Here is a 57,671-nt window from a genome sequence, read left to right as displayed (position 1 = left end):
TTCTTCGTCTCTAACTACTTCTGGTCCATAATATTTAGCATTGAGCTCGCCATAATACTCACTCAAATATTCACTTGTTAATGGCGTGCCTTTAGCATCTTCCGTGTGAATAAAATGTTCAAATTCCGCAAATTGCGTTTGACGGAAAATGGTTCCCTTAAAGCCGTCTAAATAGTGATTTAAGACATACGCACGTACTTTAGGATCTGTTTCTGTTTGTAATAAATATTCTGTTAAAATATTTTCATTTGTGGTTGAAGCAATCTCAGCTAAGAAAATTGAATAGTCGCCATAAACATACGGCTGATTATTTCTTGTATAGTAACTATGAACACTATGGCCCATCTCATGGACTAATGTAAATAGTTGATCCAAACTATCATGCCAATTCATTAAAATGTATGGGGCTGTGTCATAAGCTCCTGAAGAATATGCGCCACTTCGTTTTCCTTGATTTTCAATCACATCAATCCAGCGACTTGAAAAAGCTTCTTTAACAATAGATAAATAGTCTTCACCTAGTGGTTTTAAAGCCTCAATTGCTTTTTCTTTTGCTTCTTCATAGCTGTAACGAATTGGTGCTTCACCTAGCAAAGGCGCATACAAGTCGTACATGTGTAATTCTTCTACGTTTAATAATTTTTTTCTTAATTTTACATAACGATGTAGCAAAGGTAAATGTTTATTTACTACAGCTACTAATGTTTCGTGAACACTTTCAGGGATATGATTACTTGCTAAAGAGGCTGCTCGAGCAGAATCATAATTTCTAATTTTTGCTTTATAATTATGTGTTTTAACATGTGCACCTAAAGTTGAGGCTAATGTATTTCTAAATTGTTTGTATACTTTGTACAACCCTTTAAATGCTGCTTCACGAACAGATGGATCGACACTTTCCATTAACTGACCATAAACGCCATGAGAAAGTTGAATCGTTTCGCCTTCAGCATTTTGCACAGTTGGAAATTCTAAGTCTGCATTATTTAAAATTGAAAATGTATTACTTGAGGCACCAAAAATTTCACTAGCCCCCGCCAGTAAAGCTTCTTGTTCCATCGATAAAACATGGGGACGTTCATCTAAAATATTTTGAATATAGTGACGATAAACAGCTAATTTGGGCTGCTCTTCAAAATATCCCCAGATTTGTTCATCACTTAATGTTAAAACCTCTGGGTCAAACCAAGAAACAGCTTCACTAACTTGTGCATATAAAGAACTAGCTCTGGCATATAAAGCTTGGTAAGCTGTATTTGTAGTGTCTTGATCATTTTTTAAATGAGAATAGACATATAATGTTTCCACTTTTCGATAGACATCTAAAACGTATTCTAACGCAGCTAGAAAAGCTTCTGCACCATTCCCTAAGGTTCCTTTAAATGATTCTGCTTGATTTAGCTCTTCTGTCAACTGATTATACGCAACATCAAAAGCAGCATCATCTTTAAAAATTTTGGTTAAATCCCAAGTTAATGGAGTTGGAACTTCATCACGTGTTGGTAATTGTTTAATTTCGCTCATAGTTTACTCTCCTTCAAGAAACGTTTTACTCATTATACTATCATAATTTAACACGTGTGACTAAAAAAATGTTGTTTTTTCACTTTTTTTAGCCAATGAATGAGCTTTTCAGGATCTTCTCTTAGGAAAATACTAGTTATTAGGTACTTATTGTTTACTTTAATTAACACATAACATTCTTGTAACCATCTCAATAAGTTATTTCCCACAATTTTAAAAAGCTTTTTTAAGCCAATATTCGGCAGTGGCTGCCAAACAAAGTTCCCTTCTTCCAAAAAAATAGCTTCCAAGATACGCCATAGTTCCTGTTTGGTCACTAAACGCTCTTCTTCGGTTTTTAGTGCTTCCCAAACAAGCATTTTTAAATGAATATCTTCTTCAGAAGAAGGTATTAGCTTCAATCCAGGATAGTAAAACCAAGGAGGTAACTGGAGAAGGTGACAACCTTTCGTGTATAAAAAGCTTTGTATTCTAAGCAACTGAGCATTTCTGTAACCAAGTTGTTGCGTCAATTTTTGATAATAATCATGCATCAATTGGCCAGTGTGCCGTCTATCTGGCAGTAAATTTAAATTAGCGGTCGGTAGTCGGAAGATTTCTAGTAATTTTTTTTCGTAAAAATCCCATGATTGTTTTCTTCTATAAAATTGTTGACATTGACTCTCTTCAATATGACAAAGTAACTCTATTCGTTCTTGTTTCTTATTGGCCGACCATAAATAAAATCCCAAGGACTCCGAAAAGTAAAGAAATTGTTTCGTTAATTGCGTGAGCTTGTCTTTAGGCACTAATCGTTCACCTAAAATCCAAACAACTTGATAGCCATGAGTTTGATAAGTCTCCGTCCGTTCCACCAAACGTTTAATTGGCAATGGACTACATTGAATTTCAATGGCTATCTTCCCAATGAGTAAATCTGGGCGTTGCTTCAAGGTGGGTAAGTATGCCTCAACTTGAAAGGACAGCTTTTCGCGTAAACACTTTTCCGCAAAAAGCTGCTTCAAGCGGAGGTGTTCTTCTGTTTCAGTTTCAGCTTCTGCTTCGTACCAACAACTATTCTTTTTACGATGAGCAAAATGGGGTATTTTAATGGGGCCTGCCTTCAAAATGACCGATTGATGACACATTGGACACACAAAAGCTTGTTCGCTTCGTATCTGTGTTAATTCATCAATCGAGCAATCGATTAAAGAAAATAATTCTTGGTTGTCTGCCGTTAAAGCTGTTAACATGATTTTCACCTCTCATAAATAAACTACGCAAAGTTTCTTAATTTTCATCAAAAAAAAAGCAAAAACTCGAAAGTTTTTGCTTTTTTGCTTAATCATTAAAGTAATAACGTGTTAATTCCAATGCACTGCGTTCCATAATACAAGTGCCATATTCGACTAAAGTATCCTGAGTGACAGTTGTTTTATGAGCAAATTCTAAAATCTGTGCAATTTCATTGTCAACATTTGTTTTTTCTAATTCATCGGTTAAGAACAAAACTTGTAAGTAATAACGATCGTTGTACGTGTATAAGTTAGTCAAAACAGATTGCATGAAGACTTCTTTGGATAATTGGATCATCGCTTCAAAATTATCTAATTCAAAGATTACATTTCTGTTTGTTTCATCTGTGGCTTCCATCTCATCAAGTTCATCGGCGGCTGCTTTGTCTGCTTCAATTTGTTTGCGAATTAATTCGCTAACATCTGCATTGACTTCGCTCAGACCTTCTAAGGAAGACAAGTCGTCCATAGCGACATTTTTACTAATAAACAGTTCTAAACCATCATTTTTAGGCAAGACTTGGAAAGTGACTGCTTCACTACCTTGGAATTCATCTTCGACATCAACTTCTTCTAAAATACTATAAAAGAAATTTTCAACATCTTTGTGGTTTCCTAGTAAGTCAAGAAAAGTAATCCCTCTATCCGCCAGGTCTTCGTTGCCAATTAACACACGAATCGTATTTTCATTAATATGTTCCATTTCCATAGCGCTACACCTCTCTTTGCTTCAATCAGGAAACTTCTTACGTTCATTGTAGCGAAAACTACACAAAAGTAAAGTGGAAAGTCTATAAATCCTCGAAAACTAGCGAACGTTTTATAAACTTTGAACTTTTTTAACGATTGGTTTTTCGCTCCTTCTACCTCTTCATCTTAACGCAGTCTCTCCAAAAAAGATACTATTTTTCCTTGACCACGTTCTGCCAAATCAAATGAATACAAGTTCTAAATATGTATTAAAAAGCCAGAGATAAAAATCTCTGGCCCTAAATTCATATGAATCGTTCTTTATTACAATTAACAAATAAAGAACAAAATTTTATATTTTTTATAAACCTGCCATTAATTGTGCTTGGCGCAATTCCAGTTGTCGAACATCTCTTGGTAAGAATCGGCGAATTTCATCTTCGTTAAAACCGACTTGTAATCTTTTCTCATCAATCATAATTGGCCGACGCAACAATCCAGGGTTTTCTTGAACCAACTCTAATAAATCTTGAAGTGGAAGCTCGTCCAAATCCATATTTAATTTTTGGAAAACTTTAGAGCGAGTAGAGATAATCTCTTCTGTTCCATCTTCTGTCATGATTAAAATTGCTTTTAATTCCTCAATATTTAAAGGTTCAGAAAAAATATTTCTTTCTTTAAAAGGAATTTCGTGCTCTTGCAACCAGGCTCTAGCCTTACGACATGACGTGCAACTCGGGGAAGTATAAAGTGTCAACATTGTGCATCACTCCTTTTCGCGAATCATCGCGTTTCTGAAACAGGGAACTGTACTGTTCCTCTATTTAAAACCAGTATACCTAATTTCTAATAAAAATACTAGGGGTTTTTAAACATTTTTTATTAACTTTGTTTATTTTTCCTTCATTACATCCGTGTAAAATTAGGGTTAATTTTTATAAAATTTTATGGATATTCGTTATGATTCTGTAAAAAAGTAATACAGTTTTCTATTTTCATGGTTGCTGTTATAATTTACTTCTCTTGGTGACTTTTCAAGAAGTTCCCATGTATTTTTTTCTAATAAAATGTATAATAGAACTATTCACTATCTTAAGTCTAAAGTCAGGTGGTTATTTAATGAAAACAATTTTTTCTGGTATTCAGCCCAGTGGTACTCCGACAATCGGAAATTACATTGGTGCAATGAAACAATTTATCGAATTACAAAATGAATACAATTGTTATTTTTGTATTGTGGATGAACATGCCATTACCGTTCCCCAAGAACCGCAAAAGCTACGCCAGCAAATTCGTAGTTTAGCAGCTCTTTACCTAGCGGTTGGTTTAGACCCACAAAAAGCAACAATTTTCATACAGTCTGAAGTGAGTGCCCATGCAGAAGCTGGTTGGATCATTCAGTGCAATACTTCTATTGGTGAGTTAGAGCGAATGACACAATTTAAAGATAAATCGCAAAAAAATGGTCGTGCTGGCGTAAGCGCTGGTCTTTTAACATACCCTCCATTAATGGTTGGTGATATCGTGTTGTACAACGCTGACTTAGTGCCAGTCGGAGATGATCAAAAACAACACTTAGAATTAACACGTGATTTTGTGGAACGCTTCAACAAACGTTACGCCCAAAAAAATCAAGAAATTTTAACGATGCCTGAAGTAAAAATCGCTGAGCAAGGTAGTCGAATTATGAGCTTACAAGAACCAACGAAAAAGATGAGTAAGTCCGATACAAATGTGAAGGGCTTTATTTCAATGCTTGATGAGCCAGCAGTGATTCGCAAAAAAATCCGCTCTGCTGTAACTGATTCAACTGGTGTAATTGAATATAATAAAGAAGAAAAGCCTGGTATTACTAACTTACTAAATATTTATTCTGCTGCGACAGGTCAAACTGTTGAGGAACTTGTTCAAGCATACGAAGGCAAAGGCTATGGAGACTTCAAAGCAGATTTAGCAGAAGCAGTAGTTGCCTTATTAGAACCTATTCAAGTGCGCTACCAAGAACTTCTAGCTTCAGAAGAATTAGATATGATTTTAGATGAGGGTGCAGAAAACGCTCGCCAGGTAGCCAACAAAACACTTCAACGAATGAAAAATGCTGTTGGTTTGGGAAGAAAAGTTCGGCGCTAACTAAACATAATAAAAACCCGCGAAGTTTTATTCGCGGGTTTTTTATGATCTAAATTGAGCATCGTACAAGCGACGATAGTGACCTCTTTGCGCGTACAAAGTTTCATGTGTTCCATCTTCTAAAATTCCTTGGTCACTCACTACGATTATTCGATCAGCATGTTTAATCGTTGCCAGTCTGTGGGCAATAATTAATGTTGTTCGCCCGTCAGCTAACGAGTTTAATGACTCTTGAATCACTTGCTCTGTTTCTGTATCTAATGCAGAAGTCGCTTCATCTAGAATTAAAATCGGCGGGTTCTTCAAGAACATTCGCGCAATTGCCACTCGCTGCTTTTGACCGCCCGATAATTTCACGCCACGTTCGCCAATAATTGTGTCCAAGCCATCTGGCATTAGCTGAATTACATGTTCTAAATGTGCTAATTTCACCGCTTGTTGAATGTCCATTTCTGTAGCGTTTAAATTCCCATAAGCAATGTTTTCTCGTAATGTTCCAGGGAATAAAAACACATCTTGTTGAACGATTCCAATCTGCTTACGTAATGAAGCCAAGGTCATTTGCTGGACATTTCTACCATCGATCGTAATTTCACCACTACTGACTTCATAAAAACGAGGCAACAGATTACACAAGGTCGTTTTTCCTGAACCACTTTGTCCAACGAAAGCAACGGTTTCGCCAGGTTGAATTTTTAAATTGATATGGTCTAAAACTTTTGTGCCATCTTCATAAGCAAATGAAACATCTTTATAGGTAATCGTTCCTTCTAAATGCGAAACAGCAACAGCTCCTGGCAAATCTTTGATGGACGGTTGTTTGTCCATTTCTTCCGTAAAACGTTTAAAACCAGCAAATCCTTTGGGATAACTTTCAATCATATTGTTGACTTTTTCAATCGGCCGAATAAAAATATTGGCTAATAAAATAAATCCTACAAACTGGCCTTCTGTAATTTCTCCTTTAATTGTATAATACGCACCAAAAATTAATGAAAATAAATTTATCAGACGAATTAATAAGTAATTATAGGCGGAACTGACACCCATCACCTTATAAAAATATAATTTCGATTTTCGATACATTTGATTTAAATAATTAAACTGTTTTCGTTCAAATGGTTCATTTGCAAAAGATTGCGTGACACGTATCCCACTTACTGACGCTTCAATCCCAGCATTAAATTCACCTAAATTATCGTAAATATCCGTATTCGCTTTTGTCATTTTTTTATTAAAATAGCCTAGCGCAATCGTGATAAATGGCAATAAAATAAACGTAGCGATGGCTAATTTCACGTGAATGGTTAACATTAATAGAAAAGAACCTGCTAACGTCATAATCGTAATAAAGACGTCTTCTGGACCATGATGCGCCACTTCCGAAATTTCAAAAAGATCAGTGGTCAAACGGCTCATTAATTTCCCTGTTTTTTGATTATCATAATACTCAAACGGTTGTGTTTGAAGATGTTGATATAATTCTTCACGCATATCTGTTTCAATATTCACGCCTAACATATGACCAAAATAAACCACAATAAATTGTAAAAACGTATTGATTATATAAAATGCAAATAAGCCCGCACTAGCTAATGCAATGAGGCGAAAATCTCCTTTTGGCATAATCTTATCAATTACTTGGTTGACTGCTACTGGAAAAGCCAACTCTAACAGCCCCGCAAAAACGGCACACCCAAAATCCAAAATAAATAATCGACGATAAGGCCGATAATACCCAAAAAAACGCTTTAACATAACTCCCTAACTCTCCCCCTTCATTCTCATTCATTATACGGAAAAAGACTGTCTCTTGCAAAATTCTAACTTCTATCAGAACACGTGTTATTTAAGTAACTTTGACTCAAAATCATTTTCACAAACTTTTCATTATCAGAATATTTTTTCATTTATCGTTTCCATTTTTTCGGTAAAAATAACTATAATTGTCTTTTCCCGCAAGGCTTTGATTTCTGTACAAAACCTTGAAATACAGTGAAAAATACTCTATTTATTTGTGAAAATATCGGCTACAATATAACATATGAAAAGTTTTGTAAAAAAGTTAAGAGGTGCACTTGTTAAATGAGAACCATTGTTTTTGATGTTGATGACACGCTGTACGATCAGCAACAACCCTTTCGAAATGCGATGACTAAAATTTTCCCAAACGTTGCGACAGAGGATATGCATGAATTGTATCTTCGTTTTAGACACCACAGCGATGAAACGTTTCCGAAAGTTTTAGCCAATGAATGGTCCCTAGATTTCATGCGGTTTTTCCGGATGAATGAAACATTAAAGGATCTAAACTATCCAGGAATTTCACAAGAAGAAGGAAAAATTTTCCAACAAGTTTATGAAGAAGAATTGGATAATATTACGATGCATCCAGAAGTTACTAAGCTTCTTGATACTTTACAAGAGAAAGAAATTCCGATGGGGATTATTACAAATGGTCCAACAGACCATCAATTTAAAAAAGTTAAACAATTGAATCTTGAAAAATGGGTTCCAAGCCAAAATATCATTATTTCTCAAAGTACGGGTTTTCAAAAACCTGAAAAGGAAATTTTTGATTTAGCCTGTAATCAATTTTGTATGGAACCTGAACATACTTTATATGTTGGTGATAGTTATGACAATGATATTGTAGGCGCACGTAATGGTGGCTGGCATTCTCTTTGGTTTAACCACCGCTCTCGTGAACTACCAAGTTGCCAACCTGCATCACACCTTGCAGAAGTCACTTGTTTCACTGAACTTTGTCCGACTGTGGAGAAATTATTTAATCTTTAAAAAAAGCCGCTCTTTGAGCCGACCCCCAAAAGTTAGACCTAGAAATCTAACTTTTGGAGGTTTTTTTGTATGGCAAAATACAGTTTTGAATTTAAACTTAAACTTGTTCATGACTACTTATCTGGTCAAGGAGGTCTAAGGTTTCTCGCAAAGAAGTATGGGTTTAAAGATAGTTCTCAAATAAGCAAATGGATAAATGCCTATAAAGAACTTGGTGAAGAAGGCCTACTTCGCAGTCGAAAAAATAAGAATTACTCTGTTCAATTTAAGCTAGATGCGATAGAGTTATATTTAACAACAGAGTTGTCCTATCAAGAAGTAGCTAATCTTCTAAAAATTCGCAATCCATCATTGATTGCGAATTGGCTTAGAACGTATCAGAAGTTTGGTATAGAGGGACTCTCTAAACAGAAAGGACGTCCACCTACCATGTCTAAAAAGAAACGAAATGAACCCCAACCACTACCAAGTGAACGATCTCAAGTAGAGAAACTAGAAAAAGAAAATAGAATGTTAAAAATTGAGAATGCCTATTTAAAAGAATTGAGGAGACTGCGTTTAGAGGACGAACAAAAAATGAACGAATCGCACGAATCATTCACAGTCTCCGAAGACACTTTCGATTAAAAGATATTTTGGAAACCCTAAGGTTTCCAAAATCTACTTACATGTACTGGCAAAAACGCCTCGACAGAACAGCTTCAACACAAATCATTGAAGAAGAAATTCAAGCGATTCGTAAAAAACATCAACATTATGGCTATAGAAGGATAACCCAAGAATTGAAACGACGTGGATTTCAAGTGAATAAAAAGAAAGTCCAGCGATTAATACAAAAGTTAAAGTTACAAGTCAAAGCTTTTACTAAGAAATCCAGAAAATATAATTCCTATAAAGGAATCGTTGGTAAAATCGCTAAAAATTTGATTCGTCGCCGATTTAAAACCTCTGTTCCTCATCAAAAAATTACAACTGATACAACTGAATTTAAGTACTTTGAAGCAGATAACGCAGGCATCTTTCGTCAGAAAAAACTATACTTAGATCCATTTATGGATATGTATAATAGTGAAATTCTAAGCTATAGCCTTTCTACTCAACCAAATGGTAAAACAGTTATGGAAGGTCTGAAAGAAGCAATTTCTCAAACAAATGATTGTCCCTATCGGCGCACCTTTCACTCTGATCAAGGCTGGGCTTATCAAATGAATGTCTATATACAAACATTAAAGGACAACAATATCTTTCAAAGTATGTCTCGAAAAGGAACCTGTTTAGATAATTCTCCTATGGAGAATTTCTTCAGTATCCTAAAACAAGAAGTGTATTATGGAAAAATCTATCAAAGTCAAAATGAATTGATAGAAGCAATTGAGAACTACATTTATTATTACAATCATCACCGAATCAAGGAAAAACTTAACTGGAAAAGCCCAGTAGAATTTCGACAATTCAATCAAAAAACTGCATAAAAATAGAGTGGAAAAATCCACTCTATAAAAAGTCTAACTTTTTGGGGTCGCTAAACTTCAAATTGAAGAACGGCTTTTTTTTATTTATTTTTTTGTTTTTTCAGACGTAAAATGATGAACAGGCAGATTATCAGTAAAAGGATCAATAAACCGATTAAGAGATAAATAAGTTTAGATTCCGTTTTTTTGACGGTTACATCTTTCTCATTAAATGTTTCTGCTTCCTCTTTTGAGATCGTAAATTCTTTCGTAAATTGCCATTTTTTTCCTGAGCCTTCCACAGTCATTGCCAATACATACGTCCCAGCTTCCATTTCATTTTCTTCATAAGGAATAGGGAAATTAAAAATTGAATTGGGCGCCATTTGCATATCTTCTTGTTCTTTCTCTAAAATAACGTTATTTGTTTTCTTATTTTTAACATTTGCCGTTACTTTCATTGATTGAAGATAGGCTGCTTCATGGTTTAACAGTGTTGCAGAAATAACACGGCGCGCATTTCTTTGCGTCGGTTCAACTTTCTCTAAAGACAATTCTGGTTGTACAACTGTTTCATTTTCTCGAAGTAAAACAGCTACTGTATAGGCATAGCGATTTTCAATTGCTAGGCCGTTTGTATTTGCTTTTTGCTTGTCTTTCGTTTCATCGACTTTTTCACTAAACGTGATCCCGCCCGCTAGTTGCCCTGAAAACTCTTCTTTAGGCATCTTCACTCGCAATTCAACTACTTTTTCACTTTTAGCAGGCAATTCAACACTCTCACCGCCGTCTTTCAGTTGAATGATTTCTGATAAATCTGCTGGTGCAGATTTATCTAATGCTGTCAACGACTCACCATATTCAATCACTCCGTTGCTGTTTGTTGTGGCCGACTTCACACTAACATCAATCACTAAATTTTCATCTGTACTATTGGCCGCTCGAACTTTCAAAATTTGTTCTTGGTCTGGTTTCATCATTAAATCAAAATATGTTTTTGTTTTATCTATTTGGTTTTCTGGAATTTCTGTTTCAACACTAAATCGTAATTCTGCTGCTGAGGTTTCAATCCCAAAAGCAAAGAAATAAAAACTTAGGATCATCAGAATAAAATATCTATTTTTCATTTCGCTCTACACTCCATTTCTATGTAAAGGAGAAAGGCTGAGTTCCCCTCTTCCTTTCTCCAAAAAGGTTCTTTTTATACTGGCGTATTAGCTAATGTCCAAGTAATTGTTGTTTTGTAGGCATCGTTTAATTTAACTGATTTACCTGGCACTTTTAATTGAACATCTTTCATTACTTGACGGCCGTCAACTTCAGCAATTGAACTAGCATTGCCGTATAAGTATGACCATTTCCCAGCACCTTGATCTGTTGCGGCTACCATCACGTTATGACTTTCACCAACTGTACCAAAAGTTACGCTCGCTAAACTTGTTGGTGCAGCGCTTTGTCCTGCTGTCACAGCTGAAGCATTTTGAAAGACAATTTCAGTTCCTTCAAGCGTCTGACCTTTTGTAGCAGAAGTAAATGCAGAATTTTGTTTTGCAGATAAAGTCCAGCCTTCTAAAGTTCCACGATTATCTGTAATTTGAGCAAATAATGGACCCGTTTTTTCAACATTATTTTTATCTTTTAAAACTTGTGCTGATGCAAAATAGATTTCATCTTTTGTGCTGATGATATTTTCACCAAAGTTTAAACTTGAAGCATAGTCCAAGGTTAAGGGGCCTGTAGAACCTTCATCAACTGGTTTGTCAGGATTTACTGGGTCGATAGGTGTCACAGGATCTTTGCCGTCTTTGTCTTCTGGATCCACTACAGGATTTTTGCTGTTAGGATCTTTTTCATCTGGTGCTTTAAATTTTACAATAGCATCTGTGTCGCGATTAGCCACTTCCTCTGCTTGAACTGGTAGTGTGCCTACCGCGATGGTTGCTAAAATTAAGCTGCTTGCGATGGTCATTTTTTTCATGTTAGTGCTCCTTCTCTTCTATTGTTATAGTTTCAATAATTATACGCTTGGTAAATCAGCGATTGTCCATGTTAAAACAGTTTTGTATTGAACAGCATCTTTTGGTGTTGCTCCTGGTACAGTTAATGTGATCGCTGTATTTTTATCTACGCTTTCACCGTCAACTTCCACTTTTTCAATCCCACCGAACGCACTAAGCCAAGTTCCAGAACCTTGACCTTCAGCGGCAGACATCACATTTGATGAATCGCCAGCTACTAAAGTTACTTCATGCGCAGTTGGTGTGACTGCTTTGGAATTAGACACTGCTTTGTTTTGACTTAATTTAATTTCTGAACCGTCTAAAACTTTATTTAATGTTTCTTTTGTCGCTGTTAATTGTGTTTCTTGTTTAACTGTTAAGGCCCAACCGGCATTCGTTCCGCGTTTGTCGGAAATTTGTACATAATTTGGTTTAGGATTAGTCAAATCAGGACCAGAACCGTCTGCCAAGAAAAAGTATTGTGGATTTGCATAATATTTTTCATCTTTATTTGAAATTTTATTTTTGCCAAAGTCTAAACTAGAAGCATAATCGATACTTAGTGGACCAGTTGTTCCTTCATTTGGCTTATTGCCTGTGTCTGGTGTCGTTGGGTCAAAGGGTTCAACAGGTTTTTCGGTATCTGGATTCACTGGATCGACTGGTTTGTTGATAGAGGTATCCGGCGTAAATTCTACGATGGCATTTGATTCATAGTTTTTTTCTTCTGCATTCACTTCTGGTGCAATAGCCACGCCTAAAGTGATAGCGGGGATTGTTGATAAGATAATTTTTTTCATTTTATTGTTCCTTCTTTCTTTTTTTTAAAATAAAACTAGCCATAAAGATGACTATTATTCCGAGATAATTAAACATTTGTTGCTGTTTAGTACCAGTTCGAGGTAAGAAGCCTGAGCCTTTTTGATCAACCGTTTTACTTGTTGAATGCTTCAATGATTCTCCACTCACTGCTGGTATTGCTTCCGACTGCTTGGGGAAACGCTGTGGTATCTTACCATCTGGTTTTTCTTTGTTGGCTGGTGGTTCATACTCGCCATAAAAAGAAACTTCTGCATTTGTCGGATAGGCATTTGTTTCAGCAAATACATCAACTGATGAAATCAATCCTAATAGCAATACACCGCTAACTATTTTTTTGATAAGACTCACCCCCTATTTTGCACTGCCATCAGGTACGTCCATCAAGTGCCAAGTTAGTTTTGCTTCGTATTCTTCTGCTTTGGCCATCCCTCCAGGAACAGATAATAACAACTCTTGGTCATTTTCTTTCCATTGATCAGAAATATTTGTTTCTTGATGTCCATTGACTTGGTTGTGAACAAGAATCGATTGGCCTTCTGGAATGTCCTGTAAGCGATGGTTGGTTCTAAATTTTAAAATATTCGGCAACGTAGCACCTGATTCAGATTTGAAATCAGAAGTAACGGTTAGTGCAAGCGACCAATTATTCCCTGTTTGACGAGTATCCCGTATCACTAATGGTTGATCCATGGAAACAATTGGATATTGGGTCGTGCTACTAGCGATTTGCAGCTCATTCCCAAAGGAAATCGCTGTGGGTACCGTTTTGAACCTGACAGAGCCAACCACAGTGACTGTTAGCGCTAATTCGTCAATCTTGTAGCCTTTATCATAGACTTCCACGACCAACTGCTGTTTTCCATAAGTTAGTTCTGGTAATAACAAGGCTTTTTCCTTAAATGTTTTAGAATTAGTGGTTGTTTCATCTGCTAATTTCTGGATTTCTTGACCCTCTTTTTTGACAATAAATTGTAATCTATTCCCAGCATCGACATCTTGCCAATAAAAAGGCAGGGCTGTTTTTTGAAAGTCATCAATATCGATTGTTTTTTCCATCGACTTTTCTATACGCTCTTTTGACCAAGATAGTTTCGTTTCACTTAAGAAAACTTCTTTGACAGGTTGGACGACTGTTCCAGAAAAGTTCCCTAAGTATGCTTTATCTGTTGATTCCCAGATATAAGAAACGCCTTCATGAGCTTTGGGTAAATTCCATTCAAACAGTCCTTTTGTGGCATCGTAACTTCCATAAGGGCTAATCGTCAGCGGTGGAAATAGTTGACCATCACGAGATACCACCTTATTTTTTAATTGCAGTGGTTTCCCAGCAATATAATCGACAGAAGATAAGATAATCATTTGATTAGATACATCTAGCCCTGTAATGGCCGTTAAGCCTTTTAACGGACTGATATCTGAAATTTGATTTTCTCCCACATCTAAAACTGTTAGATTGAGTGTTTTCTCTAACGGTGCCAAGGAAGAAATTTGATTGTTTCTTGCATACAGTACACGCAGATTAGGAACAGTGCTTAAAGCTTCCAGACTAGCAATCGTTTGATTCATAATACTCAACTCTTCTAGACGTTGTTTATTCGCCAAGGGCGCAATTGTTTTTAATTGATTATTTTCCACATAAAGACGGAGTAGGTTATTTGCTTCCGTAAGCCCATCTAAAGTAGCAATCTGATTATTGGCAGCCCAAATGGTTTCTAAATTACGAAGAGAACGAAGCGGGTCGAAGGAAGTCACTCGATTATTCGGCGTGATTTTTGACGGATGATCTGTCGTATTTTGGATACTTAAATTTTTTAAAGCAGGCATTCCTTCAAGTCCATTTAATGTAGTTAATTGATTGTTCTCAACATACAAGCCTTCTAAACTAATTAATCCTGCTTGACCTAACGGACTAAGATCAGCTATTTTATTGTTTCTCATATATAAAAAACGTAATAGCTTAAATTCACCTTTAGCAAAAGGACTCAAATCTGTTACATTGAGCGAATCTTGAAAAGATAATTCTTCTAAGTTTCTTAGGTATTGAACTCCTTCCACATTAGAAACAACGACATTTTCTAAAATAACTTTATTCAGTTTATCCAATTCTGCTTGGGTGACAGTATTAGAGGTCCGAGATTTGCTTAACTGTTTTCTGATATTTTCCGCAAAGGCTGGATCAGGAAATAGTGTACTGATAGGCGTCGCTTTATCTAAGACAGCACCTGCGTATAATTGGGGCATCATCAGTTGTGCTTCCGTTATCGCTAGTGCTTCATTTGGCGGCTCTTCACTTGTTTCAACAGTCGTTAACTCTTCTGATTGGGGAATCTCCGAACTACTGGTTGCTGAATTTTGCTCTTCTGCCGATGAAGTTTCTGGAATCTTTTCTTCTGAAACAGATGAAACATTTTCTTCACTGGAGGATGCGATTGTTTCGGTCGTTTCGGCGAAAGTTGTTACAGGAAGTAGCAAACTATTACCCAAAAGTAAGGCACTAACTGCGGAGATGCACATTTTTTTCATAAACTTCACCTCCTGATATTTTCTTAATTATAGTGAATATCAACTGAAAATGGGTTCAATTACGACAAACTGTCCAAATTAATTTGTATAGACAAGACAAAGAGCGCCAAATAGGGTTTTATACCCCTATTTGGCGCTCTTTGTCGCTAAACACAACCAGAATGTATTATGACAAATTCTCAATTATGCCTAGTTTTCTTTTATTTCTTTTAAACTATCCTCTATTTTTTCCAATTGCCCAGCAAAAAATTCTTGTTTGGCTTTTGGTAAAAACAATGTGATAGATAAAAGGATTTGTTCTTTAAAGATTGACCAATCTGCGAATATTTCTTCATTGGTTAAAATCATTTCTATTTTTTCTGCTATTTTTTTCCAGAGGATCATTCGCCAGTTATTTTCACCCACTTCATATTCTTTAAACATGCTTAATACATGAAGAATATGGGGAACATTTTGGCTGACAATCGCCGCAAATAAAAAATCAATAATTACTTGCTCGATAATTTCTAGTGAGCGAATATCAATAATTTCCCGCTCATTGACAGATTGTAGTACACGAAAAAGTAACGAAGTTGGAAACGGCTGCAAGCCAACGTTTTTTTGTAATGCTAAAAATTTCAAATTAAAAATAGTATACACATCGGCATTAATTAATCGTTCCAGAATCTGATTTTCTAATGCAATAATTTCCTCTTTTGTCACAACCGTTTGAGGGTTAAAAAGATATTCCAACGCCAACATCGAATACATTACTTCTTGCTTTCCTAAAGCAAAAGACGATTTCTCATAATACGCCCGATAATCTGCAACGATTCGACTACTTTCTTGAAAATTTTTACTAAAGATTGCTTGATTAAACTGCTCCTTAGCTAAAACTGTTTTGGACATTGGCGTTAATTTTTCTGTCATTTCCATCGGTGAAATAGACAAGATTTCGACAATAATGGCTAAATCCGAAATACGCAATTCACTATTTCCTTGGACAAAGCGTTGATAACTTCGACTAGAAACACCATTTTCATCAAAGACACGCAGAGGAATATTTTTCCCTTTACGAATCCGTTCAATTTCTTCACCTAGCGGCCGATATTCCATATATTCTTTTTGTTTCAAACGAATTACTCCATTTCTCTTTAAATAAGGTAGCAACTAAGTTGAACGGCTATTCTCCAATGCTTAAAATTGTGCGAATATCTTCTTCCGTCATTTTCGCTAATTGCTCTTCATTTCCTTGAATCACTTTTTGGAACAGCTCGCGTTTCTCTTGCTGTAAGGAATTCATTTTTTCTTCAACCGTTCCTTCTGCAATCATCCGCCACACTTCAACAACTTTTTTTTGTCCCATGCGGTGCGCCCGACCAGCCGCTTGTTCTTCGACTGCGGGATTCCACCATAAATCGTATAAAATAACTGTATCTGCACCAGTTAAATTTAGTCCGGTTCCCCCTGCTTTCAATGAAATTAAGAAGACATCTTTTTCTCCTTCATTGAAGGCATTCGCCATCGTTAACCGATCTTGAGGCTTCGTACTTCCTCGTAAATAAAACGTCTCTAAGCCTAATTCATTCAATTCTTTTTCTAAGATAGAAAGCATACTTGTGAACTGAGAAAATAATAGGACACGACGATTGTTTTCTTTGGCAGCCACTAAAAAGTCTTTGACTTGTTCCACTTTGCCAGAACCTCCCGTGTAATCCTCAATAAACAAACGCGGATCGCAACAGATTTGTCGTAAACGGGTCAAGCCTGCTAAAATACTCATGCGATTTTTCTTGAAGGTCGCCTGATCCATTTGACTAACATCTGCTTGCATTTGTTTTAGATAGGCCAAATAAACCGTTTTTTGTTCTTCTGTTAAGACACTGTACATATTATTTTCAATTTTTTCTGGTAAGTCTGCAAGCACCGTTTTCTTGTCTCGTCGTAAAATGAATGGTTGAATCATTTTGGCAATTTCTTCCGGCTTAATTTCTCGAAAGGCTTTTTTGCTTGGGAACAATCCCGGTAAGATCATTTGGAAAATTGACCACAGTTCATCTAAATTATTTTCAATTGGTGTGCCACTTAATGCAAAACGTTGCGGTACTTTTAAACTTTTTAAGGCTTGCGCCGTTTTAGTCCCACTATTTTTAACCATTTGAGCCTCATCTAGAATCAAATAGCCGACACTCATTTCCTGATAAAGCTGAACATCTTGTCGCATACTTGCATAAGAAGTAATCAGAATATCTTCGGTGCTATTTTGTAAAAGCGCTGCTCGTTCTTGGCGATTGCCAGAAACCACTTGAACATTTAAGGTTGGCGCAAAACGTTTGACTTCGGCTAACCAGTTATAGGTTAAACTTGCAGGAGCGACAATCAAAGCTGTCCCTTTCAAGCGCTCTTCTTCTTTTTCCGAAAGTAAATAGGTAATGGTTTGCAGTGTCTTCCCTAAACCCATTTCATCAGCTAAAATACCGCCAAATTGATAATGGCTAAGCATTTTCAGCCATTTATACCCTGTTTCTTGGTAATGGCGTAACGTTGCTTGTAAGGTTTTGGGGACTTGCGCTTCAAAGTTTTCTGGATGCGTTAAATCCGTGACCATTTTTTTAAAGGAATCTGAAAAATGTGCCCGCTCGTTGTCTTCTAATAAACTTTCGATCATGAGGCCTTGGTTTTTGGGCACATGAATGACATTGTCTTCTTGATGCATATTTTTTCGCAGCTTCGTTAAAATTGCACTTGTATGGAAAAATTCCTCTGAATCAAAAGCAAGAATTTCACCACTTTTTAACGTATAAAAAGCATCATTACGTAGCAGACTAGTCAATACTGCATCAATTTCGGTTTCATCAATGCCAGTGACATCAAACCGAATATCTAACCAAGAATCCCCTTCCGCAACTTCAATCGTTGGCTGATGATGCTGGGCATCTAAATACAATTCCCGTAATTTCCGTCCCATCCGAACTTCTCCTAATTGACGGAAAGCTGGAACTTCGGCTTTAAAGAAATAATACAAGGACTCTCCAGCAGGTAAGACCTTTTCAAAGCCTGTGGTTGTTTGCTGATAGGCAAACTGTTGAAATTGCTGCTTAATTGCTGTTTCTTTTGCTTTATCTCGAACGATTTCTTGATTGACTTCAGGTAATTGAGCATATTTCGGGTTTGTCGAGAAAATGACTTCTCCATAGTGATAGTCAATCCGAGCGTTAATCCGACCTTTAATTTTCTTAAAAATAAAGACTGCTTTTAAAGGATGATGGACGACTAATTCTTCAACTGATTCTTCAACAGACACTCGACCAATTTTTTCCAATAATGGTAACACTTCACTAAATAAATCAGAAACTGTTTCTTTTTCATAAATAATTGACGGCTCTTCCAAGCGTTTCATTAATTGAAGTAACGTGGTGTAGATGGCTTCCTGCTCTTCTGTTAGTAAATAAACCGTTTGATCCGCAATCGCCCAGTGATAGTGGGCTAGAAACGTTGTAATAGGATTCTGAATAGTTAATTTGAAGCTTTGTTCCTCGGTTTTTTGGACTGTAAACGTAAGTGGCAAACTGGTTTCTTTGAACGTTAGATAGCGATACTTATGAGTTTGATTGGTCAATATAAACTGACCCGTTCGATTCATTTTTTCAACTAACGATTGACTGCGATCAATTGGTAATAATAGATAACGTTTGTCGATTTTCCCTTTAACTTGAATACCGTTTGCACCTAATAATTGGCTGGTATGATAAATTGCCGCAAGTTCTGTTAAAATTTCTTGAATCTCCATTGAAAAAGAATCATGTAGCAAAGTAAATTGGTGTTGTTTATTCACCATAAAGGTCATTTCTTTTTCATATGCTTGTAAAAAATCACCAATATTTTTCACAATATATGTTTTAGGTTTGGTGCCTTCCAAACCAATTTTTAAAGAAAGACCAATCGTTGATAATTCTGGATAGTAACTATTCGTTTCGATCACATCTAAATGAAATTCTAAACGTAAAGGCTGCAAGGGAACTTCGGCAGAAGCTTTGCTTAATTTGGCAAAGCCTTTGGTAAACATTTCAGCTGTTGATCGATTTGTTTTCTCAAAACTGACTGTTTGATTTGCTTGAATAATTCTTGACACGCCTCGTTGTTTCAGTGCCAGTTCAACTGCCACTGTATGCTTGCAATAGCCATGTTCCATCCAATATTGACATTCACAAACATCTTGTTCTTTGGCGGTACCATCCAATTCAACAAGATAAAGTTCTTCCCCTAAAACCTCAGACAACCAGATCCTTTTTTCTGGATTTTGAACGATAGATAAGACCCGGCCTTCTTGCATATATTCGCGCCCTTGTTCAACGATTCGCTCTGGAATACTCCATTTCATCGACTCACCTCCTCTTCTACTAAGCTAGCTGATAGTGAACGGTACTTTGACCATTCCCATTGCTTTTTATTTGTAATTGTTGTGGAATTCGTGCTTTTAATTCGCCAATATGACTAATAATCCCAATCATGCGGCCTTCATTTTCAATCGTTTCTAACGCCTCCATTGCCATTTCCAATGCTTCTTCATCTAAGGAACCAAAGCCTTCATCAATAAACAACGCATCAATTAAGACTCCGCCTGCTTGTTCTTGAATCACTTCTGCTAAAGAAAGTGCCAAAGCTAACGCTGCTGTAAAACTTTCCCCGCCTGATAACGTGTGAGCGCTGCGCACCGTCCCTGAATTGTCATCATAAATATTGATTTCTAGCCCCGTTTGATTCCGATAACTACCTGCTTCGTGATTCAATTCAAATTGATAACGACTATTGGTCAGGCGGTCTAAACGCTGATTAGCGACTGTCAGCACTCTTTCTAAATACGTTTGTAACATATACCGTTCAAAACTAATTTTTTTAGGATTATTGCCATTCACCGTATCTGCCAACTGTTGTAGTGCAGCAACTTCCTCAAACTTGTCTTCAATTGTTGTTCTTTGCGCATTAATTTCTTGAACCAACTGTTGGTTGTTCAGCATTTTTTCATGCAGTTGATAGTATTTTTTTTCTTGTTCTTCAATTTGTTGTGTTATTTGTTCAATTTCTGTGGTGATTAAAGATAATTCTGGGAACGTATCACTAGATAATTTTTTTTCAATTTCAGCGAGTTGGATAGTCAGTTGGGTTTGCTCTTGTTCAAATAAAGCAATTTGTTCTTGCTGACTTTCTAGTGTCGGTACCTCTTTCAACCACTCCGTCAATTGGTCCTCTGTCACGCCTTGTTCCGTTAAAACTGCCTTTAACTGACTCTCAAGTTGTGCGACTGTTTGTTGAAGTGTTTGTTGTTCTTTCTCCAAATGCGTCAACGTACTTTCAAGGATCATTTCTTCTTTCTTCAAGGTTTCTCCTTGTGTCGTCACGTTTTCTTTTTGACGTTCAAATGCAGAGAGTTCTTCTTGAAGCAAAGCTTGTTGTTTGGTCATTTCTTCGTATGTGACGGTTGCATCCAATAATTGGCTAGCAATCATTTGCTGCTGGATAGTGATTCTTTCCAGACTTTGTTGCATTGTTTCTACTTGTTGTCGGAGCACTTCAAAGCGTTGAGAATTTTCAGCTACTTGTTCTTCTAGTTCCGCCAGACGGTCCTTTTCGACTGAAATTTCCGTTAGTTTTTGTGCTATTTGTTGTTTTTCTTTAGCTAATTGCGACTCAACTTCCGCAATTTCTGCAGGTGTTACTTGTGAAAAAGTTAGTCCTGTTAACGGCAACTGCAAGTCAGCAAACTGCGCTGCTAATTGTTCTTGTTCCTCAGTATACGCAGCTTCCTGTTCTTGTAATTGGCTTTCTTTCTGTTGCTTTTCCGCCCCTAATGCAGAGAGCGTTTCAGTAAATCGTTGAACCGTTTTTTCAACTTCCGTTAATTCCCGTTCCGCTTGATCAATCTCTTCTAAGGAAACTTCTTGATGAGTTTGTTGTTTTGGATGTTCTAAAGAGCCACAAACTGGGCAAGGTTCCCCCTCTTCAAGTAACAAGCTTAATCGTTGGATTTGTAAAGAGGCCCATTGACTTTTCTTTGTCTGCAACTTCGCTTCTTCGGCGCTTTTTTGTTGCTGTTCAACTGCAAACCGTTGTGTCAACTCGTGCAATTCCCCTTGGTTTTGACTAATTTTTTGCCAAGCTTTTTGATTTTTTTGCCAACGTTCTACAAAATTTTGCCAATGATCTGCTACACTAGAACATTCAAAATTTGCTTTTTCAAGTGTTCCTTCTTGTTCAATAAATTGTTTGGCTGTCGCCACTTTATCCGCTAATGTTGTTTTTTCCTGTTGGCAAGATTCATACTCTTTTTGAATGGCTTGATAATTGGCTTGTTCTGCTATTTGTTGTTGGGCTAACTGTTCATATTCTTGGTATTGTGGTAATTGACGTTGAATCGTTTGAAGACGTTCTTGTTTTTCAGCAATCAATGGTTGTTGTTCTTCCAACTCACTCATGATTGCTTGCCAATCTGTCAATGCTTGTTGCGTTTCCATAAGAGCTTGTTGTTTGGACTTTGTTTCTTGCTCTTTTTGTTGTTTTTCGCTTCGTTTTTCAAAGACTTTTTCAGCTAAAGATTGCTGTTTTTGGCTCCATTTTAATTGCTGAATCTGTTCCTTTAACCGCTCAATGACGGTTTCCTGTTCAGCTTGTTTTGCTTTCTTTTCCAGTAATTCTTCTTTTTGCTGTTGCAAGTTTTGTCGTTCTTCAATAGCATAACGAACTTGCTCTTTTGCTTGTTTGGCTTGTTTTAAGGTTGCAATTTGTTCTCTTTCAACTAATAGTTGTTGCTGAGCCTCTTGTTGTTGGCTTTCTAATAATTGAAGTTTTTCAAAAAGTGTCATTGTCGGTTCAGGTTCTTCTGACCAATGCAACTGTTCTGTTTTCAGTTCAATTTTTTGCTGGGTTTCTTGAATTTCTTGATTGACAATTTTTAAGCGTTCTTTTAAATTTTCGCTGAACAACTGATACAATTCTGTTCCGAATAAATTACGCAAAACCTTTTCTTTTTCATCACTTTTAGCAATTAAAAAAGTCCGAAACTCTCCTTGTGGTAACAATACAATTTGAGCAAATTGATTGGCATTCAAATGTAATAATTCTTGAATGAGTTCGTCCACTTCACGTCTTTTAGAATAGGCTCGTAGTTCTTTCCCTTGAGCATCTTTGACAATTAAAGAAATTTTGGCACTTTGTTTACGGACTCCTGTGCCACGTTTTTTAAAAAGTTCTTGTTCGGGAAGGCGGTTCAGTTCATAGAGATACTCGTTATGTTTAAAAAGCAAAGTAACTTCAGTGGCTTCTGAGGGGTCAGCAAATGTGGAACGCATTTCTTTGCCTAAACGTAATTTCCCAGAACTTTCACCAAACAAAGCATAGCTCATTCCATCAAAAATCGTTGTTTTCCCAGACCCTGTTTTTCCACTAATTAGAAAAAGTGAAGAATCTTCAAACTTCGTAAAATCAATGGTTTCATTAATATACGGTCCGAAGTTTTTCAATGTTAAAGATAATGGTTTCATCCTATTACTTCCCTCTTTCTAATTGATTAAGTGTACTCAGTTCTTCTTGGACCCATTGTGCTTGTTGTTCTGTCAGGGCCTCTCCTGTCACATCGTTAAAAAAGTCATGCAGATGTTCTTCTGGTGAACGTTGTTCTATTTGTACCACTTTTTTCTGATTTCCGTTGCTTGTTTCTCGACCATTCAAACGTTCCAACCCAATAATTTTGGGGTAAATTTTTCGCAATTGATTCATCATGTTGGGAATGATCGCTCGGTCGGTTAATTGGACATGTAAATAATTTTCCCGATTCACTTCTTGATAAAAAGCGGGATCCGTTAACTGCTGAAACGAGCCCGTCAATTGTTGAATGTCTCGCAATGGTTTCAAAGCACGGAATTGAAAATGAACTTCAGCTTCTGTTTCAACAAGCCAAACACCCTTTTCTTGTGTCATTTCTGATAAAGAAAATTTTACAGGCGAGCCACTGTATCGAGCATTAGGTGCCTGCAACGCATTTTTTCCATGTAAGTGGCCCAACGCGACATAATCAAAAGGCTCTAACAAAGCCGTCGGTACAACATCCAAACCACCCACTGTTAATTTTGTTTCAGAATCAGTTTTTTCACTGCCAGCGACAAAAAAATGACTAACTAACACTTGTTTTTTGTTGGGGAGAAAAGATTCTTGCATTTTCGCGACAACTTTTTCCATCGCCGCCTGAATCGTTCGAATCGTTTCATCTTCAAAATATAAGCGAGCCGCAATCGGTTCAAAATAAGGCAACAAATAAAATTGCGTATTGTCGATTTCAATTGGTTGAAAGGCTTGTTCTAAACGCGTATTCAAATGAAATTGCGTTTGGTTAAACCAAGGGCCTCCTGTTTCTAAACGAGTACTGCTATCATGGTTTCCCGAAATAGCTAACACGGGGAAATGCTCTTTGAGATTCATTTGAATCATCATTTCATTAAAAATCTCGACTGCTTCAACTGCTGGAACAGAGCGATCATACAAATCTCCAGCGATCACAACAGCATCCACTTGCTCTTCTTTCGCAATTGCTAAGATTTGTTTAAAGGCTTCCCTTTGTTCTGCCAACAAATCAAAACCATGTAATTTTTTGCCAATATGCCAATCTGCTGTATGTAAAAATTTCATTTTTTCACCGCCTAAAAAAGTCCTTCTTATTATTATAACAAATTTCTGGTATTTTTTAAGAAAATCGGACAGAAGAATTAGATTTTTAACAAACTTTTTTCTTAACGCAAGAAAAAAGACAGGGAGCATCATCTTTTGATGAGACTACCTGCCAGTAACATTCCTATTCTGTAGCGGTTTGTTTTATTCTTTTTCTGTTGATTCATATTTAAAAGTTGGATCAATTTCTTTATCTAACTGATCAAATGCTTCTTGCATCCGACGTTCTACTTCAGCTAAACCGTCTTTATCCATTTTTTTAATATCGCTAATATCGATTGGCTCCCCAAAACGAACCGTTACTTTTTTACGTTTAAACAACTCTTTTAAAGTTAACGGACCTTGATAAACAGATGGCACGATAGGTACTCGCCCCATTTTAGCAATCAAGGCTACCCCACCTTTTAATTCTGAGGAATGACGCGTGCCACTGGGGAACATAATCAAACTTAAATCAGAATTTTTTAAAATTTTGACAGGTGTTTTAATCGCGCTGGGACCGGGCTTCTCACGATCCACTGGAAACGCATTCGCATGTTTTAAAATGAAACGTAAAACAGGATTTTTAAACAACTCTTTTTTTGCCATAAAACTAAACTTCTTAGGACTGCCAGCAACAGCTAAATACAGCGGTTCCCACCATGTTCGATGCGGCGCAACTAAGACATAGTTTTGGTCTTTTGGTAATTTTTCTTTATTTTCATAATGTGCATTTCCATTAATCACAAATAAAATGACGCGAACCACGCCACGCATAAATGTAAAAAACATAATTTTCTTCCTTTCTTCTCTCCGCTTTCTAGTATGCCGAAAGCTCTACCTTTTGACAAGCTTTTTTTACGTCTATCAATCAGAGAAATAACATGTTCCTACTAATCTAGGGAACAGATTTTGTCATACGGGTTTAAAAGTAGTATAATACATGAACAATCAGATGAAAAGTTGGAGGTTCTTAATCTATGTTATTATCCGGCGAACGGATTGATCAATTATATGCGGATGATATTCAAATTATTCAAAGCAAAGAAGTCTTTTCTTTTTCCATTGATGCAGTCTTATTGGCTAATTTTCCGCAACTACCAAAAAAAGGCAAGATTGTCGATTTGTGTGCTGGCAATGGCGCGGTCGGCCTCTTCGTTAGTCGGAAAACAGCTGCAAAGATCGACCAAATCGAATTACAACCTCGTTTGGCAGATATGGGTCAACGAAGTATTCTATTAAATAAATTGGAAAAACAAGTAACGATGTATGAACGTGATTTAAAACAAGCGACAGAAGTCATCAAAAAAGATTCTGTGGATTTAGTACTATGTAATCCCCCATACTTTAAAGAACGACCAACTAGCCAAAAAAATCCAAACCCGCACTTAGCGATTGCCCGTCATGAAATTCACACGTCTCTTCAAGAAGTGGTCACTGTGTCGGCGGATTTATTAAAAACAAATGGTCGCCTCGCAATGGTTCATCGTCCTGATCGTTTCCTGGATATTTTACATGCCATGGAAAACGCCAATATTGCGCCGAAAAAAGCTCGGTTTGTTTATCCGAAGCCAGGCAAAGAAGCCAATGTTTTACTAATTGAAGGCATTAAACAAGGCAAAAAAGACGGTTTTCGTGTGTTACCACCTCTTTTTACATACAATGAAAAGAACGAATACGAAGCTGAAATGAAGGCTATGCTGTATGGAGAATAAGAAATCCCATTATTTTTATGTTTTACTTTGCCAAGATGGTTCCTTTTACGGTGGCTATACAACTGAGCCAGAACGTCGATTAACCGAACATAATAGCGGAACTGGTGCAAAATATACACGGTTAGCCAAACGACGGCCAGTCAAAATGATTCATACAGAGAAATTTGAAACACGTAGCGAGGCCACCAAAGCCGAAGCCGCCTTTAAAAAATTAACGCGCAAACAAAAAGAACAGTATTTAAAAACCTTTCATTAAATGACAACAAGCAAAAAGAAACAGCCATCATTTCATTGATGAAATGACGGCTGTTTCTTTCTCTTTTTAAACTAAGTTCTCGACAAAATGAATAACCATTTCGGCTGATTTTTTCCCAGCTTCATCGATGAATTCGTCAAAGCTTTGAGTTGCTTCGCCATCTGCTGTATCACTCATTGCCCGTACAACTAAGAATGGAATATTGAACTGTGAAGCGGCTTGGCCAATTGCTGCGCCTTCCATTTCGCAAGCTAAGGCTTCAGGAAACTCTTTCTTAATTTTGGCGATTTTCTCAGCGCTATCCACAAAAGTATCTCCAGTAACAATCAATCCTTTACGAATAGCTAAACCAGTTTTTTCAGCAGCTTTCGCAATTTCCATCCGCAAGTATTCACTTGTTTCAAAATACAAAGGCACACCACCAGGCAATTGTCCATAGGCATAACCAAAACCAGTGACATCAACATCAAAGTAAGCTAATTTGTCTGCAATGACTAAATCGCCGACTTTTAGTCCTTCACCGATACCACCAGCAGAACCTGTATTAATCACCATATTTACGCCATATTGATGAATCAATAAAGTCGTGGTCACAGCTGAGGCCACTTTACCAATTCCTGAACGAACCACAATCACCTCATGTCTTCCTAACGAACCAGAAACAAATAAAGCGCCTGCTCGTTCCCATGACATCGTGTCTGTCAATTTTTCTTTTAGAATTTTGACCTCTTGATCCATTGCTCCAATAATTCCAATTTTCATAGTGATTCCTCTTTTCTATAAATTCAAAACGATATACGCCACAACGGCTAATAAAATCGCTACAATAATAATTGCCTTGTTTAACCAAGTACTCCGTTCTCGACGCTTCGAGTATTCTCCTACTCGTGACTTGTTGATCGGTTTTTGTTTTTTCTTTTCTTTACGATAAAACGTCGAAATTTCTTTTTCTTTTCGCTTATACGCTTTTTCCGCCAGCTTCTGCTCTTCTTGCTGACGACGTTCCGCTTCTTTTTCTTCTGCTTCTCTGCGTTTGCGAAGCTCTGTCCGAGTGACTAACGGACCTTTGCTCATTGCGTGTCCTCCTTAAACTGTCTCTGCAGTAAATACAATTCCCAGTATTGTATAGCAAAAAGTGTTTTGGCATCACAAATCGTGCCTTTTGCCACCTCTGCTTTGGCTTCAGCTATTGTTAGCTCGTAAAGTTCCAAGATTTCATCTTCATCTTGAGGACGCGGATTTTCGACTTTCTGCAAATCCGTTGCCAAATAGAGAGCCAATTTTTCATTAGCAAATCCTGGTGACAGATACATTGAATTTATGTAGGTGAGCTGACCTGCACGATACCCAGTTTCTTCTTCCAATTCCCGCATAGCCGTCGTTTTCAGTTGATTTTCTTCTCCAGGATCAATTTTTCCCGCCGGAATTTCTAAAATTACTTGTTCCAAGGGTTTTCTAAATTGTTTAACTAAGACGATTTTTCCTTCTGCGGTTAACGGAATCATAGCTACTGCGCCTGAATGAAAAACCAATTCGCGTTTAGCAGTGCCGCCTGTCGGTAAAGCCACGTCATCCAAAAAAACATCAATAATCTTTCCTTTAAAAATTTCTCGACGTTGAAGTGTTTTTTCTTCGAAGTCCTCATAATTTAACATATCTTTCACCAACCTTTCTTGTTTATCATACCCTAAAATGATAAAAATCGCACCCCTTCTTCTCTAGTTAAACCCTTTTCAAAGAAAAAAATTTATTGCTTTAGAAAAAAATTACATTTTCGAAAAAAAATAGACATAAAAAATTCACAACTTCCTTGTATTATTTAAGCATACCAACAAACAACCCTAACAAAACACTTTTTCATTTTTAACTCCTTTCCCGTCCTACCCCCAATTAGGACGGGTCTTTTTTTGCGTTTTATACTTTTTTTCTTAGGATTTCACTAAATCATAAAATACATCTTCCGCTGTATGTCTTTTCTCTCACAGAGTATGCTAAAATAACTATTGTAACGAGAGCTGACTCTTTCGAGGATTAGATAGATAGGAGGAACTATATAAATGAACAAATTAAATACAAAATTACTGATTGGCTATATTCTTTTAGGAGCCTTAATCATTGCTGTCGCTAGAGAATATGGCTTCTTCGCTTTTGTGATTCTGGTAGGCTTTTTAGTATTCGTTCTCTATCGAAAAAAGAAAAATGCCGCCGACAAGAGCGATCAAATGCCTTACTTAACAAAAGATAAAGAAGCCCATTATCGTGAGTTGGGGTTATCTCCACAAGAAATTGATTTTTTCAGAAGTACAATGAGCACAGCCAAAAAACAAATCATACAATTACAAGAAAACATGAATCGTTCAACTAAATTACGGGCGATTGACTTACGTAATGATACAACGAAGGTTTCTAAAGCTCTGTTTAAAGAGTTAGTGAAAGAACCTAAAAAGTTACACTTAGCCAATCACTTTCTCTATACACATTTACCAAATATCGTTGACTTAACAAGTAAGCATTTAGAAATCGAACAACATGAAGTAAAAAACAAACAAACGTATGAAAAATTAGAAGAAAGCGCACAAATCATTGACCAATTGTCAAAATTAGTTAAAAATGATTATGAGGAAATCGTTTCCGATGACTTAGACGATTTAGATGTCGAAATGTCGATCGCTAAAAGCAGCTTGTCGCAAAAAGCTGCAACTGAGGAATCACCTCAAGTAAACGAAGACCAGCAATAATCATTAGGGAGGAAAAAAAATGACTGAGCAACAACCCAAAGAAACAACATCTGTAACCAATACATTGGACGATTTATTAAGTAATCCATTTTCATCAATGGATGAACTAACACCAACGCAACAAAATGAACTATCTGAGTTAAAAGAACAGCAAGCAGCTCCTCGTTTAATTGATAAATTACCACAAGAACGTCAAGCCCAAGCAAAAGAGTTAGCTTCAAAAATTGATGTCCAAGATTCACAAGCAGTAATTACCTATGGTTCAAATGCCCAAATCAAACTCGGCGAATTTTCGCAAGCGATGTTAAACCACGTTCAAGCACAAGACATTGGTCCTGTTGGTGATTCACTGACCGATCTAATGTTTCGTTTAAATGAAGCCAATCCCAATGAATTACGTGCTGGCGAAGGCAACTTTATTCAAAAAATGTTAGGTAAAGTCAAACAATCCGTTTACGAAATTACCGCCAAATATCAAAAAATTGGTGCGCAAATTGACAAAATTGCTGTCAAATTAACCCATGAAAAAGATGGTCTTTTAAAAGATAATGCCATGTTAGATCAATTGTATCAAAAAAATAAAGATTATTTTGATGCCTTAAACATCTATATTGCCGCTGGGGAATTAAAAGCAGAAGAACTACGGACGCAAATTATTCCTGAAGCCATGAAAAAAGCGGAAGAATCTGGAGATCAAATGGATGTCCAAATTGTTAATGATTATAACCAATTCCTAGACCGTTTAGAAAAAAGAACCCATGATTTACGCTTGGCTCGTCAAATTACGATTCAACAAGCCCCACAAATTCGTTTAATCCAAAATACTAACCAAGCTTTGGCTGAGAAAATTCAATCATCGGTGAATACGGCGATTCCGTTATGGAAAAACCAAGTAGTCATCGCCTTGACCTTACTCCGTCAAAAAGATGCTGTGACTGCTCAACGTCAAGTCTCTGAAACCACCAATGACTTACTGAAGAAAAATTCAGAAATGCTAAAAATTTCTGCAATTGAAACAGCAAAAGAAAACGAACGTGGCCTAGTCGATATTGAAACATTACAAAAAACACAAAATGATTTAATTGAAACTATCCAAGAAACATTACGTATTCAACAAGAAGGAAAAGAAAAACGCCAAGCTGCCGAGATCGAACTTGGCCATATGGAAGAAGATTTGAAAAATAAATTATTAGAATTAACACAATAAATAACGTCTAGAACAAACTTCTGATAGTACAAGCCTGGGACAAAAATCCAAAGTGATTTTTGTCCCAGGCTTGCTTTTCTTTTTACGCTTGAATATTGTATTTCAGCCACTTAATGATACAATAAAAGAAAACCATGTTTCTTTTTGAAAGGAGGAGCAATTGTGCCACAATTTGCTTCTAAAGCCGAAGAAAAAAATTATTATGAACGCCAAGCTAGCTTAGCAGAGTTTTTAACTTGGTATCATCAACAAGAATTACCTGAATATGAAAAACCCTCTTTAACCGTTGATATGGTTCTTCTTTGTTACAACAAGGAAGCTGATCAATTAAAAGTCTTACTGATTCAACGTAAAGGTCACCCCTTTAGAAACTCATGGGCGCTTCCTGGCGGTTTTGTTAATCGTAACGAATCTACTGAAGATAGTGTTTTAAGAGAAACAAAAGAGGAAACTGGTGTGGTGATTTCTCAAGAAAATATTGAACAATTACACAGCTTTAGTCGCCCAGATCGAGATCCTCGTGGCTGGGTCGTGACAGTCAGCTATTTAGCCTTTATTGGTGAAGAACCTTTAATTGCTGGCGACGATGCCAAAGAAGTCCACTGGTTCAATCTTGAACGGCATGGTCAACACATCACGTTATCTCATGAAGATGTGGAAATTACTTTAGACTTGAAAACAGCGGCCTCTCTTGGTAAAGATACATTAGCCTTCGACCATAGTGAAATTATAATTAAGGCGTTTAATCGTGTTGTTGATAAAATGGAACATGAACCGCAAGTGCTTCAAGTCTTAGGAAAAGATTTCACCATTACGGAAGCCCGTAAAGTTTTTGCGAAGTTCCTCGGCGTTGATTATCGTAGCATTGACCATTCAAATTTTAAAAAAGCCATGACACAATATTTTGAAGAGTTAGGTGAACGTCCCGTTGGCATTGGCCGCCCTTCAAAAATTTACCAATTGAAAACAACAACAGGTTTCTAAGAGGAGGGAATATTTTTTGACTGTTTACTTAAGAAAAGCAGAACCTTCTGATTTGCCTGACATCCTTGCTATCATTGAAGATGGACGCCGCACCTTACAAAAAAGTGGCATTCCCCAATGGCAAAACGGCGATGGCCCGAATCAAGAAATTTTAGCAAAAGATATCGACCAGCAAACTTGCTATATTTTAATGGTTGAGGATGCCTTGGCAGGCGTTGGTGTTTTATGTTCGGAGATTGATCCTGCTTATGAAGCGATTTTTAATGGTTCTTGGCAACCTCATTCTCAAACTACGTATACGGCAATTCATCGTGTTGCTCTAAAAAGTTCCTTTCAAGGTCAAGGACTGGCTTTGGTGCTTTTGCGCTCACTGGTTACAGCCGCTCGTTTGCAAGGTGCTACTGATATTCGAATCGATACACATCCACAAAATTTCGCCATGCAGCACCTGATTATAAAAGCTGGCTTTGTTTATCAAGGTGACGTGATTTTAGATGTTAACGATGGCGAACGTTATGCTTATCAGATGATATTGAAATAAAAAAGTTAGGGATAACTGCCAGATTGACAGCTATCCCTAACTTTTTACATCTTATGAACACTATGAGCGCTTTGAATGCCCTCACAGGCTTCTTTACAAGCTTGATTAATTAATAAATAAGAGGATTCTTTTTGGCGGATTCCTAATTGATATTTCAATTCATCTGTCACTTGGCAAGATTCACTTAATGCCTCTAACCAGAAAAATACTCCTTCTTTATACGTATCTAATCCTTCTAGCAAGATTTTCGTTGCTTCTTTATCATAATACGGCTCTAAATTTTTACGAAACATCATTTCTTCTGTAAAAAAACGATTCACATTATTTCGGCAAAACATATAAGTGTCACGGCCTCTCCGATGTGCAGCCTGATTACAACCGTATTCTTGAACTTCTTTAGAGATGGCTTTGAAAATTTCGTTGTATACTTCAATTCTTTGCATAATTGACAAAATGGTATCTGTATAACTAAACATAACTCCTTGCTCCCTTCCCCTTCTAAGTAACAAAAATTTGCTTGTTACTTTCATTATAAAGGGAATGTTGGGTTTATATCAAATGATACGCTGTTCCCTTGCTAAAATCCTTCGTTTTTTCCTTAGAAGAATAATAAGTAAGCGGATTACTTAATCTGTTATGTTCGGATTTTCTACACTTGGAAAATAAATTATTTTATAAAGCCATTTTCCGTTTTAACTGATGGCAACGGGCCGGTCTGTGTATTGCCAGGAACACCAATATACGTATTGCCGTTGATGGAAGTCATTTCGTTTTCCTCAGCTGCTTCATCTTGAACGGTATAATCACTTTGATATAAAAATTCACCGTTCGTATGGAAGACATAGCCGTCTTGATCTCGTTCATCTGGCTTTTCTAAATTTAAAGACACACGTAATTGATGACGGACATTTTCAATACTATCTGGATATAGTTCAACCATACTGCGCCCTTCATTACTAAAAGTGCGCCAGTCAAAAGAAAGCTGTTGTTTATCATAATTGGTCCAAGTCAAACCTTCTTTGACTAAATGAGTCAATTCATTGGAATCCACATCAGTTTGAATGTTTCCATTTAACGAATCAATAATGTCCATTATTTTCATGATTGATTGACCAGATTTCAACTTGTCTTCAACTGCTTGAATAATTTCTTGTTGTCGGAATCCACGCATAATATCGTTATCGCTATGTCTTTCACGGGCATAAGATAAAGCTTTCGTACCATCTAAATGCTGTTTCCCTGCATCAAAATGAATGGATCCTGGCCCGTCTTTGGTGACACCATCAAACGCCTGCTTGACATTGACATCTATGCCGCCAACTGCATCAATTAACTTAATAAAAGATAAAAAGTTAAACACAACGTAATGATTGATTGGAATATTCAATAATTTCTCAACTGTGTTAACAGAAGCTGTTGGTCCATCGTAGGTATAGGCGGCTTCAATTCGCTGCATCCCTTGGTAATTTTTCGCATCAATTTGCACAAAACTATCCCGTGGCAAACTTAAATAGGTTATTTTCTTCGTCTTGTTATTCACGGTAATCACCATCATAGCATCAGTCCTAGTTGTGCCTAATTTCCGTTCAATTGTATTGTCTAGCCCCATAATCAAAAACGATTGACTATCTTTATTTTGCGCTTCATTATAATCATTTTTTATGGGAACATAGCCTTTATCAATTGTTTTCTTTAAATAGCTACCCGCTACAGCAAAGTATGCTGAGCCGACTGTGACAAAAACCAAAATGATGACTAAACTAATTAAGCTGATTTTTCGCTTCCTACTCATTGGCTGTACTTCCTCTCTCTTAAAAAGTCTCCACCATCATTACTACTCCTCTAAGCAGACAAGAGACAAGTCTATCTTACCAGTCCCCTTCAAAACTAAACATAGCAGAATTTATATAGAGGTATAACCTAGAGGAAACAAAAAAGAGGGGCTTGTTTGTTTAAAAGCCTCTCTTTTTTGTTATTTATTTTTGTGTTCTTTTTTGAACAATTCCACCATTTTTTGCTGTGGTTTTGGAAAAACATAGTCCGAAAATTGTTGTGCTGCCACCCATCGCTGCGACTCTAGTGTGGCTAATTCGCCTGTATTTCGGCCATAAAAGACTAAGATATGCCATTTCAAATGACTGAAAATATGAACGACTTCGCCTAAGGCACGTTTTTGCCAGACAACTGTTTCATAGTCCGTAAAAAAGTTGACAGGTTCTTCAGCGACCAAAGGCTCTGTTACAGGCTCTAACTCTAAAGTTAATTGTTTTTCCGTTTCTGCTGGTTGCGCCAGTTTTTGCAATTGTTGAAATTGTTTTTTGCTAATTTCTTCAATCGGGAACAGCCACATATTGGCTAACAAACCTGTTTCAGGTCGTTGTTCTAATAAAAATTCTTGCTTGTTATTTTCAATAATAGTGCCGACATAATACACATCTTTCGGCTTAACTTTTTTTGATTTGACTGGATAAGCGGTCATTTTATCTGCCTGATAGGCCGCACAATATTGCTGAAGCGGACAGCTTTCACACTTAGGTGAAGTTGGGGTGCAGACGGCTGAGCCTAGATCCATTAAAGCTTGATTAAAATCCCCTGGACGCTCACGATCGATGATTTTAAGCATCGCCGCTTCAAATACTTTACGACTACTCGCTTTTGCAATATCTGCATCAATTTCAAATAAACGGCTCACTACCCGCATGACGTTACCGTCAATTGCTGGTTCGGGGAGATTAAAGGCAATACTGCCAATCGCACCAGCCGTATAGGGGCCGATTCCTTTTAAACTCCGAATATCTTCGATTGTGTCAGGCATTTTCCCACCAAATTCTGAAACAATCTGTTGCGCTGCCACTTTTAAATTACGCGCTCGTGAATAGTAACCTAACCCTTCCCAAGCTTTCAACAACTTATCATCTGGCGCTTCCGCTAAATCTTGAATCGTCGGAAACCATTCCATAAATCGATAAAAATAATCAATGACTGTATCTACGCGAGTTTGTTGTAGCATAATTTCAGAAATCCAAATACGATATGCATCTGTATTCGCTCGCCAAGGTAAATTGCGTTTTTCTCGTTCATACCAAGCTAAAAAATCTTCCTGGAATGAACTAACTTTTTCGGGACTCCACGCCTCCCAAGGCTCTTTATTCGTCATGTTCTACTTCCTTTTCGCTAATAAATTGCTGAATCAAATCATAGTCAAACCCTTTTTGGAATAAGCTTTGTTTGACTTTTTGGACTTTTTTAGAAAAATCAAATCGCTGATTGGCACGCCATAAACGTTCGCCTTCCTTGTTTAACGCTTGTTGTTCTTGTTCTTCGTCCTTTTCAAAAGCTAAAGATTCCAAAGCTAGATCAATGATTTCATTTGTAAAGCCCTTTTGCATCAGATGCAGACGCGTTTTCTGAAGTGCATCTTTAAAACTTTTAGTTCGATAGCGTTTCATGGCTTTTTCTGCAGTTGCTGTGGCAACATTAAGCTGTTCATCTAACGTATAAAAGGTCAAACCATGCTGAATATCTTCTTCACTAATGCCTTTTTGCTTTAATTGTTGTGCCACATTTCGTGGTCCTTTATCACTGGTTCGCATAGCTGTCCGTACGTAACTTTCACTAAAAATTGCATCATCTAACAACCGTAGCTCTTCTAAACGTTGAACGATTTTTACTCGATCTTCAGGTTCAATTTCTTTCTCTTTTAAATAAGTAAAAATCTCTTTCTTTGAACGTAATTGATAGCTTAAGTAATTCATCGCCATTTGTAACCCGACATCATAAGAACTGGCTTTTTTTATTTCTTCTATTAAAGTATCTGATAACTCTTGACCTTTTAGCAGACGCTGCCGTACTAAAATATCTTCCGAGACACGCAGTTTTTCGCCTGAAGATAGCCAAAGTAGATAAAATTCACCTTTATCTTTACTAATTCGTGTGATTGTTGTCATCTTATTCTCCTGCCCCTCTAAATCAGAACATATATTCTACTATACCATAGAATCCTTGGAAGCCAAATAAATAAAAATGTGCTAAAATGGGAGGAAGTGAAAAATGTGAGATGACTAAAGGATGAAAGAATATGACCCAACAACTAGTAAAAAAAGGCCAACAAATTTCTTTAAAAATTAAACGATTAGGAATTAATGGCGAAGGTATCGGCTATTATAAAAAATTAATTATTTTCGTTCCTGGGGCGCTACCGAAAGAAGAAGTGACTGCCACGATCACAAATGTTACACCCAAATTTGCTGAAGGAACCCTTCAATCTGTCAAAAAAGCTGCTAAAGATCGCGTGGTCCCTCCTTGTCCTGTCTATGAAACATGTGGCGGCTGCCAACTACAACATTTAGCCTACAAAGCACAATTAGACTTTAAAAAAGATTTATTAAAGCAGGCACTTAACAAATTTAAACCAGCCAATTATCAAAACTATGAACTACGAAAAACAATTGGGATGGAGAATCCTTGGAATTATCGAAATAAAGCCCAATTCCAATTACGCCAAATCGATGGCCAAGTAGAAGCTGGTCTCTATCAAGCTGATTCACATCAATTAGTACCGATTGATAACTGTTTGGTCCAACAGCCTGCGACAACCAAGGTGATGAATACATTAGTTGATTTATTGAATGACTTTCAATTACCAATTTATGATGAACGTAAAAATAGTGGTATCTTTCGAACATTAATGGTTCGAGTGGGCATCCAAACTGGCGAAGTCCAAGTAGTGTTCATTACACAATCGCAGAAATTTCCACAAAAAGAAAAAATGGTTCGCGCAATTAATGAACAATTACCAGAAGTTGTTTCTATTATGCAAAATGTCCAAAATAAAAAAACCTCTCTAGTAATGGGTGATGATACCCTTCACTTATGGGGCAAAGAAAGCATTGAAGAACACATTAACGACGTTGTCTTTGATTTATCGCCGCGAGCATTTTTCCAATTGAATCCAGAACAAACGGAAGTTTTATATAATGAAGGAATCAAGGCCTTAGATTTACAACCAAATGAAACTGTTGTTGATGCTTATTGTGGCGTCGGGACCATTGGCTTAAGTTTAGCGAAACAAGCGCATCAAGTTCGTGGTATGGATACCATTCCCGCCGCAATTGACGATGCTAGATTCAATGCAAAACGACTTGGTGTTACGAACACACATTATGCTGTTGGAACAGCTGAAGACTTATTACCTAAATGGTTCAAAGAAGGCTTTAAACCTGATGCCATTGTAGTTGATCCCCCACGGACTGGTTTGGATCGTAAATTATTAACGGCCCTTTTGAAACAACCACCTAAGAAAATGGTGTATATTTCTTGTAATGTATCCACGTTAGCACGTGATTTAGTTCAATTAGCCAAAGTATATCAAGTAGACTATTTACAATCTGTTGATATGTTTCCACAAACCGCTCGTTGTGAAGTTGTCGTAAAATTAACGAGAAAATAAAAAAAGGAGCGTGGGACAAAAATCACTTTGGATTTTTGCTCCACGCTCAAAAACTGATAAACGGTGGGAACAGAACCAACTCCTTCGGAAATAAGCCGAAATTATCCAAAAATTAAAAAGCAATTTTCGGAAATTTCTTCTTATTTCTCGGAGCTAAACGGTTCTGTCCCGACCTCCTTTAACTAATTAAACAATTATTTACTTAATTAGCTATTTTTTCGTCCGAAGAAGAATGAAACCACAGCAACTAAAATTACTGCCCCAATAATTGATGGCACAATTGCCATACCTGCTACGTGAGGACCCCAGCTACCTAAGATTTTTTCTCCGATAAATGAACCAACTAAACCGGCAACGATATTCGCAATCCAACCCATTGATTGACCTTTGCTTGTAAGTGCGCCAGCGATAGCACCGATAACAGCACCAACGATTAAAACCCATAAAGTATGCATAAAATAATTCCTCCTAAATGCTTTATCTAGCGAATAATTCGCTATGTTACTATTATGGACTACTTTTATTAGATAACAAAATAGTTTGCTTGTTTCCATGAAAAAAAAGCAATAATTTCTGATAATTTCATTAAAAAAACTCAGAACAGGAGACCGAAGTGCACTGTTCTGAGCTTTTATTTAAGAAATTGTTGGTCGTTTTACTCGTTCATGTGCGACATCCGCTGCTTGAATCTCTTTATTATTAAAAGGTGTTAAGCGGAATGCCAATTGGAATTCTTCAAACGTAGTTCGGTATTTTTCTAATTGCCACTGGCCACAAGAGTAGCTACCTAGGGCGTTTTGTTTGTAATCGATATTTAAAACAACATACTCACTTTCTTGTAATTCATTGGTATGCTTAGCAACATCTAGCGCTTGTTCTTCAAAATAAGAAACACTAAAATTATATGAATCAGCCGCTGTTGCTACTACCCCTTGGCCGCGATCATCCGTGAATGCGGACCATTTAGTCGCCATGTGGTTACCATTGGCTTGTGGAACAACATAATTAGTGAACATTTCCGCCACTGTAGCATCATAAACGCCAAGTAAACCAGCTTCTTGTGAATCTACATAGTTTTCTCTCGGCCCTTTACCGAAATATTTTACTTCTGATAGAGACTTGTCTAAATGGAGAGTCACACCCAAACGTGGTAACATATCTGGCGCATTTTCAATTTTACCAGCAGGACTACCTTTTAAATCGAAGAAAATTTCGCCATTTGGTGCAATTAAATACTGATAGGTACATTGATAATGCCAAGCACTGTTAGTCGTTCCGTTAATTGTTTTTACGATGACTTGGATAAAATCATCAACTTTTTTCCACTCAAAAGAACGGACAATTTCATGCTCTAAATGTAAGAAATATTTCTTCTTCATTTCATCAATAATTTCCATATCATTACTGATCGGTGCCCGCCAAAATGTAAATTTCGGCCCTTTATGCAATAATTTTTTACCATCTCGTGTCACATTCGTTAAGGCACCCTTCACTTTATCAAAATTAATTGAAAAGTTTGGTCCTTCAATGTATAAATGAGGGCCAATTTCCTTTGCCATCATCGTGCCAACTGGTGTGATCTCGATCCCTGGCGTTGCAATTGGCAACTCAAACTGTGCGGTAGCTAATTCATGACCAGCAGATGCATAGGCGGTCGTTTCTTTCAATTGATATGAAAGAGTTAAATAATAGGCGGCTCCTGCCTTTTTAGGAAAATCTAAATGATAAGGTAAGTGCAGTCTTCCTTCTGCTCTAGCAGCAATTGCTGGCACTGCTACTGTCCCTGATTGAATCACTGTTTGATCTTCAGTAATTGTATAAACCAGATTAAAGATAGCCAAGTTTTCAAAGTCAAACCGACTCAATAATGAGAATTCACCTGACAGAACGTCAATAGCGCTAGTTGTAATGGGTTCAATGACTTTTTTGTATTCATACAAGCTAGGAGATGGCGTACGGTCAGGCATCAACATCCCGTCAATACAAAAATCTTTGTTACTTGGATCATCGCCGAAATCGCCGCCATAACGATAATAAACTTCACCGTTATCTGTTACCGATTCAATGCCATGGTCAAACCATTCCCAAATAAAGCCACCTTGTAATTTATCATGAGCATAAAATAGCTCTTGGTATTCTTTTAAATTCCCAGGGCCATTCCCCATCGCATGACAATATTCACATAAAATATGCGGTTTTTTTGAATTTTCAATAATCGTATTCATCAGTAATTCTCTAGTTGGGTGTTCCAACCAAGTATACATTGTAGAATAGACATCCGTGACCTCTGCCTCAAAATCACCTTCATAATGGACCAAACGTGTTGGATCCATTTCTTTTGCAATACGGGCCATTTCAATAAAGTTATGACCAAACGCAGATTCATTTCCTAACGACCAAAAGAGAATTGATGGATGATTTTTATCCCGTTGAATCATCCGTACCATTCGAGAAACATAAGCCGTTTCCCATTCTGGATCGTTACTAATCCAATCATATTCTCCGGTTAATTCAAAGCCGTGACATTCCAAATCAGTTTCATCAATCACATACATTCCATATTCATCGCATAAATCATAGAAATAAGCAGATGCTGGATAATGACTGGTTCGAATGGCATTAATATTAAATTGTTTCATTAAACGAATATCTTTTTCAATTTCTTCACGACTAACCACTCGACCATTTTTCGGATTATAATCATGACGATTCATTCCTTTTAGTTTAATGGCCACACCATTGACTAAGAAAGTCTCACCAGATACATGAATATTTCTGAAACCAACTTTTTGCGGAATAACTTCGACGACTTCCCCTTCAAAAAAAACAGTGATAAATAGTTGATACAAGTATGGTTTCTCCGCTGACCAAGCAGTGACAGACGGCAAACTTGCTGAAAATTCAACCGTACCTTGATTTCCCGCGACAGTCTCTTTAAGAACCGTTTTTCCCTGCTGATCCATCAACTCCAATTGAACTTGTTGTCCTTTGTCTTGCCAAAATTTACCCGTAATTGCCAAGTGGCCATTTTGATACGAATCATCTAAATCGGAAATAATAAAGAAATCTTCCAGCCCATTTTCTGGTACACCGAGTAATTCAACATCACGAAAAATACCACTTAACCACCACATATCTTGATCCTCTAAATACGTACCATCTGACCATTGATAGACTCGCACCGTTAAATCATTTGTTTCACCAATTTTAGCGTAAGGCGTAATGTCAAATTCTGCTTCATTTCGTGCACCTTTACTGTAGCCAACTTCATGGCCGTTCACCCAAACATGATAAGCTGAATCTACGCCACAAAAACGTAAAATGATTTTTTTATCGTGAAATGTTTCATCTATAGCAAATGTCCGTTTGTAAATACCTGTTGGGTTTTCCGTTGGTACATACGGCGGATTAATGGGAAAATTGTACCATAAATCAGAGTAATGCATTTTGCCATATCCTTGGACTTGCCAATTTCCAGGAACAGTGATTTGATCCATTTGGCTTGTATCAAAGTCCGTCGCAAAAAAGTTTTCTGGGCTGTATTCTGGCGCTTCTAAAAAAAGAAAATGCCAGCGTCCATTTAAATTTTTGTATGCTTGTGTATATTTATTTTCATTTAGTAAGGCTGTTTCTTTCGAAGGAAAGCTCGAAAAATGTGCTCGTCCAGGCAACCGATTAATACTATCTACTTTATAATTTTCCCAAGTCTTCATAATCCATTTCTCCTTTACCAACTTCATTTTTTTCTTTTGTTTCATATCGTTTCCAACAAATCCAAGCAAAGCCCATAAAGACAATTAACCCAATGATGTTATACGCCAACATGCCCAGTGGACTAGCGGTTCCTTTCGGTAACGTGCCATTGATTTCTTCCATGATTAATTTTGGATCCGGCACAGTTGACATAAAAAATACAAAGATAAAAATGGCTAATAAGAAAATTCCCGCAATTAAGCCAAAGGTTCGATTACCAAAGCGGAAACTTCTCGGCATTGTTTCTTTTTTCCAACGAAGCCCAATATAGGCGATTAACAAGAACAAGACAGGTACTAATGACGTAGAAGCTGTCATATTAATTAACGTTTCTAAAAAGCTATCCATATTTCCAATTCCTAATGCTGGAATGGCAACTAAAATCGTCACAATAATTCCTTGAACTAACAAAGCATTGGTTGGATTTCCCTCTTCGTTCGTTTTCACTAGCCACTTACCGAAGACCCCATCAGGAATTTCTGAGAAAAATACTTTAACTGGTGCTGCCGTCCACAGAGCCAAAGAACCAAGACTTCCGACAAATAAGATAATTCCTACTAAGCGCACCATCATTGCTGCGGGAATATGGAAATACGTACCTAAAATTTTAAAGATATCAAAAATACCATTTGAAAAATTTCCTTTTAAGACGTCCGTTGGCACTACCAAACCTACAGCAACGGCACCAAGAATATACATGATGCCGACCGCAATCGTCGCACCAATCATCGTGCGGACAAACGTTTTATTGCCGCCTTTAACATCCTTAATATATACACCGATACTTTCACCACCACCAACAGCTTGTAAAATCCACGCCATCGTCATGAAAAAAGTCCAATTAAAAGTTGGCATAATTGACGTCGTGGTAAACTCTTGTGCTGGCTCATTGCCAAAACCAAACACGACGACAAAGGCTAAAACCACAAAAGCTACGCCCATAAATAAACGAGCACCACCCGCTAAGCTAGTCACTTTCGAAATCCACGAAACCCCTTTAATACAAACCCATGTCATTAACCAAAATAACAGGATAGAAATCACTGCAATTATTTTAGTACTATGGTTTCCTTGAAAAACGTTTTGACCTAAAAAAGCGTATGAACCATAAATCAATGTATTCGGTAGCAATGAACAGAAGAAAAACAAGTTGACAAAGAAATACGACCAAGCGCCTAAAAATGCCCATTTAGGTCCTAGCACAGATTCCAACCAACTGTGAACACCTGATTCATTTTCAGAATTAGCAGAAGCAAATTCTGCAATCATTAGAATAAATGGTAAAAAGTAAAAAATAGAGCCGAATAAATAGCCTGGAATAGTTGCTAGGCCAATCTGAATACTGTTGTTAACAATGCTGGGAAAGGCAAAAACCGCTGAAAAAGTCATGAGCATCAATGCGACAGAACCTAATCGTTCCCGTGAATGTGTTGCCATTTTACTACATCCTCTCTTTATCAAATTAATTAGTACTCACACATTGTAAAACGCTTACAGTTTTTTAAAAATAAAAAATGTTGCCTATTTCTTGTAAAGATGTTGACTTTTAGAAAGCCTTTACATACTCTTATAAAGAGGTGATAGCATGCAAAATGTTTTTACAAATAATGTCAGCATCCTGATTAATGATCAACCTATTAGCCAAGAATTTCATCTTTATGAAGCTGGCTATGAAAAATGCCGTCCGACAAAACCAACTGAGTTTGCCCCCATTAATTATTGGGTTTTGCATTATTGTAGCGATGGTGAAGGCTATCTTTCAACACCCTTTATGGAAAAACAACACATTACCGCTGGCGATTTGTTTATGATTCCAGCCAATTGTCGCAATATTTATTATCCTAATCGGCAAAATCCTTGGACCTATCATTGGGTTGGTTTTGTTGGAGATCTTTCGTCTCAGTATTTAGAAAAAATAGGCCTGACTACCGAAAATTGTATTTTAAAAGGAACTGTTGATAAGAAATTAGAAAGTTTATTTAAAAATATTTACCAAGAAGCGAAGAAACATAATCATTTTGGCAGTTTAAGTGAAAGCTTTCAATTGTTGAATTATCTAGAGCATCATTCCGTTACACAGCACGAAAATCAAAGCCAACAATTATTTAACCAAATTAAAATGGCTATTCACGAAAATTTTTCAAACAATCTTTCAATTAGTCAATTAGCTTCTGAGTATAACATTGATCGTAGCTATTTATTTAAGCTGTTTCAGCGTTATGAACAAACAAATCCTAGTATTTATGTACAAAACTTAAAATTGCAAAAAGCCTGTTCTCTGTTAAGAAAAAGTTCCTTAACCATCACGGAAATCAGTTTTGAAGCAGGTTTTTCTTCACCTTCTTATTTTTCAAAATTTTTCTTCCAGAAAAAAGAGATGACACCTCGACAATATCGTCAACAGTTTTTGACTTAAAATAAATTGTTGCTTATCTGTAGTTAAAGAAAAAAACAATTTATTTAATAATTAATTAGGGTTTTATTATAGGTGGGAGTGTGATATATAGATTAATCAAAACCAATAAATAATTTACAAGTTTTAGCAAATAAACAATATTGGAGAGAAAGTGGTAGATGATTGTATTGTTGTTAATTTGTCAAAGTAGACAATTAAATTTTATAGATATTTTACTAGCGGTAGTTGTTTTAGCAAAAGACAACTACCGTTTGCTATAAAAAAAGAACCCTTGTAACACAAGGGTTCTCGAACATTCAAAAGTTGAATGAATTATTTTACTGTTACTGAAGCGCCAACTTCTTCTAAAGCAGCTTTTAAAGCTTCTGCTTCTTCTTTAGAAACAGCTTCTTTAACTGGTGCAGGAGCGCCATCAACTACAGCTTTAGCTTCTTTCAAGCCTAAGCCAGTTGCTTCACGAACTGCTTTGATAACTTTAACTTTTTGATCGCCAGCTGCTGTTAATTCAACAGTGAATTCAGTTTGTTCTTCTGCTGCTCCACCTGCTGCTGGTCCAGCTACTGCTACAGGAGCTGCTGCTGATACGTCAAATTTTTCTTCGATAGCTTTAACTAATTCGCTTAGTTCTAAGATAGTTGCTGTTTCTAACTCAGCAACGATGTTTTCAATGTTTAATGCCATTTTGAATTTCCTCCATTTAAATTAAAATTGTTTGTTTTTTATTTGTTTGAATTAGACTGCAATTAAGCAACTTCTTCGTTTTTCTCTGCCACTGCTTTGACAGCGTAAGCCACGTTGCGGACTGGCGCTTGTAATACAGATAATAGCATAGATAGTAAACCTTCGCGGTTTGGTAGTTTTGCCAACGCAGTAATTTGTTCCACTGAAGAAACTTTTCCTTCGATGACGCCACCTTTGATTTCTAATGCTTTTGCATCTTTAGCAAATTCGTCGATGATTTTAGCTGGTGCTACTACATCGTCGTTGCTGAATGCGACAGCAGTTGGGCCTGTAAAGACTTCGTCTAAGCCGTCTAAACCAACTTTTTTAGCTGCACGAGAAAGGATTGAGTTTTTGATGACTTTCATTTCTACGCCTGCATCACGTAATTGTTTACGTAAGTTAGTGACTTCTTCAACTGTTAAACCACGGTAGTCCACGATTACAACTGATGCTGCTGATTCAAATTTCTCAGCGGCTGCTTGAACTAGGGTTTCTTTTTTAGCGATTGCTGCTTCACTCATTTATTTCACCTCCTGATTTTGATGGTGGAGTTGGACTTGGTTTACGATATGTAAAGTAGAAGAATCAAATGAAACTTCGCTCACTTCGTTCGCCAAGTATTGTTTTACATCGGCTTTTTTTCAAAAAGTCGTGTAAAACAACAAAACTCCATGCCACCGTAGACATAGAGGGACCGAATTGTATATAACTCAACAATTGTCCTCGGTAGGAAATTAAGACTTGCGTCACCTACTGTCTTCGGTACAGTTAATTATTAACCTCACTCACTTTACCATAGGGTAAGTGAGTGAGTCAAGAATTTTTTAATTATTTTCTTTCAAATTAGAAAGAAGCTTGGTCAACGTGGATTCCAGGTCCAAATGTTGTTGTTACTGAAATGTTTTTGATGTATTGACCTTTAGCAGTTGATGGTTTAGCTTTCAATAATACGTCGTTAATTGTGTTGAAGTTTTCAACCAATTTTTCGTTATCAAATGAAACTTTACCGATTGGTACGTGGATGTTACCAGCTTTGTCAACGCGGTAAGTTACTTTACCAGCTTTAACTTCTTCAACAGCTTTTGTAACGTCCATTGTTACAGTACCAGTTTTAGGGTTTGGCATTAAACCTTTTGGTCCTAAGACACGGCCTAATTTACCAACTGTAGCCATCATGTCAGGAGTCGCAACAACTACGTCAAAGTCGAACCATCCACCTTGGATTTTTGCAACCATGTCGTCGTCGCCTACGAAATCTGCACCAGCAGCTTCAGCTTCTTTAGCTTTTTCGCCTTTAGCGAATACTAAAACAGTTTGTGTTTTACCAGTTCCGTTTGGAAGCACAACTGCTCCACGGATTTGTTGGTCTGCTTTTTTAGGGTCAACGTTCAATTTGTAAGCAACTTCAACTGTTGCGTCAAATTTCGCGATGTTTGTATCTTTTGCTAAAGCTACTGCTTCTTCAACTGAGTAAGCTTTTGTAGCATCAACTTTTTTCAATGCTTCTTGCATTTTTTTGCTCTTTTTAGCCATTTTGTTTCCTCCTTGATTGTGGTTATAACGGTTGTACCTCCCACGTCTTTCATATCTTTAAATATGAAACGAACTGAGAAGCTACTTCTTTGAGTAAGTGTGGAATAAAAATTATTCTACGATGATACCCATGCTTCGTGCAGTTCCTGCAACCATGCGCATTGCTGCTTCAACGTCAGCGGCGTTTAGGTCTGCCATTTTAAGTTCAGCGATTTCTTTCACTTGATCGCTTGAAACTGTTGCAACTTTAGTTTTGTTTGGTTCACCTGAACCTTTTTCGATTTTTGCAGCTTTTTTCAATAAGACTGCAGCAGGTGGTGTTTTAGTAATGAATGTAAATGAACGATCTTCATATACAGAGATTACTACTGGAATAATTAAGCCTGCTTGGTCAGCTGTACGAGCATTGAATTCTTTAGTGAATCCCATGATGTTGATACCTGCTTGACCTAACGCTGGACCTACTGGTGGAGCTGGTGTTGCTTTCCCCGCAGGAATTTGTAATTTAACGATTTTTTCTACTTTTTTAGCCACGAAAATACCTCCTTAAGTTCTCGTGCGTGGTTAATGGGGTTGAGATTTCCCCTCCCACTCAACGTACATTTAAAACATACCCTATTACTATACAGGATTCCCTTTACTTTTTCAAGATGTTTTTATGATTTCAAGACAATTTTTTTATCCGTTATTTTCTTCATGAAATGCGCATCATGCTCAATCACTAGCATTGCAGGCTTCACAGATAAGATTAGCGCTTCTAATTGTTGATGATTAAACACATCCAAGTAATTAAGGGGTTCATCCCAAATATAAAGCTCTGCTGATTGAGACAATGATTTGGCTACTTCGACTTTTTTCCGTTGCCCCATACTCATTTGTTCAATTCGATTAGTGAAAACGGCACGCTCCATCCCAAGTTTTCGTAAGTTATTTAAAAATTGGGTGTAATCTAACTGATTTTTCTCTGCAAATTCGGATAAAGTTCCTTGATTGTCTTCATAATCTTGGCGCACATAAGAAATGGTTAATTGGTGAGCCAAAGTGGCTTCGCCTTCTGAATCCCCAGAAAAATTATCCAATAAATACTGAATTAAGCTCGATTTTCCTGAGCCATTTTTCCCTGTTATTCCAACAATTTCTCCCGCGTTTATTGAAAAAGAAAGTGGCGCAAATAGCCAATTTTTCTCGTAGCCTAGACGAAGCTCTTCCACCGTCAATAATGTTTTGTGATGCGTTGGCTGATAATCCATTGACAAAGGATCAATATACTCAAGATCTTTTAATAGTTTTTCTTTTTCTGCTAATTGTGTTTCGGCGCGTTGTTGAATGTGTTTCGAGCGCTTCATTACGCGCGCTGCCCGGGCACCAATGGCTCCTGTATCAAAAATCGCCCCGCTCCCTTTTTCCTTAGCGTTGCCGTACTTATCACCTTCACGGTTCATCGACCATTCCGCTTTTTTACGAGCGGTTTCTTTCAAGCGATTGACTTCTTTTTTGATTTTTTCATTTTCTGCTAGTTCAAAAGCATCTCTTAATTTTTTTTGCTCTTCATAAATAGAAAAATTCCCTTGATACAGCGTCAATTGACTTTTTTCAATCGCCAAAATATGATCAACCACTTCATCAACAAATGCCCGATCGTGGCTGACTAAAATAAACCCGTGTTTCTTTTTCTTCAAATATTCAGCCACTTGTTGTCTGCCAGCTAGATCTAAATGATTTGTTGGCTCGTCAATTAAAGGAAAGGCATTTTCTTCAATAAAAAGAAGACCTAATAAAACTTTCGTCTTTTCGCCGCCTGATAAAGAAGAAAAGGGCCGCCATAAAACTTCAGGATCAACGTTTAAAAGCGTTAATTCTCGTTCTAATTCCCACTGTTCAAAAGAAGTCACCTCTTGTAAGACATAATAAGTGAGCTGTTGTTCTTCTGCAACTGTTTGTGGAAAATAGACGAAATCGACTTGATGAAGAATCTCTCCTTGGTAATCCAACTGCTTTTGTAACAATCTTAATAAGGTTGTTTTCCCACGGCCATTGCGGCCAATCAATCCTAATTTCCAATTGGTATCCATCGTGATATTTGCCTGATCAAAAAGCAATACTTCTTGATTATCATAGGCAAAAGATAGTTGTTTTAGTTCAATTTTCGACATAAATATACCTCCATAAAGCAAAATTGATGCAGCTTTACGGAAATCAGCGGCATCAATCCAAGGTATACAAAAAGACCCGTGGCTGAATTCTTTAAGCTAATTTCCGAAAATCCGCACACTCCACCCGTTATAATCAGGCAAAGTTATACAGTTTCTCTAAAAAATTAACTTAAATTTTCAACGTACGAATCCCTCTTTTCGTCTTTTATTATCTAGAATTTAGCATCTCTTCACTGATTTGTCAACGAAGGCCCCTTGCTTTCATTCTGATAAAAATTTAAATTATTCGCTAAAACACAAGCGATTGCCTAGTTCCCCGCCATTTTTTGTGTTAGACTTCCAATGAAAACATATTCTAATGAAGAAGGTGCTGAAATGGAAGAGTTACGCTTTAATAGTGTTTTTGATATTATCGGACCCGTTATGATTGGTCCAAGCAGTTCTCATACAGCTGGAGCGGCAAGAATTGGAAAAGTGGTTCGCAGTATTTTTGGACAGCAACCTGATAGCGTTGACATTTATTTATATGAGTCTTTTGCTAAAACTTATCGTGGTCACGGAACAGATATCGCCTTAGTTGGCGGCCTTTTAGGTATGGAACCAGATGATGAGCAACTAGCCAATTCTTTGGAAATTGCTTATGAACAAGGAATGGAAGTTTGTTTTATTCCTAAAAGTGAAAAAGCAGACCACCCTAATTCCGTTAAAATTGTGGTTTCTTCTGGCGACCGAAAACTATCTGTGACAGGAATTTCAATTGGTGGTGGAAACATTCAAATTTCTGAATTAAATGGCTTCAAATTGTCTTTAAGTATGGGCACGCCAACATTTATCGTTGTTCATCAAGATGTTCCTGGCATGATTGCTAAGGTGACCAACATCCTTTCAGCTAGCGATATCAATATTAGTACAATGACCGTTACCCGAGAATCTAAAGGGGAAAAAGCGATTATGATTATTGAAGTTGATCAAGCCGAAGTCGGTGACATTGTCATGCAATTAGCTGAAATCCCTCATATATATAGCGTTAACTATTTTGACTAAATGAACGTAAAGGAGTAATACGATGTTTTATTCAATTAAAGATTTGGTAGCTCAAGCGAAAGATTACCCTTCTGTGAGCGAATTAATGATTGCAACAGAAATGGCTCATGGCGGGTATTCTCGTGAACGAATTATTGAAACAATGGAAAAAAATCTAGCCGTTATGAAACAATCCGTCGCTGAAGGAATCGCTGGTGTTACCTCAGTAACAGGGCTAACTGGTGGCGATGCAACCCGCTTAAATGATTACATACATTCAGGCAACTTTTTAAGCGGTGAGACCATTTTACAAGCCGTGCGAAATGCGATTGCTGTTAATGAAGTTAATGCAAAAATGGGCTTGATTTGTGCTACACCAACCGCAGGCAGTGCCGGAGTAGTTTCTGGCGTCTTGTTGGCAGTTATTGACCGCTTAAAGTTAACGCATCAGCAACAATTGGATTTTCTATTTACCGCTGGGGCTTTTGGCTTAGTGATTGCCAATAATGCCTCAATCAGTGGTGCCGAAGGTGGTTGTCAAGCTGAAGTCGGTTCTGCTAGTGCAATGGCAAGTGCCGCTTTAGTTGCGGCTTCTGGCGGTACGCCTGATCAATCTGCTCAAGCTGTAGCCATTACGATAAAAAATATGATGGGCCTCATTTGTGATCCTGTTGCGGGACTTGTTGAAGTTCCTTGCGTGAAGCGAAATGCATTAGGTTCTTCTCAAGCCTTCATCTCAGCTGATATGGCTTTAGCGGGGATTCGAAGTGTCATTCCACCAGACGAAGTCATCCACGCAATGTACCAAGTGGGTCGCCAAATGCCACAAATTTTCAAGGAAACAGCTGAAGGCGGTCTTGCGGTGACACCAACTGCACAACGTTTAAGCAAAGAAATTCTAGAGAAACAAAAATAGAAATAACTATAGCAAGAAGCTTACAGAAAAAAACGTCCATTCGTTTTTTCCGTAAGCTTCTTCTTTAATAACTTGTTCCGCCTAAACCAACCACAGCGACAATTCCATTCATGACATCTTTCATCGTTTCACCCACAAATGAAACAGTTCTACCATCAACGCGTTTAATCATTGGTAACATTTCAATACGATCTGCTTGTGCTGTCGTCACACATTGCAATTTTACAGTTGCTGGTGTTTGCAAGGCATATCGGGGTAATTCAGACAACGCAAAGGAAGTTAACACCTGACTTGTAGTCGCTACGATAGCTTCCCGAACTTGTTGCATGGGTCTATTTTTGATTGCATAACGTCCCAGAGATTCTTTGGTGGAAACAAAGGGAACTTCGGGCATCATTTTTTCTTGAAAAAGTTGTTCCTCTAAGCCTGATTCACCGATAATTAAACCAACAGGGACACCTAATTCGCTAGCGTAAGCTGCATTAATTGTCGTTTCATTCATCGCTAAGTCGTTTATTTTTAAATCATAAGCAACACTAGCGCTATACCCATGATCCATATTCCCTTTTTGTTTACCAATACCGGCATGATAACCTAAGAAAAAGACTACATCATAGCTACTATCCAAGCCACTCATCATATAATCCATGCGAGGAAAGCCGCTCACTAAGGAAATTCGTTCATCCATTTCTGCCAAGCGCGCATAAGCTAAATTCAATCCACGGCTATGCGAATCGGCAATAGTAATTTCTGTAATTTGTTCATTTTTGGCACTCTGTTGAATCCCTTCAATCAACCAAGCCACATGTTGGTGATATAATTCTCGGAATAAAACGGTGTCTTCTTTTTCCATATCAAATGTCGCAATACCTGCTAATCCTTCAATATCGCATGACACATAAATTTTCATTTGTTTCACTCCTTTGACAATGGCTGAACCAGTGCTTGAATTTTGTCAGCATCTAAATTTTTGATCAATTGAATGACTAATTCTTTCGCCGCTTGGTAATCTTGAAAGTCCACATAGCAATGGGGTGTGTGAGCGTAACGGACAGGAATTCCTACAACAATCGTCGGGGCTCCTTGAACTTGTGTAATCGCCATGCCATTGGTTCCACCACCACTTCGAACAGAAACTTGAACAGGAATTTTGTGTATTTTAGCAATCTCTAGTGCATACTCTTGAAATTCTGGATTCGTAATCATAGAAACATCAAAATAGCGTAACATCGGTCCTTTTCCCATTGCTGATTGAATCATCTCTGGCGTTTCTGCCGTATCATCAGCCGGGCAGCCTTCGAAAACAATAGCTAAATCAGGATTGACTTGTTTTGCGGCAATAAGTGCTCCTCTTTCGCCAACTTCTTCTTGTGCAGTTACTGTCGCAACTAACTTGAATGGAAGTGTCTCTTCTTTCAACTCCTCCATGACATCCACTAAGCAAGCACAGCCAATGCGACAATCAAAAGCTTTTCCTAAAAAAAGATCTGTCTGTTCGTTGTAACAGCACGCCACATCTGGGATGACCGGTGCACCAAGATCGATTTTGTACGTTTCAATTACTTCTTCTTTTGAGGTAGCACCAATGTCGATCGTCAAATCAGCAATGGTTAACGGCCGCTGACGTTCCTCTGGTGTCATAAAATGAGGGGGTCGACTAGTAACTACGCCTGGCAGATAGGTACCTTCCCGGTTACGAATCCGAACTTTTTGTGCAGAAATCGTATTTGGGACCCAACCACCTAACGGAAGAAAACGCAACAAGCCGTTTTCTTTAATTGCTTGAATCATAAAACCCACTTCGTCACTATGAGCATCAAAAAGCACTACTGGACCTTCACTTAGATTATTTTTCTTCTCAAGATATAAATTTTTAATGGAATCTAGCCGTTGAATAGTAAAATCCGCAGTTGCGTGTTGAAGGATTCTAACGACTTCTGTTTCAAAGCCTGAAACACCATTAGCATTTGAAAGTTCCTGAATTAATTGAACAGCTTGACTTTTTTTCATTTTTTCCCAACCTTTACTTGTCGCTGATAGAGACTGATTTGTAATAGCCTGAACCTAATGGACCATAGACTAAATTTTGGACAGAATCGTCCACTAAGCGTGCTTCTGTTAATTGATAAAGAGGAACTAGGGGTGCTTCTTCCGCAACCAATTGATCCGCTTTTTGTAATGTTTTCCAACGTTCTTCATATTTGTTTGCATAAGTTACGTTTGCTTCTTGAAGCAACTGATCAAAGGTCTTATTAGACCATTTACCAAAATTATTGGAATTTTTTGATTGCAGTAAGTTTAAGAAATCGATTGGATCAGCATATACTGGCGTCCAGCCACCAACCACAATGTCGAAATCTCCGCTGCGACTTTTTTCTAAACGATTATTAAAAGGAACTGGTGAAACATTGACTGTTAAATTTTCTAAATTATCTGCTAAAGCTCCTTGAACATACTCACTGATTTTTTTAGCATTTTCTGTATCCGAACTTAAAATGGTTAGCTCCGCTTTTTCAATTCCTAATTCTTTTTTAGCCATTTGCCATAACTCTTTCGCTTTTTCTGGTTCACTAGGATTTAAATCTCCTAATTCCTCTGCAAAATCTTTTTGCGTTTCTTGATTAGTGAAACCTGTTGGCACGAAGCCAAGTGCTTTTTTTGAGCCATCATTTAAAACATTTTTAGCTAAACGTTCAGAATTTAATGATAATGCTATTGCTCGACGTGCATTCTTATTTGCCAAAAGATCTTTTTGCGTATTTAATTGGATATAATACGTTCCAGGAATTTCACGAATTTTCAAAGCTGCATTGTCTTGTTCTTGTGCAACAATTTCTCCAGAAATTTTTACAACATCTAATTCTTTCCCTTCGAAAAGATTTTTCCCAGTATTGACTTCTTTAACTACTTGGACATCCACCTTATCCAATGAAACATTCGCTTGATCCCAATAATTTTTATTCTTCACATAGGACCAAGTATTATTCGTGCCATCCCAACCTTCTAATGTGAAGGCGCCATTGTAAAGTGTTGACTCAGCTGATGTACCATAGTTTTTGCCCGTTTTTTCGACAAATGCTTCATTTAAAGGATAAAAAGCTGGTACCGCCAATAATTGTTGAAAATAACTCATAGGATAGCTTAGCTCTACTTCCAAGGTATGGTCATCAATGGCTGTTACTCCTAACTCTTCTTTAGATTTGCCACCGTCAACAATAGCACGATAATTTTTTAGCCCTTCAAAGTAATACGCTTGCGGGGAAGCTGTTTTTGGGTCCACTGTGCGCTTCCAAGAGTATTCAAAATCATTGGCTGTGATTGGCTCGCCGTTACTCCATTTTGCATCTTTTCGAATCGTAAAAGTATAGCTTAAACCATCATTGGAGGGCTGTACTTTTTCAGTTGCCAATGCTGGTTTCGCTTCTCCTTTTTCGTCAAAGGAGAAAAGTCCCTCCCCTACTTGGCTCATTACATCTGCTGCTGTATTATCCATTGCAAACGACACGTCTGCCGTTGATAATTCCGAATCAATCCCGACCCGTAATACCTGTTGTTCTTGCTTTTTGGTTTCTTTCCCAACACTTCCACAGCCCGAGAGAAGTAAAACCATGATTGCTGCCAAAGACAGCCTTTGCTTTGTTGCCCTTTTCATAAAAACACCTCATTTTTTTTATTTTTTGATACCTTTTTCCCACAAAATTATTTATAATCTGATAAAGGAGGTTTGCTCATGAACTTAGATTACTTAAAAGAAACGTACCATTTAACGAAAACAGAAAGTCAGATTTTGTATTATTTGGATCAACAAAGTACGAACGCGGCCGATTTGAGTATTCGAGAAGTTGCCAAACACTGCTTTTCTTCGCCTAGTTCCATCATTCGTTTAGCCAAAAAATTAAATTTATCAGGTTATAATGAACTTATTTACAAATTAAAAGAAGCCCATTTTTCTCAGCCAATCCCTTTTGAAACAGCGCCTTCATTTGAAACAACCAACGAGTTTTGTCAACTGCTTGCCAAACACAAGAGTCATTTATTTGTTATTTTAGGTCATGACTTTTCACGACATTTGGCGGCTTACATTAGTGAAGTTTTCAATTTTCATGGCATCCCCAGCATCACAACAGCCCATACTCATTCGATAAATAGTCAAAATAATCAGAATTTTCTTTTTATCATCCTTTCACATTCTGGTGAAGAAAAATACTTAAAAGAAACAGCTCTGCTTGCGAAAGAGAAAAAACATCCTATCATTTCTTTTGTTGGCGCCAAAAATTCAACTCTTGGTCGACTGGCAGATCTCGTTTTTTCACCTGACTCTTACAGCCCGTTTTCAACAAGTGTCGCTCAGCCACAAATGTTTTTTGGCCAAACATTAATCACCTTTGAAGCCTTGATTTGTGCTTATTTAAATCATGAGGACTCCATTCCAATATCTCCTAAAAATAAATAATTTTATTTATTATAGCTGAAAAAAGCTATTTCGCTAGCCAAAGTATAGAAAAAGGCACATGTTCCATTTTTTATGGAACATGTGCCTTTTTGCTATTTTTTACTCGGCCATAGAAATTCAATTAGCAATTGATCTACTTCAGGATTTTCATGTAATTGGCTATGTTGTGCATTTTCTCCTTTAATAATCTGGCTAGTGACTTGAGTTCCTTGCTGTCTTAGCAAGGCGTTGACTGCTAAGGCACTAGATAACGGCACCGTTCCATCACTTAAATCTGTTGCACTTAATTGACCACCAATTAATAAAATGGGCAGTTTTTCTGGAACAACATTAATCATCTCTTGATAATCCAAATAGCGGCTACTTTTTTCTGTGGGGCCGTTTTCTAGTTCCGTTTCGATGGTTTGCTGTTGACTCGTATCAATAAAATCATTGAAAGGTGCTCCAATGCTGACGAATTTTTCAATTTTAGGTAACGATGTGTCTTGCCCATAGGTTCCTAAATAACGTAAACCACTAACACCACCCATAGAGTGCCCGACAATATTGGCTTTGTTCACTTGATAATTTTTTTGTAAATAGAGTAATGTGTTTTTTATCCATTCTGTTTGATTCCATTCATTGTTTTTATTATCTTCAAATAGAACTTGAACACTGGGATTCGTCGCTTTGCCACTTAAAGCTCCTCGCTCTTTAACCACGGTCCCATCAGGTTTAACGAGTAGCACTAATTCTTGAGTTGTGGCACCTTGTTTCTCCAAGCGATGCAGTAACGAGCCAAATGAATTTTTAGTTCCTGCGTAACCATGAAAAAAAAGCGTTGGTGTTGTTGTGCGGTTTAACTCAACAGTTGCTTCTTTTGTGGCGGCTTGGTTGTCATCCTTCGTAGTTGCCCCAATTTGGCAAGCACTTAATAATAGAACAAGACCCATTAGCAAAGAAAAATAACGATATTTTTGGGCATGTTTCATTTTTTTCATTCCTTTCTGCGATGAAATAAAAAAGGGCTTGGAAAAGAAGTCAGTTGACTGCTTTTCCAGACCCTACAATCTGTATCAATCAGCTGAACAATAGTTTGTCAGCTTGTTTATTAATCAATGTTATCGACTTGTTCAAAGTCTAATTCTGTACTTGTTTCACGACCAAACATATCGATGTTTACTTTTAATTTTTGTTTTTCTTCATCGATTTCTGTCACAACACCTTCAAGACCAGAAAAGGCACCTTCGATAATTTTCACTGTATCGCCTAGCGCTACTTCTAAGTCTGATTGACGGGTGCTCATGCCAATTGAACGTAAAATGTGGTTAATTTCTTCTTGTAATAAAGGAGCGGGTTTACTACCAGCACCATGTGAGCCTACAAAACCAGTTACGCCTGGCGTGTTACGAACAATATACCAAGAATCATCGGTCATAATCATTTCCACTAACACATAACCAGGGAAAGTTTTATGAACGATTTCTTTTTCTTTACCATTTTTGACTTCTTTTTCTGTTTCTTCTGGTACAACGACACGAAAAATATAATCGCCCATCCCCATGCTTTGTGCACGTGATTCAATGTTTGCTTTTACTTTATTTTCATAGCCTGAATAGGTGTGCAATACGTACCAATTTCTTTCAAAAGTTTCCATTACTGATTCGGCTCCTTTAAATGTTTTAGTTTATTTTTTTCGAGCAAATAAAAAAAGCTCAGTTTCCCGAAGCTTTTTCTCGAATACTATTATAGCACCCCTCGTCGGGAAATACTAGAATTAATTATTTTAAAATCCAGCCAAATGCCGTTTGGATAACAGTATCCATGATAAAGAACAATGCTGCAAATAAAATAGATGTTTCAATTACAACTAATGTATCTTTACGCAATTGTTTTTTTGTTGGCCAAGTTACTTGCTTCATCTCATCAGCAACGCTGCGGAAAAATTTCATGTTGATACCCTCCTCTAAATCTATTTCGTTTCTTTATGTAACGTGTATTGATTACAATATTTACAGAATTTATTGATTTCTAAGCGTTCGCCACGTTTACCTTCACTAACGGATTTAGAATAGTTGCGAGAGCCACAAACGGAACAAGCAAGAGCTGCTTTCTTTGTTGCCATGTTCTTCGACCTCCTCTATTCACAAATTTACTTCTTAACAGTACCATTATTCGAAAAAGTTGTCAAAGTTTAATTTACTTTTTAAAGAAGCACTGTGCCGATTCTTACGTAATTTTTTACCATTATCGCGAATACGTGCTTGATTTCTTTTACAAAATATCTGATTTTTCTTTATTTTCTATTTATTTTAACAAAATTGCTTTTATTCTGAGGTCTCAGCTATTGTTTTCTGCTAAGTTATGATATGATAAATTTATTAAAAATGAACCCTTAGGAGGCCTGTTTATGTTATTAAAATCTGTAGTTATTAAAAAAGATAATTTAACAACCGTCAATGAATCTTGTACTCTAGAAGAAGCTCTTTCTATTTTAGAAGACTCAGGTTACCGTTGTGTCCCAATTTTAGACGAATCTGGAAAAATTTTCCGAGGAAATATTTATAAAATGCATATTTACCGCCATAAAGCAAACGGTGGCGATATGAGTTTACCTGTTACCTATTTGTTAAAAAATGCCACAAAATTTATTTATGTCAACACTTCATTTTTCAAGGTATTTTTTACTATTAAAGAACTACCTTACATTGCTGTTTTAGATGAAAATAATTATTTTTACGGCATTTTAACACACAGCACCTTATTAAATATTTTAGCGCAATCTTGGAATGTAAAACAAGGGAGCTACGTTTTAACAATTGCTTCAGTTGGCCAACAAGGCGACTTAGCAGCCATTTCAAAAATCATTGCCAAATATAGCAGCATCGCCAGCTGTATTACATTGGATGTCGATAGTGAAGAATTTGTTCGTCGCACACTTATTACTTTACCAGCCGGCACAACTGCCGAAACGTGTACAGCCATTGTAGAACATTTAGAGCGGAAAAACTTTAAAGTTGTAGAATTGGAAAATTTAGAAGACGAGTAAAATTTACGACCTTTAGCTTAGGATTTAAAGCTAGGGAGGTAAGCCAATTTGACTTACCTCCCTAGCTTATTTTTTTAGACTTCTTCACCAATAATTCGAACTTCCGTTTGCAATTCAACATCAAATTTTTCTTTAATCACTTCTTGGATATGTGCAATTAATTCCACATAATCCGTGGCGGTTGCATGATCGATGTTAACAATAAATCCCGCATGCTTTTCGGAAATTTGAGCACCGCCCCATTTTAAGCCTTGTAAGCCAGCGTCTTGAATTAATTTCCCTGTAAAATGACCAACAGGGCGTTTAAAGACACTGCCACAAGAGGGATACTCTAGCGGTTGCTTCAGTTCACGAAGTTCCGTTAATTCATCCATTTGGGCTTTAATTTCTGCATGGTTTCCTTTTTCTAAAGCAAACGTTGCTTGCAAGACAATACAATGTAATTCTTGAATTTCACTATGACGATAACGGAAATTCAGGTCTTCTTTCGTCATTGTTTGGATAGTTCCATCTGCCAACAGCACTTCTGCAGACTGGAAAACATCTTTAATTTCCCCGCCGTATGCTCCAGCATTCATATAAACAGCACCACCGACACTTCCCGGAATGCCACAAGCAAATTCAAAACCAGTTAAATCAGCTGCTAAGGCTTCGTAGGTTGTATCAATCAGCTTGGCACCAGCATCCACAATCATGGTGGTACCGGCTACTTTGATTTCTTTCATTTCTGTTAGCATAATCACGACATCGCGAATACCGCCATCACGAACAATCAAGTTGCTAGCATTGCCTAATACTAACCATGAAAGTCCTTGTTCTCGGCAATACGCCACAATCTCTTCAACTTCTTTTTTTGTTTTGGGTAAGGCCAACACATCAGCTGAGCCGCCTGTT

General features: G+C 37.2%; 52 protein-coding genes, 1 pseudogene and 1 other annotated feature (2 of these 54 cut by a window edge). Of the genes and pseudogenes, 15 read left to right on the top strand and 38 right to left on the bottom strand.

From position 1 onward, the window contains the following. From pepF to spxA, 4 genes are all read right to left on the bottom strand, one after another. On the bottom strand, positions 1-1,524 hold the 5' portion of the coding sequence (pepF, locus tag IGL80_RS03630; protein ID WP_002356480.1) for an oligoendopeptidase F. 288 nt of this gene lie to the left of the window's left edge; the window shows 1,524 of its 1,812 coding nt (coding positions 1-1,524); the start codon lies at positions 1,522-1,524; the stop codon falls past the left edge of the window. Between the two features lie 47 nt (positions 1,525-1,571). Then, positions 1,572-2,756, bottom strand: a complete 1,185-nt coding sequence (locus IGL80_RS03625) for a competence protein CoiA (protein ID WP_002359560.1) — start codon at positions 2,754-2,756, stop codon at positions 1,572-1,574. A gap of 88 nt (positions 2,757-2,844) precedes the next feature. Beyond that, positions 2,845-3,507 (bottom strand): adaptor protein MecA, encoded by a 663-nt coding sequence (locus IGL80_RS03620; RefSeq protein ID WP_002356478.1) that lies wholly within the window; start codon positions 3,505-3,507, stop codon positions 2,845-2,847. 342 nt (positions 3,508-3,849) lie between these two features. Next, positions 3,850-4,248, bottom strand: a complete 399-nt coding sequence (gene spxA / locus IGL80_RS03615; protein ID WP_002356477.1) for a transcriptional regulator SpxA — start codon at positions 4,246-4,248, stop codon at positions 3,850-3,852. Positions 4,249-4,607: 359 nt separating this feature from the next. On the opposite strand from spxA, the gene trpS reads away from it, so the two are divergent. Then, positions 4,608-5,618, top strand: coding sequence for a tryptophan--tRNA ligase (gene trpS / locus IGL80_RS03610; protein ID WP_002359559.1), 1,011 nt, complete (start codon positions 4,608-4,610; stop codon positions 5,616-5,618). A gap of 42 nt (positions 5,619-5,660) precedes the next feature. Here the strand turns inward: trpS and IGL80_RS03605 are convergent, their stop codons facing one another. Then, complete coding sequence (locus IGL80_RS03605) at positions 5,661-7,376, bottom strand: ABC transporter ATP-binding protein (RefSeq protein ID WP_010784316.1); 1,716 nt, start codon at positions 7,374-7,376, stop codon at positions 5,661-5,663. Positions 7,377-7,703: 327 nt separating this feature from the next. Between IGL80_RS03605 and IGL80_RS03600 the strand changes: the two genes are divergently transcribed. Both IGL80_RS03600 and IGL80_RS03595 read left to right on the top strand, forming a co-directional pair. Further along, the gene (locus tag IGL80_RS03600; protein WP_002356474.1) at positions 7,704-8,417 is read left to right on the top strand and encodes an HAD family hydrolase; all 714 of its coding nucleotides are present in this window, start codon (positions 7,704-7,706) and stop codon (positions 8,415-8,417) included. A 69-nt stretch (positions 8,418-8,486) separates the two neighbouring features. Next, positions 8,487-9,889 (top strand): annotated as a pseudogene (locus IGL80_RS03595) (IS3 family transposase). An 80-nt stretch (positions 9,890-9,969) separates the two neighbouring features. Here the strand turns inward: IGL80_RS03595 and elrE are convergent. The 10 genes from elrE to IGL80_RS03545 all read right to left on the bottom strand — a co-directional run bounded on the left by elrE (position 9,970) and on the right by IGL80_RS03545 (position 24,681). Then, complete coding sequence (gene elrE / locus IGL80_RS03590; protein WP_002359482.1) at positions 9,970-10,995, bottom strand: transmembrane protein ElrE; 1,026 nt, start codon at positions 10,993-10,995, stop codon at positions 9,970-9,972. A gap of 74 nt (positions 10,996-11,069) precedes the next feature. Next, the gene (gene elrD, locus IGL80_RS03585) at positions 11,070-11,846 is read right to left on the bottom strand and encodes a WxL domain-containing protein ElrD (RefSeq protein WP_002362542.1); all 777 of its coding nucleotides are present in this window, start codon (positions 11,844-11,846) and stop codon (positions 11,070-11,072) included. A 39-nt stretch (positions 11,847-11,885) separates the two neighbouring features. Then, positions 11,886-12,668, bottom strand: a complete 783-nt coding sequence (gene elrC / locus IGL80_RS03580) for a WxL domain-containing protein ElrC (RefSeq protein WP_002362540.1) — start codon at positions 12,666-12,668, stop codon at positions 11,886-11,888. A 1-nt stretch (position 12,669) separates the two neighbouring features. Continuing rightward, positions 12,670-13,038 carry an LPXTG anchor domain-containing protein ElrB gene (gene elrB / locus IGL80_RS03575; RefSeq protein ID WP_002356469.1) on the bottom strand — a complete coding sequence of 123 codons (369 nt, stop codon included), beginning with the start codon at positions 13,036-13,038 and terminating at the stop codon, positions 12,670-12,672. A gap of 3 nt (positions 13,039-13,041) precedes the next feature. Further along, positions 13,042-15,213: an enterococcal leucine-rich protein ElrA gene (gene elrA, locus IGL80_RS03570; RefSeq protein ID WP_002404430.1), complete on the bottom strand. Its 2,172-nt coding sequence runs from the start codon at positions 15,211-15,213 to the stop codon at positions 13,042-13,044. Positions 15,214-15,402: 189 nt separating this feature from the next. Further along, positions 15,403-16,308 carry an Rgg family transcriptional regulator ElrR gene (gene elrR / locus IGL80_RS03565; protein WP_002385708.1) on the bottom strand — a complete coding sequence of 302 codons (906 nt, stop codon included), beginning with the start codon at positions 16,306-16,308 and terminating at the stop codon, positions 15,403-15,405. Positions 16,309-16,375: 67 nt separating this feature from the next. Continuing rightward, positions 16,376-19,573: a DEAD/DEAH box helicase gene (locus IGL80_RS03560; RefSeq protein WP_085366629.1), complete on the bottom strand. Its 3,198-nt coding sequence runs from the start codon at positions 19,571-19,573 to the stop codon at positions 16,376-16,378. Between the two features lie 19 nt (positions 19,574-19,592). Continuing rightward, positions 19,593-22,730, bottom strand: coding sequence for an AAA family ATPase (locus IGL80_RS03555; protein WP_002404428.1), 3,138 nt, complete (start codon positions 22,728-22,730; stop codon positions 19,593-19,595). A 4-nt stretch (positions 22,731-22,734) separates the two neighbouring features. Continuing rightward, a complete protein-coding gene (locus tag IGL80_RS03550) occupies positions 22,735-24,003 on the bottom strand; it encodes an exonuclease SbcCD subunit D (RefSeq protein WP_002402242.1) in 1,269 nt (422 codons plus the stop codon). 51 nt (positions 24,004-24,054) lie between these two features. Then, on the bottom strand, positions 24,055-24,681 hold the full coding sequence (locus IGL80_RS03545; RefSeq protein WP_002356461.1) for a lysophospholipid acyltransferase family protein: 627 nt from the start codon (positions 24,679-24,681) through the stop codon (positions 24,055-24,057). A gap of 188 nt (positions 24,682-24,869) precedes the next feature. On the opposite strand from IGL80_RS03545, the gene IGL80_RS03540 reads away from it, so the two are divergent. Together IGL80_RS03540 and IGL80_RS03535 are read left to right on the top strand one after the other, a co-directional pair. After that, a complete protein-coding gene (locus IGL80_RS03540; protein ID WP_002356457.1) occupies positions 24,870-25,604 on the top strand; it encodes a tRNA1(Val) (adenine(37)-N6)-methyltransferase in 735 nt (244 codons plus the stop codon). Next, a complete protein-coding gene (locus IGL80_RS03535) occupies positions 25,594-25,860 on the top strand; it encodes a GIY-YIG nuclease family protein (RefSeq protein WP_002359473.1) in 267 nt (88 codons plus the stop codon). The genes IGL80_RS03540 and IGL80_RS03535 overlap by 11 nt, the downstream gene beginning before the upstream one ends. A gap of 66 nt (positions 25,861-25,926) precedes the next feature. On the opposite strand, the gene IGL80_RS03530 is transcribed toward IGL80_RS03535, so the two are convergent. Genes IGL80_RS03530 through IGL80_RS03520 form a run of 3 tightly spaced genes read right to left on the bottom strand, consistent with a single transcriptional unit; the run spans position 25,927 to position 27,515 of the window. Then, entirely contained in the window at positions 25,927-26,622 is a 696-nt protein-coding gene (locus IGL80_RS03530; protein WP_002356454.1) for a 5'-methylthioadenosine/adenosylhomocysteine nucleosidase, read from the bottom strand. Positions 26,623-26,637: 15 nt separating this feature from the next. Continuing rightward, entirely contained in the window at positions 26,638-26,934 is a 297-nt protein-coding gene (gene macP, locus IGL80_RS03525; protein ID WP_002356451.1) for a cell wall synthase accessory phosphoprotein MacP, read from the bottom strand. Further along, entirely contained in the window at positions 26,931-27,515 is a 585-nt protein-coding gene (locus tag IGL80_RS03520; RefSeq protein WP_002359471.1) for an NUDIX domain-containing protein, read from the bottom strand. Before IGL80_RS03520 ends, macP begins: the two co-directional genes overlap by 4 nt. A gap of 402 nt (positions 27,516-27,917) precedes the next feature. On the opposite strand from IGL80_RS03520, the gene IGL80_RS03515 reads away from it, so the two are divergent. The 4 genes from IGL80_RS03515 (at position 27,918) to IGL80_RS03500 (ending at position 31,330) form a co-directional block, all read left to right on the top strand. Further along, a complete protein-coding gene (locus IGL80_RS03515) occupies positions 27,918-28,598 on the top strand; it encodes a 5-bromo-4-chloroindolyl phosphate hydrolysis family protein (RefSeq protein ID WP_002356448.1) in 681 nt (226 codons plus the stop codon). Positions 28,599-28,617: 19 nt separating this feature from the next. Continuing rightward, positions 28,618-29,805, top strand: a complete 1,188-nt coding sequence (locus IGL80_RS03510) for a toxic anion resistance protein (protein WP_002356447.1) — start codon at positions 28,618-28,620, stop codon at positions 29,803-29,805. 144 nt (positions 29,806-29,949) lie between these two features. Further along, a complete protein-coding gene (locus tag IGL80_RS03505; RefSeq protein WP_002384084.1) occupies positions 29,950-30,789 on the top strand; it encodes an NUDIX domain-containing protein in 840 nt (279 codons plus the stop codon). 16 nt (positions 30,790-30,805) lie between these two features. Then, positions 30,806-31,330 carry a GNAT family N-acetyltransferase gene (locus tag IGL80_RS03500; protein WP_002359469.1) on the top strand — a complete coding sequence of 175 codons (525 nt, stop codon included), beginning with the start codon at positions 30,806-30,808 and terminating at the stop codon, positions 31,328-31,330. A gap of 44 nt (positions 31,331-31,374) precedes the next feature. Here IGL80_RS03500 and IGL80_RS03495 read toward each other — a convergent pair whose 3' ends face one another. The 4 genes from IGL80_RS03495 to recX all read right to left on the bottom strand — a co-directional run bounded on the left by IGL80_RS03495 (position 31,375) and on the right by recX (position 35,277). Continuing rightward, the gene (locus IGL80_RS03495) at positions 31,375-31,860 is read right to left on the bottom strand and encodes a hypothetical protein (RefSeq protein ID WP_002356444.1); all 486 of its coding nucleotides are present in this window, start codon (positions 31,858-31,860) and stop codon (positions 31,375-31,377) included. Positions 31,861-31,997: 137 nt separating this feature from the next. After that, complete coding sequence (locus IGL80_RS03490) at positions 31,998-33,122, bottom strand: LCP family protein (protein WP_002356443.1); 1,125 nt, start codon at positions 33,120-33,122, stop codon at positions 31,998-32,000. 180 nt (positions 33,123-33,302) lie between these two features. Continuing rightward, positions 33,303-34,487 carry an A/G-specific adenine glycosylase gene (mutY, locus tag IGL80_RS03485; protein WP_002359468.1) on the bottom strand — a complete coding sequence of 395 codons (1,185 nt, stop codon included), beginning with the start codon at positions 34,485-34,487 and terminating at the stop codon, positions 33,303-33,305. Next, the gene (gene recX / locus IGL80_RS03480) at positions 34,477-35,277 is read right to left on the bottom strand and encodes a recombination regulator RecX (protein ID WP_002359467.1); all 801 of its coding nucleotides are present in this window, start codon (positions 35,275-35,277) and stop codon (positions 34,477-34,479) included. Before recX ends, mutY begins: the two co-directional genes overlap by 11 nt. Positions 35,278-35,408: 131 nt before the next feature. On the opposite strand from recX, the gene rlmD reads away from it, so the two are divergent. Continuing rightward, positions 35,409-36,779 carry a 23S rRNA (uracil(1939)-C(5))-methyltransferase RlmD gene (rlmD, locus tag IGL80_RS03475; RefSeq protein ID WP_002359466.1) on the top strand — a complete coding sequence of 457 codons (1,371 nt, stop codon included), beginning with the start codon at positions 35,409-35,411 and terminating at the stop codon, positions 36,777-36,779. Positions 36,780-36,985: 206 nt separating this feature from the next. Here the strand turns inward: rlmD and IGL80_RS03470 are convergent, their stop codons facing one another. The 3 genes from IGL80_RS03470 to IGL80_RS03460 form a co-directional block, all read right to left on the bottom strand. Beyond that, positions 36,986-37,234 carry a GlsB/YeaQ/YmgE family stress response membrane protein gene (locus IGL80_RS03470; RefSeq protein ID WP_002356434.1) on the bottom strand — a complete coding sequence of 83 codons (249 nt, stop codon included), beginning with the start codon at positions 37,232-37,234 and terminating at the stop codon, positions 36,986-36,988. Between the two features lie 180 nt (positions 37,235-37,414). After that, positions 37,415-40,537: a beta-galactosidase subunit alpha gene (ebgA, locus tag IGL80_RS03465; protein WP_002404425.1), complete on the bottom strand. Its 3,123-nt coding sequence runs from the start codon at positions 40,535-40,537 to the stop codon at positions 37,415-37,417. Continuing rightward, a complete protein-coding gene (locus IGL80_RS03460; protein ID WP_002359464.1) occupies positions 40,470-41,969 on the bottom strand; it encodes an amino acid permease in 1,500 nt (499 codons plus the stop codon). The genes ebgA and IGL80_RS03460 overlap by 68 nt, the downstream gene beginning before the upstream one ends. 148 nt (positions 41,970-42,117) lie before the next feature. On the opposite strand from IGL80_RS03460, the gene IGL80_RS03455 reads away from it, so the two are divergent. Beyond that, positions 42,118-42,948, top strand: coding sequence for an AraC family transcriptional regulator (locus IGL80_RS03455; protein WP_002359463.1), 831 nt, complete (start codon positions 42,118-42,120; stop codon positions 42,946-42,948). A gap of 312 nt (positions 42,949-43,260) precedes the next feature. Here the strand turns inward: IGL80_RS03455 and rplL are convergent, their stop codons facing one another. The 5 genes from rplL to lsa(A) all read right to left on the bottom strand — a co-directional run bounded on the left by rplL (position 43,261) and on the right by lsa(A) (position 47,357). Then, positions 43,261-43,629 (bottom strand): 50S ribosomal protein L7/L12, encoded by a 369-nt coding sequence (gene rplL, locus IGL80_RS03450; protein WP_002356427.1) that lies wholly within the window; start codon positions 43,627-43,629, stop codon positions 43,261-43,263. Between the two features lie 62 nt (positions 43,630-43,691). Continuing rightward, positions 43,692-44,192, bottom strand: a complete 501-nt coding sequence (rplJ, locus tag IGL80_RS03445; protein ID WP_002356426.1) for a 50S ribosomal protein L10 — start codon at positions 44,190-44,192, stop codon at positions 43,692-43,694. Between the two features lie 130 nt (positions 44,193-44,322). Beyond that, positions 44,323-44,452, bottom strand: a sequence feature (ribosomal protein L10 leader region). A gap of 62 nt (positions 44,453-44,514) precedes the next feature. Beyond that, on the bottom strand, positions 44,515-45,204 hold the full coding sequence (rplA, locus tag IGL80_RS03440) for a 50S ribosomal protein L1 (RefSeq protein ID WP_002356425.1): 690 nt from the start codon (positions 45,202-45,204) through the stop codon (positions 44,515-44,517). 111 nt (positions 45,205-45,315) lie between these two features. After that, positions 45,316-45,738, bottom strand: a complete 423-nt coding sequence (rplK, locus tag IGL80_RS03435; protein ID WP_002356424.1) for a 50S ribosomal protein L11 — start codon at positions 45,736-45,738, stop codon at positions 45,316-45,318. 122 nt (positions 45,739-45,860) lie between these two features. Next, positions 45,861-47,357 (bottom strand): ABC-F type ribosomal protection protein Lsa(A), encoded by a 1,497-nt coding sequence (lsa(A), locus tag IGL80_RS03430; protein WP_002398829.1) that lies wholly within the window; start codon positions 47,355-47,357, stop codon positions 45,861-45,863. Between the two features lie 375 nt (positions 47,358-47,732). Here lsa(A) and sdaAB point away from each other — a divergent pair, with 375 nt between their 5' ends. Then, a complete protein-coding gene (gene sdaAB / locus IGL80_RS03425; RefSeq protein WP_002414070.1) occupies positions 47,733-48,401 on the top strand; it encodes an L-serine ammonia-lyase, iron-sulfur-dependent subunit beta in 669 nt (222 codons plus the stop codon). Positions 48,402-48,423: 22 nt separating this feature from the next. Then, positions 48,424-49,296 (top strand): L-serine ammonia-lyase, iron-sulfur-dependent, subunit alpha, encoded by an 873-nt coding sequence (gene sdaAA / locus IGL80_RS03420; RefSeq protein WP_002356421.1) that lies wholly within the window; start codon positions 48,424-48,426, stop codon positions 49,294-49,296. 64 nt (positions 49,297-49,360) lie between these two features. Here sdaAA and IGL80_RS03415 read toward each other — a convergent pair whose 3' ends face one another. Genes IGL80_RS03415 through IGL80_RS03405 form a run of 3 tightly spaced genes read right to left on the bottom strand, consistent with a single transcriptional unit; the run spans position 49,361 to position 52,948 of the window. Further along, positions 49,361-50,206, bottom strand: coding sequence for a M55 family metallopeptidase (locus IGL80_RS03415; RefSeq protein ID WP_002359459.1), 846 nt, complete (start codon positions 50,204-50,206; stop codon positions 49,361-49,363). A gap of 5 nt (positions 50,207-50,211) precedes the next feature. Further along, on the bottom strand, positions 50,212-51,306 hold the full coding sequence (locus tag IGL80_RS03410; RefSeq protein WP_085366635.1) for a M42 family metallopeptidase: 1,095 nt from the start codon (positions 51,304-51,306) through the stop codon (positions 50,212-50,214). Positions 51,307-51,319: 13 nt separating this feature from the next. Next, positions 51,320-52,948: a peptide ABC transporter substrate-binding protein gene (locus IGL80_RS03405; RefSeq protein WP_002359457.1), complete on the bottom strand. Its 1,629-nt coding sequence runs from the start codon at positions 52,946-52,948 to the stop codon at positions 51,320-51,322. A gap of 78 nt (positions 52,949-53,026) precedes the next feature. Between IGL80_RS03405 and IGL80_RS03400 the strand changes: the two genes are divergently transcribed. Then, positions 53,027-53,749 carry a MurR/RpiR family transcriptional regulator gene (locus IGL80_RS03400; protein WP_002359455.1) on the top strand — a complete coding sequence of 241 codons (723 nt, stop codon included), beginning with the start codon at positions 53,027-53,029 and terminating at the stop codon, positions 53,747-53,749. Positions 53,750-53,841: 92 nt separating this feature from the next. On the opposite strand, the gene IGL80_RS03395 is transcribed toward IGL80_RS03400, so the two are convergent. The 4 genes from IGL80_RS03395 to rpmG form a co-directional block, all read right to left on the bottom strand. Beyond that, the gene (locus IGL80_RS03395) at positions 53,842-54,729 is read right to left on the bottom strand and encodes an alpha/beta hydrolase (protein ID WP_173965723.1); all 888 of its coding nucleotides are present in this window, start codon (positions 54,727-54,729) and stop codon (positions 53,842-53,844) included. Between the two features lie 110 nt (positions 54,730-54,839). Further along, positions 54,840-55,385: a transcription termination/antitermination protein NusG gene (gene nusG, locus IGL80_RS03390; RefSeq protein ID WP_002384070.1), complete on the bottom strand. Its 546-nt coding sequence runs from the start codon at positions 55,383-55,385 to the stop codon at positions 54,840-54,842. A 124-nt stretch (positions 55,386-55,509) separates the two neighbouring features. After that, positions 55,510-55,680, bottom strand: a complete 171-nt coding sequence (secE, locus tag IGL80_RS03385) for a preprotein translocase subunit SecE (RefSeq protein WP_002356409.1) — start codon at positions 55,678-55,680, stop codon at positions 55,510-55,512. A 20-nt stretch (positions 55,681-55,700) separates the two neighbouring features. Continuing rightward, positions 55,701-55,853 (bottom strand): 50S ribosomal protein L33, encoded by a 153-nt coding sequence (rpmG, locus tag IGL80_RS03380; RefSeq protein WP_002356408.1) that lies wholly within the window; start codon positions 55,851-55,853, stop codon positions 55,701-55,703. 285 nt (positions 55,854-56,138) lie between these two features. Here rpmG and cbpA point away from each other — a divergent pair, with 285 nt between their 5' ends. Beyond that, the gene (gene cbpA / locus IGL80_RS03375) at positions 56,139-56,777 is read left to right on the top strand and encodes a cyclic di-AMP binding protein CbpA (protein WP_002365057.1); all 639 of its coding nucleotides are present in this window, start codon (positions 56,139-56,141) and stop codon (positions 56,775-56,777) included. 74 nt (positions 56,778-56,851) lie between these two features. On the opposite strand, the gene murB is transcribed toward cbpA, so the two are convergent. Then, positions 56,852-57,671: the 3' portion of a UDP-N-acetylmuramate dehydrogenase gene (gene murB, locus IGL80_RS03370; protein WP_430598546.1), read on the bottom strand. It continues 68 nt past the right edge of the window; the window shows 820 of its 888 coding nt (coding positions 69-888); its start codon lies beyond the right edge, outside the window — the gene reads right to left on this strand; it ends in the stop codon at positions 56,852-56,854.

This window comes from Enterococcus sp. DIV2467a, assembly GCF_050532945.1.
In the GTDB taxonomy this organism is placed as follows: domain Bacteria; phylum Bacillota; class Bacilli; order Lactobacillales; family Enterococcaceae; genus Enterococcus; species Enterococcus faecalis.
This window is presented reverse-complemented; position numbering and strand designations above follow the sequence as displayed.

Excerpts from the sequence above, each read along its gene's own strand:
- IGL80_RS03625 (WP_002359560.1), bottom strand. The coding sequence starts at position 2,756 with ATGTTAACAGCTTTAACGGCAGACAACCAAGAATTATTTTCTTTAATC.
- IGL80_RS03620 (WP_002356478.1), bottom strand. The coding sequence starts at position 3,507 with ATGGAAATGGAACATATTAATGAAAATACGATTCGTGTGTTAATTGGC.
- spxA (WP_002356477.1), bottom strand. The coding sequence starts at position 4,248 with ATGTTGACACTTTATACTTCCCCGAGTTGCACGTCATGTCGTAAGGCT.
- trpS (WP_002359559.1), top strand. The coding sequence starts at position 4,608 with ATGAAAACAATTTTTTCTGGTATTCAGCCCAGTGGTACTCCGACAATC.
- IGL80_RS03605 (WP_010784316.1), bottom strand. The coding sequence starts at position 7,376 with ATGTTAAAGCGTTTTTTTGGGTATTATCGGCCTTATCGTCGATTATTT.
- IGL80_RS03600 (WP_002356474.1), top strand. The coding sequence starts at position 7,704 with ATGAGAACCATTGTTTTTGATGTTGATGACACGCTGTACGATCAGCAA.
- elrE (WP_002359482.1), bottom strand. The coding sequence starts at position 10,995 with ATGAAAAATAGATATTTTATTCTGATGATCCTAAGTTTTTATTTCTTT.
- elrD (WP_002362542.1), bottom strand. The coding sequence starts at position 11,846 with ATGAAAAAAATGACCATCGCAAGCAGCTTAATTTTAGCAACCATCGCG.
- elrC (WP_002362540.1), bottom strand. The coding sequence starts at position 12,668 with ATGAAAAAAATTATCTTATCAACAATCCCCGCTATCACTTTAGGCGTG.
- elrA (WP_002404430.1), bottom strand. The coding sequence starts at position 15,213 with ATGAAAAAAATGTGCATCTCCGCAGTTAGTGCCTTACTTTTGGGTAAT.
- elrR (WP_002385708.1), bottom strand. The coding sequence starts at position 16,308 with ATGGAATATCGGCCGCTAGGTGAAGAAATTGAACGGATTCGTAAAGGG.
- IGL80_RS03560 (WP_085366629.1), bottom strand. The coding sequence starts at position 19,573 with ATGAAATGGAGTATTCCAGAGCGAATCGTTGAACAAGGGCGCGAATAT.
- IGL80_RS03555 (WP_002404428.1), bottom strand. The coding sequence starts at position 22,730 with ATGAAACCATTATCTTTAACATTGAAAAACTTCGGACCGTATATTAAT.
- IGL80_RS03550 (WP_002402242.1), bottom strand. The coding sequence starts at position 24,003 with ATGATGCTCCCTGTCTTTTTTCTTGCGTTAAGAAAAAAGTTTGTTAAA.
- IGL80_RS03545 (WP_002356461.1), bottom strand. The coding sequence starts at position 24,681 with ATGTTTTTTACATTTATGCGTGGCGTGGTTCGCGTCATTTTATTTGTG.
- IGL80_RS03540 (WP_002356457.1), top strand. The coding sequence starts at position 24,870 with ATGTTATTATCCGGCGAACGGATTGATCAATTATATGCGGATGATATT.
- IGL80_RS03535 (WP_002359473.1), top strand. The coding sequence starts at position 25,594 with ATGGAGAATAAGAAATCCCATTATTTTTATGTTTTACTTTGCCAAGAT.
- IGL80_RS03530 (WP_002356454.1), bottom strand. The coding sequence starts at position 26,622 with ATGAAAATTGGAATTATTGGAGCAATGGATCAAGAGGTCAAAATTCTA.
- macP (WP_002356451.1), bottom strand. The coding sequence starts at position 26,934 with ATGAGCAAAGGTCCGTTAGTCACTCGGACAGAGCTTCGCAAACGCAGA.
- IGL80_RS03520 (WP_002359471.1), bottom strand. The coding sequence starts at position 27,515 with ATGTTAAATTATGAGGACTTCGAAGAAAAAACACTTCAACGTCGAGAA.
- IGL80_RS03515 (WP_002356448.1), top strand. The coding sequence starts at position 27,918 with ATGAACAAATTAAATACAAAATTACTGATTGGCTATATTCTTTTAGGA.
- IGL80_RS03510 (WP_002356447.1), top strand. The coding sequence starts at position 28,618 with ATGACTGAGCAACAACCCAAAGAAACAACATCTGTAACCAATACATTG.
- IGL80_RS03495 (WP_002356444.1), bottom strand. The coding sequence starts at position 31,860 with ATGAAAGTAACAAGCAAATTTTTGTTACTTAGAAGGGGAAGGGAGCAA.
- IGL80_RS03490 (WP_002356443.1), bottom strand. The coding sequence starts at position 33,122 with ATGAGTAGGAAGCGAAAAATCAGCTTAATTAGTTTAGTCATCATTTTG.
- mutY (WP_002359468.1), bottom strand. The coding sequence starts at position 34,487 with ATGACGAATAAAGAGCCTTGGGAGGCGTGGAGTCCCGAAAAAGTTAGT.
- recX (WP_002359467.1), bottom strand. The coding sequence starts at position 35,277 with ATGACAACAATCACACGAATTAGTAAAGATAAAGGTGAATTTTATCTA.
- rlmD (WP_002359466.1), top strand. The coding sequence starts at position 35,409 with ATGACCCAACAACTAGTAAAAAAAGGCCAACAAATTTCTTTAAAAATT.
- IGL80_RS03470 (WP_002356434.1), bottom strand. The coding sequence starts at position 37,234 with ATGCATACTTTATGGGTTTTAATCGTTGGTGCTGTTATCGGTGCTATC.
- ebgA (WP_002404425.1), bottom strand. The coding sequence starts at position 40,537 with ATGAAACAAAAGAAAAAAATGAAGTTGGTAAAGGAGAAATGGATTATG.
- IGL80_RS03460 (WP_002359464.1), bottom strand. The coding sequence starts at position 41,969 with ATGGCAACACATTCACGGGAACGATTAGGTTCTGTCGCATTGATGCTC.
- IGL80_RS03455 (WP_002359463.1), top strand. The coding sequence starts at position 42,118 with ATGCAAAATGTTTTTACAAATAATGTCAGCATCCTGATTAATGATCAA.
- rplL (WP_002356427.1), bottom strand. The coding sequence starts at position 43,629 with ATGGCATTAAACATTGAAAACATCGTTGCTGAGTTAGAAACAGCAACT.
- rplJ (WP_002356426.1), bottom strand. The coding sequence starts at position 44,192 with ATGAGTGAAGCAGCAATCGCTAAAAAAGAAACCCTAGTTCAAGCAGCC.
- rplA (WP_002356425.1), bottom strand. The coding sequence starts at position 45,204 with ATGGCTAAAAAGAGCAAAAAAATGCAAGAAGCATTGAAAAAAGTTGAT.
- sdaAB (WP_002414070.1), top strand. The coding sequence starts at position 47,733 with ATGGAAGAGTTACGCTTTAATAGTGTTTTTGATATTATCGGACCCGTT.
- sdaAA (WP_002356421.1), top strand. The coding sequence starts at position 48,424 with ATGTTTTATTCAATTAAAGATTTGGTAGCTCAAGCGAAAGATTACCCT.
- IGL80_RS03415 (WP_002359459.1), bottom strand. The coding sequence starts at position 50,206 with ATGAAAATTTATGTGTCATGCGATATTGAAGGATTAGCAGGTATTGCG.
- IGL80_RS03410 (WP_085366635.1), bottom strand. The coding sequence starts at position 51,306 with ATGAAAAAAAGTCAAGCTGTTCAATTAATTCAGGAACTTTCAAATGCT.
- IGL80_RS03405 (WP_002359457.1), bottom strand. The coding sequence starts at position 52,948 with ATGAAAAGGGCAACAAAGCAAAGGCTGTCTTTGGCAGCAATCATGGTT.
- IGL80_RS03400 (WP_002359455.1), top strand. The coding sequence starts at position 53,027 with ATGAACTTAGATTACTTAAAAGAAACGTACCATTTAACGAAAACAGAA.
- IGL80_RS03395 (WP_173965723.1), bottom strand. The coding sequence starts at position 54,729 with ATGAAAAAAATGAAACATGCCCAAAAATATCGTTATTTTTCTTTGCTA.
- nusG (WP_002384070.1), bottom strand. The coding sequence starts at position 55,385 with ATGGAAACTTTTGAAAGAAATTGGTACGTATTGCACACCTATTCAGGC.
- secE (WP_002356409.1), bottom strand. The coding sequence starts at position 55,680 with ATGAAATTTTTCCGCAGCGTTGCTGATGAGATGAAGCAAGTAACTTGG.
- rpmG (WP_002356408.1), bottom strand. The coding sequence starts at position 55,853 with ATGGCAACAAAGAAAGCAGCTCTTGCTTGTTCCGTTTGTGGCTCTCGC.
- cbpA (WP_002365057.1), top strand. The coding sequence starts at position 56,139 with ATGTTATTAAAATCTGTAGTTATTAAAAAAGATAATTTAACAACCGTC.